This is a genomic window from Caenimonas soli, from assembly GCF_013155545.1.
Taxonomy (GTDB): domain Bacteria; phylum Pseudomonadota; class Gammaproteobacteria; order Burkholderiales; family Burkholderiaceae_C; genus Ramlibacter; species Ramlibacter soli.
The window spans coordinates 1-56641 of sequence record NZ_JABJVV010000023.1; the positions used below are offsets into that span (position 1 = coordinate 1).

General features: G+C 64.8%; 49 protein-coding genes and 1 pseudogene (1 of these 50 cut by a window edge). 24 read left to right on the plus strand and 26 right to left on the minus strand.

The window, feature by feature from the left end:
• From HNE04_RS25360 to HNE04_RS25380, 5 genes and pseudogenes are all read right to left on the minus strand, one after another.
• On the minus strand, window positions 1-207 hold a 207-nt coding region (locus HNE04_RS25360), incomplete at its 3' end, for a leucine zipper domain-containing protein (RefSeq protein WP_172219146.1).
• 87 nt (window positions 208-294) lie between these two features.
• A pseudogene (locus HNE04_RS25365) lies at window positions 295-1379 on the minus strand (IS630 family transposase).
• A gap of 69 nt (window positions 1380-1448) precedes the next feature.
• Window positions 1449-2177 (minus strand): nitroreductase, encoded by a 729-nt coding sequence (locus HNE04_RS25370; RefSeq protein ID WP_172225895.1) that lies wholly within the window; start codon window positions 2175-2177, stop codon window positions 1449-1451.
• A complete protein-coding gene (locus tag HNE04_RS25375) occupies window positions 2174-2620 on the minus strand; it encodes an acyl-CoA thioesterase (protein ID WP_172225898.1) in 447 nt (148 codons plus the stop codon). Before HNE04_RS25375 ends, HNE04_RS25370 begins: the two co-directional genes overlap by 4 nt.
• On the minus strand, window positions 2617-3555 hold the full coding sequence (locus tag HNE04_RS25380; protein WP_172225901.1) for a histone deacetylase family protein: 939 nt from the start codon (window positions 3553-3555) through the stop codon (window positions 2617-2619). Before HNE04_RS25380 ends, HNE04_RS25375 begins: the two co-directional genes overlap by 4 nt.
• A 198-nt stretch (window positions 3556-3753) precedes the next feature.
• Here HNE04_RS25380 and HNE04_RS25385 point away from each other — a divergent pair, with 198 nt between their 5' ends.
• Window positions 3754-4302: a phasin family protein gene (locus tag HNE04_RS25385; protein ID WP_172225904.1), complete on the plus strand. Its 549-nt coding sequence runs from the start codon at window positions 3754-3756 to the stop codon at window positions 4300-4302.
• Window positions 4303-4487: 185 nt separating this feature from the next.
• Here HNE04_RS25385 and HNE04_RS25390 read toward each other — a convergent pair whose 3' ends face one another.
• Window positions 4488-5378 (minus strand): patatin-like phospholipase family protein, encoded by an 891-nt coding sequence (locus HNE04_RS25390; protein ID WP_172225907.1) that lies wholly within the window; start codon window positions 5376-5378, stop codon window positions 4488-4490.
• Between the two features lie 78 nt (window positions 5379-5456).
• Between HNE04_RS25390 and HNE04_RS25395 the strand changes: the two genes are divergently transcribed.
• Genes HNE04_RS25395 through ggt form a run of 3 tightly spaced genes read left to right on the plus strand, consistent with a single transcriptional unit; the run spans window position 5457 to window position 9149 of the window.
• Window positions 5457-6500 (plus strand): extracellular solute-binding protein, encoded by a 1044-nt coding sequence (locus tag HNE04_RS25395; protein WP_172225910.1) that lies wholly within the window; start codon window positions 5457-5459, stop codon window positions 6498-6500.
• A gap of 45 nt (window positions 6501-6545) precedes the next feature.
• Window positions 6546-7304: a 3-hydroxyacyl-CoA dehydrogenase gene (locus tag HNE04_RS25400; RefSeq protein ID WP_172225914.1), complete on the plus strand. Its 759-nt coding sequence runs from the start codon at window positions 6546-6548 to the stop codon at window positions 7302-7304.
• A gap of 45 nt (window positions 7305-7349) precedes the next feature.
• The gene (gene ggt / locus HNE04_RS25405; RefSeq protein ID WP_172225918.1) at window positions 7350-9149 is read left to right on the plus strand and encodes a gamma-glutamyltransferase; all 1800 of its coding nucleotides are present in this window, start codon (window positions 7350-7352) and stop codon (window positions 9147-9149) included.
• On the opposite strand, the gene HNE04_RS25410 is transcribed toward ggt, so the two are convergent.
• Both HNE04_RS25410 and HNE04_RS25415 read right to left on the minus strand, forming a co-directional pair.
• Complete coding sequence (locus HNE04_RS25410; protein ID WP_172225921.1) at window positions 9146-10063, minus strand: YihY/virulence factor BrkB family protein; 918 nt, start codon at window positions 10061-10063, stop codon at window positions 9146-9148. The two genes, ggt and HNE04_RS25410, sit on opposite strands and share 4 nt — an antisense overlap.
• Before the next feature lie 23 nt (window positions 10064-10086).
• Entirely contained in the window at window positions 10087-11733 is a 1647-nt protein-coding gene (locus tag HNE04_RS25415) for an acyl-CoA synthetase (RefSeq protein ID WP_172225924.1), read from the minus strand.
• Window positions 11734-11825: 92 nt separating this feature from the next.
• Here HNE04_RS25415 and dnaG point away from each other — a divergent pair, with 92 nt between their 5' ends.
• Complete coding sequence (gene dnaG, locus HNE04_RS25420; RefSeq protein ID WP_172225927.1) at window positions 11826-13652, plus strand: DNA primase; 1827 nt, start codon at window positions 11826-11828, stop codon at window positions 13650-13652.
• Window positions 13653-13902: 250 nt separating this feature from the next.
• Window positions 13903-16272, plus strand: coding sequence for an RNA polymerase sigma factor RpoD (gene rpoD / locus HNE04_RS25425; protein ID WP_172225930.1), 2370 nt, complete (start codon window positions 13903-13905; stop codon window positions 16270-16272).
• A gap of 37 nt (window positions 16273-16309) precedes the next feature.
• Here the strand turns inward: rpoD and HNE04_RS25430 are convergent, their stop codons facing one another.
• Window positions 16310-16555: a hypothetical protein gene (locus HNE04_RS25430; RefSeq protein ID WP_172225933.1), complete on the minus strand. Its 246-nt coding sequence runs from the start codon at window positions 16553-16555 to the stop codon at window positions 16310-16312.
• A gap of 130 nt (window positions 16556-16685) precedes the next feature.
• Between HNE04_RS25430 and HNE04_RS25435 the strand changes: the two genes are divergently transcribed.
• Complete coding sequence (locus tag HNE04_RS25435) at window positions 16686-17660, plus strand: Vgb family protein (RefSeq protein ID WP_172225936.1); 975 nt, start codon at window positions 16686-16688, stop codon at window positions 17658-17660.
• 118 nt (window positions 17661-17778) lie between these two features.
• Window positions 17779-19302: a S8 family peptidase gene (locus HNE04_RS25440; protein WP_172225939.1), complete on the plus strand. Its 1524-nt coding sequence runs from the start codon at window positions 17779-17781 to the stop codon at window positions 19300-19302.
• Window positions 19303-19305: 3 nt separating this feature from the next.
• Here the strand turns inward: HNE04_RS25440 and HNE04_RS25445 are convergent, their stop codons facing one another.
• The 4 genes from HNE04_RS25445 to HNE04_RS25460 all read right to left on the minus strand — a co-directional run bounded on the left by HNE04_RS25445 (window position 19306) and on the right by HNE04_RS25460 (window position 22914).
• Window positions 19306-19653, minus strand: a complete 348-nt coding sequence (locus HNE04_RS25445) for a hypothetical protein (RefSeq protein WP_172225942.1) — start codon at window positions 19651-19653, stop codon at window positions 19306-19308.
• A 66-nt stretch (window positions 19654-19719) separates the two neighbouring features.
• Window positions 19720-20715, minus strand: a complete 996-nt coding sequence (locus HNE04_RS25450) for a Bug family tripartite tricarboxylate transporter substrate binding protein (RefSeq protein ID WP_172225946.1) — start codon at window positions 20713-20715, stop codon at window positions 19720-19722.
• Between the two features lie 34 nt (window positions 20716-20749).
• Window positions 20750-21955: a CaiB/BaiF CoA transferase family protein gene (locus HNE04_RS25455; protein WP_172225949.1), complete on the minus strand. Its 1206-nt coding sequence runs from the start codon at window positions 21953-21955 to the stop codon at window positions 20750-20752.
• Between the two features lie 2 nt (window positions 21956-21957).
• A complete protein-coding gene (locus tag HNE04_RS25460) occupies window positions 21958-22914 on the minus strand; it encodes a hydroxymethylglutaryl-CoA lyase (RefSeq protein ID WP_328700414.1) in 957 nt (318 codons plus the stop codon).
• A 105-nt stretch (window positions 22915-23019) separates the two neighbouring features.
• Here HNE04_RS25460 and HNE04_RS25465 point away from each other — a divergent pair, with 105 nt between their 5' ends.
• The 3 genes from HNE04_RS25465 to HNE04_RS25475 all read left to right on the plus strand — a co-directional run bounded on the left by HNE04_RS25465 (window position 23020) and on the right by HNE04_RS25475 (window position 26281).
• Window positions 23020-23922, plus strand: a complete 903-nt coding sequence (locus HNE04_RS25465; protein WP_172225952.1) for a LysR family transcriptional regulator — start codon at window positions 23020-23022, stop codon at window positions 23920-23922.
• Window positions 23919-25919: an aconitase family protein gene (locus HNE04_RS25470; RefSeq protein WP_172225955.1), complete on the plus strand. Its 2001-nt coding sequence runs from the start codon at window positions 23919-23921 to the stop codon at window positions 25917-25919. The genes HNE04_RS25465 and HNE04_RS25470 overlap by 4 nt, the downstream gene beginning before the upstream one ends.
• A gap of 68 nt (window positions 25920-25987) precedes the next feature.
• Window positions 25988-26281, plus strand: a complete 294-nt coding sequence (locus HNE04_RS25475; protein ID WP_172225958.1) for a GYD domain-containing protein — start codon at window positions 25988-25990, stop codon at window positions 26279-26281.
• 6 nt (window positions 26282-26287) lie between these two features.
• Here HNE04_RS25475 and HNE04_RS25480 read toward each other — a convergent pair whose 3' ends face one another.
• From HNE04_RS25480 to HNE04_RS25495, 4 genes are all read right to left on the minus strand, one after another.
• A complete protein-coding gene (locus HNE04_RS25480; protein WP_172225961.1) occupies window positions 26288-27817 on the minus strand; it encodes a SpoVR family protein in 1530 nt (509 codons plus the stop codon).
• Window positions 27814-29088, minus strand: coding sequence for a YeaH/YhbH family protein (locus HNE04_RS25485; protein WP_172225964.1), 1275 nt, complete (start codon window positions 29086-29088; stop codon window positions 27814-27816). The genes HNE04_RS25480 and HNE04_RS25485 overlap by 4 nt, the downstream gene beginning before the upstream one ends.
• 54 nt (window positions 29089-29142) lie before the next feature.
• Window positions 29143-31065 carry a PrkA family serine protein kinase gene (locus HNE04_RS25490; protein WP_172225967.1) on the minus strand — a complete coding sequence of 641 codons (1923 nt, stop codon included), beginning with the start codon at window positions 31063-31065 and terminating at the stop codon, window positions 29143-29145.
• A 252-nt stretch (window positions 31066-31317) separates the two neighbouring features.
• Entirely contained in the window at window positions 31318-33621 is a 2304-nt protein-coding gene (locus tag HNE04_RS25495) for a PAS domain-containing sensor histidine kinase (protein WP_172225970.1), read from the minus strand.
• Window positions 33622-33816: 195 nt separating this feature from the next.
• On the opposite strand from HNE04_RS25495, the gene HNE04_RS25500 reads away from it, so the two are divergent.
• Window positions 33817-35415: a sensor histidine kinase gene (locus tag HNE04_RS25500; RefSeq protein WP_172225973.1), complete on the plus strand. Its 1599-nt coding sequence runs from the start codon at window positions 33817-33819 to the stop codon at window positions 35413-35415.
• Between the two features lie 18 nt (window positions 35416-35433).
• Here the strand turns inward: HNE04_RS25500 and HNE04_RS25505 are convergent, their stop codons facing one another.
• From HNE04_RS25505 to HNE04_RS25515, 3 genes are all read right to left on the minus strand, one after another.
• Window positions 35434-35607 carry an RraA family protein gene (locus HNE04_RS25505; RefSeq protein ID WP_172225976.1) on the minus strand — a complete coding sequence of 58 codons (174 nt, stop codon included), beginning with the start codon at window positions 35605-35607 and terminating at the stop codon, window positions 35434-35436.
• A gap of 62 nt (window positions 35608-35669) precedes the next feature.
• Entirely contained in the window at window positions 35670-36638 is a 969-nt protein-coding gene (locus HNE04_RS25510) for a Bug family tripartite tricarboxylate transporter substrate binding protein (protein WP_172225979.1), read from the minus strand.
• 72 nt (window positions 36639-36710) lie between these two features.
• Window positions 36711-37535, minus strand: a complete 825-nt coding sequence (locus HNE04_RS25515; RefSeq protein ID WP_172225982.1) for a FadR/GntR family transcriptional regulator — start codon at window positions 37533-37535, stop codon at window positions 36711-36713.
• 56 nt (window positions 37536-37591) lie between these two features.
• Between HNE04_RS25515 and HNE04_RS25520 the strand changes: the two genes are divergently transcribed.
• Genes HNE04_RS25520 through HNE04_RS25555 form a run of 8 tightly spaced genes read left to right on the plus strand, consistent with a single transcriptional unit; the run spans window position 37592 to window position 44757 of the window.
• The gene (locus HNE04_RS25520; protein WP_172225985.1) at window positions 37592-38404 is read left to right on the plus strand and encodes an NAD-dependent epimerase/dehydratase family protein; all 813 of its coding nucleotides are present in this window, start codon (window positions 37592-37594) and stop codon (window positions 38402-38404) included.
• A gap of 5 nt (window positions 38405-38409) precedes the next feature.
• Window positions 38410-39294 (plus strand): SMP-30/gluconolactonase/LRE family protein, encoded by an 885-nt coding sequence (locus HNE04_RS25525; protein ID WP_172225987.1) that lies wholly within the window; start codon window positions 38410-38412, stop codon window positions 39292-39294.
• Between the two features lie 27 nt (window positions 39295-39321).
• Window positions 39322-40284, plus strand: a complete 963-nt coding sequence (locus HNE04_RS25530) for a TRAP transporter substrate-binding protein (protein ID WP_172225990.1) — start codon at window positions 39322-39324, stop codon at window positions 40282-40284.
• On the plus strand, window positions 40284-40826 hold the full coding sequence (locus HNE04_RS25535) for a TRAP transporter small permease (RefSeq protein ID WP_172225993.1): 543 nt from the start codon (window positions 40284-40286) through the stop codon (window positions 40824-40826). The genes HNE04_RS25530 and HNE04_RS25535 overlap by 1 nt, the downstream gene beginning before the upstream one ends.
• Complete coding sequence (locus tag HNE04_RS25540; protein WP_172225996.1) at window positions 40817-42112, plus strand: TRAP transporter large permease; 1296 nt, start codon at window positions 40817-40819, stop codon at window positions 42110-42112. The genes HNE04_RS25535 and HNE04_RS25540 overlap by 10 nt, the downstream gene beginning before the upstream one ends.
• Window positions 42113-42164: 52 nt before the next feature.
• Window positions 42165-42929, plus strand: a complete 765-nt coding sequence (locus tag HNE04_RS25545) for an SDR family NAD(P)-dependent oxidoreductase (RefSeq protein WP_172226083.1) — start codon at window positions 42165-42167, stop codon at window positions 42927-42929.
• Window positions 42930-42968: 39 nt separating this feature from the next.
• Window positions 42969-44480, plus strand: coding sequence for a glycine betaine ABC transporter substrate-binding protein (locus HNE04_RS25550; protein ID WP_235965418.1), 1512 nt, complete (start codon window positions 42969-42971; stop codon window positions 44478-44480).
• Window positions 44470-44757, plus strand: a complete 288-nt coding sequence (locus HNE04_RS25555) for a SemiSWEET family transporter (RefSeq protein ID WP_172226001.1) — start codon at window positions 44470-44472, stop codon at window positions 44755-44757. The genes HNE04_RS25550 and HNE04_RS25555 overlap by 11 nt, the downstream gene beginning before the upstream one ends.
• On the opposite strand, the gene HNE04_RS25560 is transcribed toward HNE04_RS25555, so the two are convergent.
• From HNE04_RS25560 to HNE04_RS25580, 5 genes are read right to left on the minus strand one after another with little or no spacing between them, the layout of a single operon-like run.
• Window positions 44754-45671 carry a dihydrodipicolinate synthase family protein gene (locus tag HNE04_RS25560; protein ID WP_172226085.1) on the minus strand — a complete coding sequence of 306 codons (918 nt, stop codon included), beginning with the start codon at window positions 45669-45671 and terminating at the stop codon, window positions 44754-44756. The two genes, HNE04_RS25555 and HNE04_RS25560, sit on opposite strands and share 4 nt — an antisense overlap.
• Window positions 45672-45697: 26 nt before the next feature.
• Window positions 45698-47245 (minus strand): UxaA family hydrolase, encoded by a 1548-nt coding sequence (locus HNE04_RS25565; RefSeq protein ID WP_172226004.1) that lies wholly within the window; start codon window positions 47243-47245, stop codon window positions 45698-45700.
• On the minus strand, window positions 47242-48414 hold the full coding sequence (locus tag HNE04_RS25570) for an L-rhamnonate dehydratase (RefSeq protein ID WP_172226007.1): 1173 nt from the start codon (window positions 48412-48414) through the stop codon (window positions 47242-47244). The genes HNE04_RS25565 and HNE04_RS25570 overlap by 4 nt, the downstream gene beginning before the upstream one ends.
• 19 nt (window positions 48415-48433) lie before the next feature.
• The gene (locus tag HNE04_RS25575; protein ID WP_172226010.1) at window positions 48434-49477 is read right to left on the minus strand and encodes a 4-hydroxythreonine-4-phosphate dehydrogenase PdxA; all 1044 of its coding nucleotides are present in this window, start codon (window positions 49475-49477) and stop codon (window positions 48434-48436) included.
• 5 nt (window positions 49478-49482) lie between these two features.
• The gene (locus HNE04_RS25580) at window positions 49483-50445 is read right to left on the minus strand and encodes a Bug family tripartite tricarboxylate transporter substrate binding protein (RefSeq protein ID WP_172226013.1); all 963 of its coding nucleotides are present in this window, start codon (window positions 50443-50445) and stop codon (window positions 49483-49485) included.
• Window positions 50446-50566: 121 nt separating this feature from the next.
• Between HNE04_RS25580 and HNE04_RS25585 the strand changes: the two genes are divergently transcribed.
• Complete coding sequence (locus tag HNE04_RS25585) at window positions 50567-51493, plus strand: LysR family transcriptional regulator (protein WP_172226016.1); 927 nt, start codon at window positions 50567-50569, stop codon at window positions 51491-51493.
• Window positions 51494-51835: 342 nt separating this feature from the next.
• On the plus strand, window positions 51836-53101 hold the full coding sequence (locus HNE04_RS25590; RefSeq protein WP_172226019.1) for a putative Na+/H+ antiporter: 1266 nt from the start codon (window positions 51836-51838) through the stop codon (window positions 53099-53101).
• A 70-nt stretch (window positions 53102-53171) separates the two neighbouring features.
• On the opposite strand, the gene HNE04_RS25595 is transcribed toward HNE04_RS25590, so the two are convergent.
• Window positions 53172-54035 carry an amidohydrolase family protein gene (locus HNE04_RS25595; RefSeq protein WP_172226022.1) on the minus strand — a complete coding sequence of 288 codons (864 nt, stop codon included), beginning with the start codon at window positions 54033-54035 and terminating at the stop codon, window positions 53172-53174.
• Window positions 54036-54137: 102 nt separating this feature from the next.
• Here HNE04_RS25595 and HNE04_RS25600 point away from each other — a divergent pair, with 102 nt between their 5' ends.
• Entirely contained in the window at window positions 54138-54911 is a 774-nt protein-coding gene (locus HNE04_RS25600) for a crotonase/enoyl-CoA hydratase family protein (protein ID WP_172226025.1), read from the plus strand.
• A gap of 4 nt (window positions 54912-54915) precedes the next feature.
• Window positions 54916-56641: the 5' portion of a feruloyl-CoA synthase gene (locus HNE04_RS25605; RefSeq protein ID WP_172226028.1), read on the plus strand. 143 nt of this gene lie beyond the right edge of the window; the window shows 1726 of its 1869 coding nt (coding positions 1-1726); it begins with the start codon at window positions 54916-54918; its stop codon lies off the right edge, out of view.

Consider the following 56641-nt stretch of genomic DNA (forward strand, 5'->3'; position numbering starts at 1 on the left):
CACGGTACTGCGCGTGCGCGCCGGACGCGAACTGCGATCCCTCAAGCTGTTCTCGCCGCCTTGTTCAAAGCGCCGAAGCCACTTGCGCGCAGTCTGGCGGCTGATGCCCGCGGCCTCGGCCGCGGGCATCAGCCCCAGGACAGAAATGCGTTCAACAAGCAATTTGCGACCCTCGAAGGTCAATCTGGCATTCTTATGGCTGTTCATCCGGGGGAATTCCTCTGAGAGTGCTGAAGCGTCGTAACTCCAGTCTCCCAGACTCTTCCGGGTGAACAACCTATTGAAACATCACAGCTAGTGTCCTGTCGCAGAAATACGTTTCGCTGCCCGCTCGATCTTCTGCAGGATTGAATCGGCGGTAGCCACCCATTGGAACGGTGAGGCATCGGCGTTGTAGCGCTGCACAAACAGCTCAATTTGCTGCTTGAGTTCGCGCACGCTGGTAAACGAGTTGCGGCGGTGGCGCGCTCGGTGATCAGAGCGAACCAGCGCTCCACCTGGTTGAGCCAAGAGCTGTAGGTCGGCGTGAAATGCAGATGAAACCGCGGGTGTCGCGCCAGCCACGCTTTGACCTTGGCGTGCTTGTGGGTCACGTAGTTATCCACAATCAGATGCAGGTCCAACTCGGCCGGAGTTTGCTTGTCGATCTGGCGCAGGAAGTCCAGGAACTCCTGATGGCGGTGCTGCGCTCGCACTCGCGAGATGACTTGCCCGTTGGCCACATCAAGTGCGGCGAACAGCGTCGTGGTGCCGTGGCGAACATAGTCGTGGGTGATGCCTTCGACATAGCCCAATCCCATCGGCAATACCGGCTGGGTGCGCTCCAGCGCCTGAATCTGGCTCTTCTCGTCCACGCATAGCACCAAGGCGTGATCGGGCGGATTCAGATACAGCCCCGTGATGTCGCGCACCTTCTCCACGAAGGCGGGATCGTTGGAGAGCTTGAAGCTGCGCGAGCGATGCGGCTGCAAGCCGGCAGCGCGAAACAGCCGATGCGCCATGTCCTTGCTGATATTGGCTTCGGCAGCAAAGCTGCGCACGCTCCAGTGCGTTTGCTTGGCCGGCCGCGTCTGCAGCGCCTGGTTCAGTAGATCGGCAACCCGCTGATCATCCAACGAACGGGGACGCCCTGGGCGCAGCTCGCTTCGCAAGCCCGCCAGCCCTTGCTCGACATAGCGCTCGCGCCACTTGCGCACCGTGGGCTGCGAAATGCCCAGGCGCTCCCCGATGGCCGCCGGCCCAATACCCTCGGCCGTCATCAGAACAATGCGCGCGCGCAGCGCAACGGCCTGCGCGGTGCGCCGCGACCGCGCCAGTTTTTCCAGCTCCGCTCGCTGATCCTTGCTCAACTCGATCGTCGCATCCGCCCGCACATGCATGCTCGCCTCCGGTAAACAATGTACCGGAAGTCATGCAAGAATCATGCAACGTATTTCTGCGACAGGACACTAGTCCAGCCAACGGGTGAACTCTTCCACAGGCACGCGCGGCGTGTGGAAGCTGTTCACTTGGTGTGTTTCGTCGGCGTAGCCCAACGCCATGCCGCAAACCAGCATTTCGTCCGGGCCGGCGCCGATATGGGGCAGGATGATCTTCTTTGCATAGCCGTTCCAGGCGGCCTGCGGGCAGGTGTGCAGGCCGCGGGCTCGCGCTGCCACCATGATGTTCTGCATGAACATGCCGTAATCCACCAGCGAACCTCGCCCCATCGCCCGGTCCAGCGTGAACATGAATCCCACGGGCGCATCGAAGAAGCAGAAGTTCCTGTGGTGCTGGGCATGCATCTTGTCTTTTTCGCCCCTGGTAATGCCCAGCAGTCCGTAGAGTCCCCAGCCGTTCTCGCGGCGCCGGTCTATATAGGGCGAAGCCCATTTCTCCGGATAGTAGTCGTACTCTTCCTTGTATTCCGCCGCCAATGCAGGGTTGGCATAGATCGCGTCATGCGCCGCACAGACTTTCTCCACCAGGCTGTCGCGGCTCTTGCCCTGCAGCACATAGACCTTCCAGGGCTGGGTGTTGGTGCCGGAGGAAGCACGTCGCGCAACGCGGAGGATTTCGGCGATGGTTTCACGCGAAACAGGCCGGGGCAGGAAGGCACGGGCCGAAAATCGGCTTTCGATCGCGGCGTCCACGCTGGCGGGATCCTCGACCAGGGTACTCACTTGGGATTTCGTCACTTCAGGGCCTCCAGAACCGATTTGAGTTTACCGGGCAGCTCGGTCGGCCGGCGCGTTGCGCGGTCCACATACACATGGACGAAATGCCCCTTGGCGGCCGTCAGCGGTTCGCCTTGCGCGAACAGGCCCACTTCATAGCGAACGCTGGACCGGCCCATGTGGGCGACCCGCAGCCCCGCCTCCACCGATTGCGGAAATGCAATCGACGAGAAGTAGTTGCAGTGGGTCTCGATCACCAGGCCGATGACTTCGCCGTGATGGATATCCAGGGCGCCCTGCTCGATCAGGTGGGCATTGACCACGGTATCGAACCAGCTGTAATAGACGACGTTGTTCACGTGCCCATAGGCATCGTTGTCCATCCAGCGGGTGCTGATGGTGCGAAACGCGCGGTACGCACCGCGGGGGGAAGGCTGGGGCTTGTCGGTCACTGTGTCGGTCATCGCGCCAGATTCTGCCAGCGCCGTGCATATTCCGCCGCGACCCTGAAAGTGTTGACCTGCACCTGCACCGTGTCCTCGATGCGCGCGCCATAGCCGCCCGCCATGGCGAACGCCAGCGGCAGTCGGCGCTGCCAGGCCCAGTCGAAGATGCGCCGGTCGCGGGCTTCCAGGCCATCCCAGGTAAGTTTCAGGCGCCCGAGACGGTCGCCCTCATGGGGGTCGGCACCCGCCAGATAGATGACGAGCCCCGGCTCGAACCGCTGCTCGAGTTCATCGAGGGCGCGCTCCAGCGCGTGCAGGTAGTCGTCGTCGCCGCAGCCGTCGGGAAGATCGATATCGAGGTCGCTCGCCTCTTTGCGAAACGGGAAGTTCTTCTGCCCGTGCAGCGAGAGCGTGAACACGCTCGGGTCATCGCGGAAAACGCGTGCCGTGCCGTTGCCCTGATGGACGTCGAGGTCCACGATGGCCACCTTCAGCGGCCGGGCGTGGGGGCCACATTCCCGGGCCCATTCCGCCTGCATGAGGCGCGACGCCACGGCAGCGTCGTTGAACACGCAGAACCCTCCACCTTTGTCGGCGTACGCATGGTGCGTGCCGCCCGCGATGTTGGCGGCCACGCCCTCCTTGAAGGTGGCCCGGCAGGCGGCAATGGTGGCCCCGACCGAGCGGCGCGCCCGCTCTGCCATTGCCTCGCTCCAGGGAAAGCCGATTTCGCGCATGAGCTTGGGGTCGACTGAGCCATTCGAAATGGCGGCGATGTAAGCCGGGCTGTGAGCCAGCGCCAATTCGCCGTCTGTCGCGGGCAAGGCCTGCATGAGCTCGATCCCGGGCAGCTCGGCCGCCAGCCGATCCCTCAGCAGCTGGTACTTGGCCATGGGAAAGCGGTGCCCCGCCGGCAGGGGCAGCACGAACTGGGTGGCGTAGTAGACCTGCATGACGAGATTGTGTCCCGGCAGTGAAAACCCCTGTTTTAGGCAAGCGGTTCTAGAATGTTGCATTGCAGCAAAAACCCCTTGCAAAGCTCCTGGAGACCTCTATACTCGACCCCATGCTGCACTGCAACATAAACAGGGCCAGGGGCCCAAGTTCAGAGCAGACGTTGATCCCCACCTAAACCCAATGGAGAATTTCATATGTTGACCGCTGAACAAGTCCTGGCCTCGCAAAAAGCCACCGTCGAAACCCTCTTCGGCCTGACCACCAAGGCGTTCGAAGGCGTCGAGAAGCTCGTCGAGCTGAACCTGACCGCTTCCAAGGCCGCCCTGGGCGAAGCCGCCGGCACCACGCAAGCCATCCTGGCCGTCAAGGACGCGCAAGAGCTGCTGGCCCTGCAAGCTTCCCTGTTCCAGCCCCTGGCCGAGAAGACCGCCGCCTACAGCCGTCATCTGTATGACATCGCTTCCGGCACCGGCGCCGAGTTCGGCAAGGCTTTCGAAGCCCAAACCGCTGAAGCCCAGAAGAAGTTCCTGGCTGTCGTGGACAACGCCGCCAAGAACGCACCCGCCGGCAGCGAAACCGCCGTCGCCGTGTTCAAGAGCGCCGTTGCCGCCGGCAACAACGCCCTGGAATCGGTCCAGAAGGCCGTCAAGCAAGCCTCCGATGTCGCCGAAGCCAACTTCAACGCCGTGGCCAGCCAGGCCGTGAACGCTGCCAAGACCACCACGACTTCCAAGAAGCGTTAATTCGTTCCTTGTATTTCAGAGGCCCGACTCCAGCTGAGTGGAGCGGGAACTCTACAAGACACGGAGCATCTATTCGACACTCTTGTCATTGAACCGGAGTTCTTCAGGTTGTCTCCTCGGGTCCTTTCGACACCCTCACGGGTTCAGGGATCCTTCAAGCCCCAGTCGCAAGACTGGGGCTTTTTTTATTGCGCCTTGGCCGCGAGCGCGGCCTTCAGCTGGGGCAGCAGCCGCAGCATGGCCGCCCGGCCGGCCTCGATGGCCCGGCGCCGGGCGGTGAAGTCGGCGCCGCCTACGCCAGCCAACGCCGGCCGCACCACCACGTCGGCTTCGCGCAGCTCATAGCCATTGATGCTCTTGCCCATGATGGCAAAGGTCTGCAGCAGGATCTGCAGCGTGTCGCCCGCGGGGTTGCCCTCCGGGGCGCTCGAGATATCCACGGCCACCACCAATTCGGCTCCCATCTGCCGCGCATAGCGAACGGGCACGGGCGACACCAGTCCGCCGTCCACGTACTCGTGGCTGCCGATCTTCACGGGCAGGAAGACGGCCGGCACCGCGCTCGACGCACGCACTGCCGTGCCGGTATCGCCACGCTGGAACAGCACACCCTGGCCGCTGTTCAGGTCGGTGGCGACTATGCCCAGCGGCAAGGGCATTTGCTCGATGAGCTTGCCGCCGACATGCGCGTTGACATAGCGCGCCAGGGCTTCGCCGCGCAGCATGCCGCGGCTGAAAATCGGCAGTGTCCAGTCGGTGAAGGCCGCCTCCTCCATGTCCTGGGCGACTTGCTGCAGCTGCGCGCCGGTGCGGCCGCTGGCATAGAGCGCCGCCACCAAGCTGCCAGCGGAGGTGCCCACCACGAAGTCAGGCCGCAGGCCGGCCTCCTCCAGGACCTGGATCACGCCCACATGGGCGAACCCGCGCGCCGCGCCGCCGCCCAGCGCCAGCCCGATCTTGGGCGGCCGCTTGGCAATGGGTTGTGGCGGGGCGACCTGCTCGATCGGCGGCGCCGAGGCGCAAGCCCCCAGCAGCAGCGATGCGCAAAGGGCCAGCAACCAGGATCTGCAGTCCATGAGGCACTTACAATTGAGAATGATTCGTGTTTGCCTTATCATTGCGTTTATTCGTTCAACCGCTTCCAAGGAAATCCCATGATCAAAAAGGCTGTTGGCCTGGCTTCCGTCCTGCTGGCCGTCTCGGCCGGCGCTTTTGCGCAGGAGCAGGTGCTGAACCTCTATTCGGCCCGCCACTATTCCACGGACGAAGCGCTCTACGCCAACTTCACCAAGGCGACCGGCATCAAGATCAACCGTGTCGATGCCGACGATGCCGGTATTCTCGCCCGGCTCAAGGCCGAGGGTACCGCCTCGCCCGCCGACGTGATCCTGCTGGTCGATGCGGCGCGCCTGCACAAGGGCGAGGTCGAGGGCCTGTTCCAGCCCATCAAGTCCAAGCTGCTCGACGACGCGATCCCGGCCCAGTACCGGGCCAAGGCGACGCCGGAAGGAACGCCGTGGTTCGGCTTCTCCACCCGCGCCCGCGTCATCGTCTATGACAAGATCAAGGTCAAGCGCGAGGACGTGGACACCTACGAGGAACTGGCCGACCCCAAGAACAAGGGCAAGATCTGCATCCGCTCCGGATCGCACCCGTACAACCTGTCGCTGTTCGGCGCCATCACGGAACACCTGGGCGAGCAGAAGGCCGAGGCCTGGCTCAAGGGCGTCGTCGCCAACCTGGCGCGCGACCCCAAGGGCGGTGACACCGACCAGATCAAGGGCGTCGGTTCCGGCGAATGCCAGATCGCGGTGAGCAACACCTACTACATCGCGCGCCTGCTGCGCTCCAGCAGCCCCGAGGACAAGGCGCTGATGGAGCGCGTGGGCGTGGTGTTCCCTAACCAGGCCTCCTGGGGCACCCACCTGAACATCGCCGGCGGCGCCGTTGCGAAGAACGCCAAGAACCCGGCCAATGCGGTGAAGTTCCTCGAGTACCTGGCCAGCGCCGAAGCGCAGAACTATTTTGCCAACGGCAACAACGAGTGGCCCACGGCCAAGGGCGTGAAGGTGAGCAACGCGGCCCTGCAGTCCATGAGCGGCGGCGGCGATTTCAAGACCGAAACCATTCCGCTGGCAGCCGTCGGGGCCAACCAGGTCAAGGTGCAGCAGATGCTGGACCGTGTCGGCTTCAAATAGCATGGGCCATAATTGACGTAACGTAAACGTCAATCAGGAGCACTCATGGACATCAAGGGCAAGGTCTTCATCGTTACGGGCGGTGCGTCGGGGCTCGGCGAGGGAACGGCGCGCATGCTGGCGGCGGCCGGCGGCAAGGTCGTCGTCGCCGACATGCAGGCGGAAAAAGGCGAGGCCGTGGCCAAGGAAATCGGCGGCGCCTTCGTCAAATGCGACGTCAGCCAGGAAGCCGACGGCCAGGCCGTGGTGGCCAAGGCAGTGTCGCTGGGCAAGCTGATGGGCCTTGTGAACTGCGCGGGCATCGCCCCTGCGGAAAAAACCGTGGGCAAGAACGGCGCGCATTCGCTGAGCCTGTTCGCCAAGACCATCACGGTCAACCTGGTCGGCAGCTTCAACATGATCCGCCTGGCGGCAGATGCCATGACCAAGAACGAGCCCGAAAGCACCGGTGAGCGCGGCTGCATGATCTCGACCGCCTCGGTCGCCGCCTACGACGGCCAGATCGGCCAGGCCGCGTACAGCGCGTCCAAGGGCGGCGTGGTGGGCATGACCCTGCCGATCGCGCGCGACCTGGCGCGCAACGGCATCCGCAACATGACGATCGCCCCCGGCATCTTCGGCACGCCCATGCTGTTCGGCATGCCCAAGGAGGTGCAGGACGCGCTGGCCGCCAGCGTGCCCTTCCCTTCGCGCCTGGGAACGCCGGAAGACTATGCCAAGCTGGCCAAGCACATCTTCGAGAACGACATGCTCAATGGCGAGGTGATCCGCCTCGATGGCGCGATTCGCCTGGCACCACGCTAAGCAACGTTCGGATTAACATGCATCTCGCTCAACCGAGGAGATGCAATGAAACTCAAGCTTTCGCTGCTGGCGGCCGCCGCCCTGCTGGCCGCTTGCGCTACGGCGCCGTCAAACTTCAGCTACAGCCCTCCCCTGCTGCCCGAGGGTGCCTCGGGCTACGTCGAGAAGCCGGGCTGGGCCACCAGCAAGTTCGCGGTAGCCGCGGCCAACCCGCTGGCAACCGACGCCGGCTACCAGGTGCTCAAGGCCGGCGGCTCGGCCATCGATGCGGCGATCGCGGTGCAGATGGTGCTGACCCTGGTCGAGCCCCAATCCAGCGGCATCGGCGGCGGCGCCTTCCTGTTGCACTACAACGGCCGTGACGTCGAGGCCTTCGACGGCCGCGAAACGGCCCCGGCGGGCGTCGACGACAAGCTGTTCCTCGGAGCCGACGGCAAACCGGTCGCCTTCTACGAAGGCGTGGTCGGCGGCCGTTCGGTCGGCGTGCCCGGCACGGTGCGCATGCTGGAGGTGGCGCACAAGCAATACGGCAAGCTGCCCTGGGCCCAGCTGATCCAGCCCGCCATCGTCCTCGCCGAAGGCGGCTTCAAGGTCAGCCCGCGCCTGAACACCATGGCCAAGGGCGATGCCCACCTGAAGAAGGACCCCACGGCCACGGCCTACTTCTTCAAGGCCGACGGCGAGCCGCGCGATGTCGGCTCCACCCTGCGCAATCCCGAACTCGCGGCCGTGCTGCGCAAGATAGCGGCCGAGGGTTCGAAGGCCTTGCATGAAGGCGAGATCGCCCAGGCCATCGTCGACAAGGTGCAGAAGCACCCGACCAACCCCGGCAAGATGACCCTCGCGGATCTGGCCGGTTACCAGCCCAAGAAGCGCACACCGATCTGCCACGACTATCGGGCGCAGAACAAGGACTACCGCGTCTGCGGCTTCCCGCCCCCGAGCTCCGGCGCCATCGCGGTGGGTCAGATCCTGGGCATCCTCGGCAACACGAACGCGGCGAGCCTGCCATTGGACAACGGGTTGCCTGGCGCCGACTGGCTGCATCTGTACACCGAGGCCGCGCGGCTGGCGTTCGCCGACCGCGGGCAGTACCTGGGCGATCCCGATTTCGTCCAACCGCCCGGCGGCAACTGGATGAGCCTGCTGGCGCCGGCATATCTGGCGGAGCGCGCCCGGCTGATCCAGCCGACCGGCCCCAGCATGAAAACGGCCCAGCCCGGCACGCCCGGCCCGGTCGCCACCGGCCACGCGCCCATGGCGGATCAGCCTGAGTACGGCACTTCCCACATCAGCATCGTCGACAGCTACGGCAACGCCATCGCCATGACCACGACCATCGAGGACGCGTTCGGCTCGCGCCAGATGGTCAAGGGCTTCCTGTTGAACAACGAGTTGACCGATTTCAGCTTCGCGCCTGCGGATGCGCAGGGCCGCCCCATCGCCAACCGCGTCCAGCCAGGCAAGCGGCCGCGCTCGTCGATGGCACCCACGCTGGTGTTCGACAAGGCCACCAACCAGCTGGTCATGAGCGGCGGCAGCCCGGGCGGCGCGCTCATCATCCACTTCACCGCCAAGACTCTGTACGGGGTGCTCAACTGGGGAATGATGCCGCAGCAGGCGATCAATCTACCCAACTTCGGCTCGCTGAACGGTCCCAGCCTGCTGGAGGAAAAGCGGTTTCCGCCGGCCACAGTGGAAGCGCTGCGCGCGCGCGGCGCCGAAGTGCGCGAGCAAGCCTTGACGAGCGGCCTCCAGGCGATCGCCCGCGGCCAGGCCCATGGCACACCGCTGTGGCTGGGTGGGGCCGACCCGCGCCGCGAAGGCGTGGTCATGGGCGACTAGGCCCTGTCGGCGGCCTCTTCCGTTTCCAGCGGATTGGCCGGCGGCGGTTCCTCCGGCCGGTCAATCCGCTCGAATTCCGAGATCACCTGCGCGCCCAGCAAGAGCAAGGTCGCGGCGATCTCCAGGCTAAGCAACACCACGATGGCCGTGGTGAGCGAGCCATAGACCACGTTGACCTGCGACAGCGTGCTGAAGTACCAGACCAGCACGTGGCGCGTGATCTCCCAGAGCAAGGCGGCGGTCACTCCGCCCAGCAGCGCATGGCGCAGCGATAGCCGGCCCACCGGCATCACCACGTACACCGAGGTCAGCACGAAGATTTCGCCCGCCAGTCCCAGCAGGTAAAGCAGGAAGCCCGACACGCCCTTGAGCGACCATTCGCGCCCCAGGAATTGCACGCTCTCCTCTCCCATAGCCTGCAAGCTGCCGGACACGAGGGTCACCACCAGCAGGCCAAAGCCCAGGCTGAGAATGTAGAAGTACGGCAGCAGCACCGAGATGATGTAGCGGCGGCGGCGGATCGCGATGCGATGCAGGAAGATCACCGACATCGCGTTTTCCAGCACCGTGAAAGCCAGCGAGCTGAAAAAAAGCATGGTGACCAGCAACACCCAACCGATCACGTCGCGGTGCTGCAGGAAATTCGCCAGCTCGGCGACGATGGCGCGCGACTGCCCCGGTATGAGCCATTCGAGGTAGCGGCCCAGGGTCTGCAACAGCTCGGCCTGGTCGATCACATGCGATAGCGCGATGACCGTGAGGATCAACAGCGGCACTACCGACAGCAGCGCGTAGTACGCCACTGCGCCGGCGAGCAGCAAGCCCTGGTTGGCCTTGAAGCCTTTGAGCACCCGCCAGGCGAACTCGCCCGGATGGGCCAGAACATGGGCTGCTTGGTGGCTGAGGATCGGCATGCGGCGAGTATGCCCCGCCGGCGTCAGACGTCGATTGCAGCGGCTGAGCCGGCGAGCTTGCGCAGCTCGAACTTCTGGATCTTGCCGGTCGAGGTCTTGGGCAGCTCGCCGAAGACCACGGCCTTGGGGACCTTGAAGCCGGCAAGGTGCTTCTTGCAGTGGGCGACGATCTCCTCGCGCGTCACCTTGGCACCGGCCTTCAGTTCCACGAAGGCGCAGGGCGTCTCGCCCCAGCGCTGGTCGGGCTTGGCCACCACGGCGGCAGCCAGTACGTCGGGATGCCGGTACAGCACGTCTTCCACTTCGATGGACGAGATGTTCTCACCGCCGGAGATGATGATGTCCTTGCTGCGGTCCTTGATCTTGATGTAGCCGTCGGGGTACTGCACCGCCAGGTCGCCGGTGTGGAACCAGCCGCCCGCAAACGCTTCCTGGGTGGCCGAAGCGTTCTTCAGATAGCCCTTCATGGTGATGTTGCCGCGGAACATGATCTCCCCCATGGTCTCGCCATCCAGGGGCACGGGTTGCATCGTCTGCGCGTCGATGACCCTGGCGTCGCGCTGCAGGTGGTAGCGCACGCCCTGGCGGGCATTGAGCCGGGCCCGCTCGCCGATGTCCACGTCGTTCCACTCGTCGTGCTTGGGGCACACGGTCGCCGGGCCATAGACCTCGGTGAGGCCGTACACGTGCGTGAGGTCGAAGCCCATGCGCTCCATGCCCTCGATCATCGATGCCGGCGGCGCCGCGCCGGCCACCATGGCCTTGACGCCACTGGGCAAGCCCGCCTTCATTTCATCGGGGGCGTTCACCAGCATGCCGTGCACGATGGGCGCGCCACAGTAGTGCGTGACGCCGTGCGCCTTGATGGCATCGCTGATGGCCTTGGCTTCCACCTTGCGCAGGCACACATTCACGCCCGCGCGTGCCGCCACGGTCCACGGGAAGCACCAGCCGTTGCAGTGGAACATGGGCAGCGTCCACAGATAGACCGGGTGCTTGCCCATATCCCACTCGAGGATGTTCGATATGGCGTTCACCGCGGCGCCGCGGTGGTGATACACGACGCCCTTGGGATTGCCGGTGGTGCCGCTGGTGTAGTTCAGCGCGATGGCGTCCCATTCATCGGCGGGCAGCTGCCACTCGAACGCGGCGTCGCCGGTGGCAAGAAATTCGTCGTAGCCCACGCTGCCAATGCGTTCGACGGGGCCGGTGAACAGCGCATCGGCCACGTCGATGACCAACAGCGGCCGCGACTGCTTGCGCAAGGTAATGGCCTGCTTCATGACGCCGGCGAACTCCGGATCGACGATCACCACCTTGGCCTCGCCATGGTCCAGCATGAAGGCTATCGTCGGCGCATCGAGCCGCGTGTTGAGCGCATTGAGCACGGCGCCGCTCATGGGGATGCCGAAGTGCGCCTCGACCATGGCCGGCGTGTTCGGCAGCATCACCGCCACCGTATCGCCCTTGCCCACGCCGGCGCGGGCAAGCGCACTGGCGAGCTGCCGGCAGCGCGTATAAACCTCGCTCCAGCTGCGGCGCAGGTCGCCGTGGATCACGGCCAGCCGCTGGGGATAGACTTCAGCCGCGCGTTCGATGAACGACAGCGGCGACAGTGGGGCGAAATTGGCCGGGTTGCGCGACAGATCCTGGTCGAAAATGCTCGTCATGGTCTTTGTCTCCAAATTCCCGGGTTTGCCCCGTGTGGCCCTAGCGTAACCCTGTTTGGTGCAGCGCAGCAATTACGTAAGAATACCGAACGATGGCCATTCCCCAGTCTTTCATCCAGGAGTTGCTGGCCCGCGCCGACGTGGTGGAAATCGTCGGCCGCTATGTGCAACTCAAGAAGGGCGGCGCCAACTTCATGGGACTGTGCCCTTTCCACGGCGAGAAGTCACCGTCTTTCTCGGTCAGTCCCAGCAAGCAGTTCTACCACTGCTTTGGCTGCGGCAAGAATGGCAATGCCATCAGCTTCCTGATGGAGCACGCCGGCATGAACTTCGTGGAGGCGGTGAAAGACCTGGCGGGCCAGTACGCCATGCAGGTGCCTGAGGAGGATGCATCGCCTCAGGACCGGGCCCGGGCCGCACAGCAGCGCGAAAAGCAGGCCACGCTCACGGACGTGCTCGAGAAGGCCGGCGAAGCCTATCGCAAGCAGTTGAAGATCTCGCCGCGCGCCATCGGCTACCTCAAGGGCCGCGGCCTCTCGGGCGAAATTGCCAAGCAGTTCGGCCTGGGCTACGCGCCCGAAGGCTGGCGCAGCCTGGCCAGCGTGTTTCCCAACTACGACGATCCGCTGCTGGCCGAAAGTGGCCTGGTCATCGTCAACGAGGACGAGGAAAAGCGCTACGACCGCTTCCGTGACCGCGTCATGTTCCCCATCCGCAACGTCAAAGGCGAATGCATAGGCTTCGGCGGGCGGGTCTTGGGAGATGAAAAGCCCAAGTACCTGAATTCGCCCGAAACACCGGTGTTCAGCAAGGGGCGCGAGCTCTATGGCCTGTTCGAGGCCCGCAACGCCCTGCGCGAACACGGCTACGTGCTGGTGACCGAAGGCTACATGGACGTCGTGGCGTTGGCGCAGCTCGGGTTCCCCAATGCGGTGGCCACGCTCGGCACGGCCTGCACGCCCGACCATGTGCAAAAGCTGTTCCGCTTCACCGACGCGGTGGTGTTCAGCTTCGACGGCGACGAGGCCGGCCGGCGCGCCGCGCGCAAGGCTCTGGACGGCGCCCTGCCCTACGCCACCGATGTGCGGACGGTGAAATTCCTGTTCCTGCCCGCAGACCACGATCCGGACAGCTACATCCGCGAGTTCGGCCGGGAAGGCTTCTCGCGGTATGTGAGCGAAGCGACACCGTTGTCCCGCTTCCTGATCGAAGCCGCGCGGGAAGGCTGCGACCTGAGCACGGCCGAGGGCCGCGCCCACATGGCGGCCAACGCCAAGCCGCTTTGGACCCAGCTTCCGGATGGGGCTCTGCGCAGGCAGCTGCTGGGTGAAATTGCCGCCCTGGTGCAAGTCGAGGCACGCGAGCTGGCCTCTTTGTGGTCCGTGGCGCCGGCCCCCTGGGCCGGCCCGGCCGCGCGCCGACCCAGCCCCAAGCCGCCGTCCAGGCGGCTGGGAATCCGCCCGTCCATCGAAGCCAGCGCCAGCAACATCGCCCGCCTGCTGCTCGGCAACTCGCGCTTCTGGGAGGTTCTCAATTCCGGCGAGCACGAAATCCTCTGTGCCCTGGAGGGCGATTTCGGCGACCTATTCCGGTGGATCGACGCCCAGGTGCACGAGCATGGGCCCCAGCCGCTGGCGGCGCTTGCCGTCGGCCTGGAGGGCCAGCCCTTCGAGGCCATAGCCCGCCGGATCATCGAACTCGACAGCCTGCAACCCTCTGGGCGGCTGGTCGAGGACCCGGAGATGCCCCTGGCCGACCTGCACTCGGCGGTGTTGAAACTCCAGCTCGACGTGCTGGACCTCGAGCTGAAGCGGGTGCAAGCCTTGCCGGCCACCGATCCGGGCCGGGTGGGCCAGGAAGAACAGCTCATACGCCAGCAATTCGCCCTCAAGAAGCGGCAAACTCTTGAAAAGTCGTGACAGCGGTATAATGTAGGGTTGCTAGCGGCAAGAGCGACAGCAGCACCTCCGGGCCCCGGCCAACCGACGCCATAGCGCGCGATCCGCCAACTCCCCGCAAGGACTGCACCCCAAATGTTCGCCCACACATCTTGCCCTGATGGACCGACAGTGAGCCCCTAGGGCGCGCTGGCGAGCTCCTATCCGCCCGCGCCGGGTTGTATTGGCGCTTTTTGTGTTTCTGCTTTTTCGAAGCCCAGAGGTATTTTTCATGCCTGCTCAAAAGTCCGGAAAACTAGTGAAGCCCACTGCGAAACCCGTCGCCAAGAAAGTAATCAAACCGGCAGCCCCGGCCCAGGCCCAGCTCAAGGTCGTCAAGACCCAGCAAAAGCCCCAGGCCAGTGCCGCCGTGAAGCCCGCAACGAAAGTAAAGCCAGTGCCCCTTACGAAGTCCCCCACCAAGCCAGCCGACAAAGCCACCGCCAAGGATGAGGTGAAGAAGCCCGTCAAGGCCACTGCCACCGAAGAGGTAGTCAAGAAGAAACCGGGCCGTCCCCCGAAGGCCGCCTCTGCCGCGGGCGATGCCCCGGCAAAGACGGGCGCCAAGCGCGGCCGCAAGCCGAAAAATGCTGCTGACGCCAAGCCGGGCGAAGACATGGACATGTCGGACATCGAGGACGATCTGGCCGGCGAGCCGGTGGCGGAGACGACTGAAAAGGTCAAGCCGCTGCGCATGAAGATCAGCAAGGCCAAGGAACGGGCCTTGATGAAGGAATTCGGCCTGGACGAAACAGTCCTGTCCGAAGAGGAAATGCTCAAGCGCCGCCAGCGCCTGAAGACCCTGATCACGCTGGGCAAGACGCGCGGCTACCTCACGCACGCCGAAATCACCGACCACCTGCCCGAAAAGCTGGTCGATGCCGAGACGCTGGAAGTCGTGGTCGCGATGCTCAACGACCTGGGTGTAGCGGTGTACGAGCAGACGCCCGACGCCGAGATGCTGTTGCTGAACAACACAACGCCGACGACGGCGACCGTCGAGGAAGCCGAAGAAGAAGCCGAAGCCGCGCTGTCCACCGTGGACAGCGAATTCGGCCGCACCACCGACCCGGTTCGCATGTACATGCGCGAGATGGGCACCGTGGAGCTGCTGACGCGCGAAGGTGAAATCGAGATCGCCAAGCGCATCGAAGGCGGCCTGATGGCCATGATGGAAGCGATCTCGGCCTCGCCGGCCACGATCGCCGAGATCCTGCGGCTGGCCAATGAAATCCGTGAAGGCCGGGTCGTCATCTCCACCGTGGTCGACGGCTTCTCCAACCCCAACGAGGCCGACGACTATGTGGCCGAGGAAGACTTCGACGAGTTCGACGCCGACGATGACGACGACGGCCAGGGCGGCTCCAAGGCGCTGACCAAGAAGCTCGAAGAGCTCAAGACCCAGGCGCTGGAGCGCTTCTCCCGCATCGCCCTGCTATTCGAGAAGGTGCACAAGGTCTATGACAAGGAAGGCTGGGGCACGCCCACCTACGTCAAGGCCCAGCACGCCTTGTCGGAAGAGCTGATGACCATCCGCTTCACGGCCAAGACCATTGAAAAGCTGTGCGACATGGTGCGCGGCCAGGTCGACGACGTGCGCAAGAAGGAACGCGAACTGCGCCGCATCATCGTCGACAAGTGCGGCATGCCCCAGGAAGTCTTCATCAAGGATTTCCCGCCCAACCTGCTCAACCTCAAGTGGGTCGAAAAGCAGGCTGCCGCCGGCAAGCCCTGGTCCACCGTCATCGCGCGCAACATCCCGCCGATCCAGGAACTGCAGCAAAAGCTGGCCGACCTGCAATCGCGCGTGGTCGTTCCGCTGGCCCAGCTGAAGGACATCAACAAGCGCATGAACGAGGGCGAGGCCTCGTCGCGCGAGGCCAAGAAGGAGATGATCGAGGCCAACCTGCGCCTGGTGATCTCCATCGCCAAGAAGTACACCAACCGCGGCCTGCAGTTCCTGGACCTGATCCAGGAAGGCAACATCGGCCTGATGAAGGCGGTGGACAAGTTCGAATACCGCCGCGGCTACAAGTTCTCGACGTATGCGACGTGGTGGATCCGCCAGGCCATCACCCGCTCCATCGCCGACCAGGCGCGCACGATCCGCATCCCGGTGCACATGATCGAGACCATCAACAAGATGAACCGCATCTCGCGCCAGCACTTGCAGGAGTTCGGCTTCGAGCCCGACGCCGGCATCCTGGCGGCCAAGATGGAAATCCCGGAAGACAAGATCCGCAAGATCATGAAGATCGCCAAGGAGCCGATCTCCATGGAAACGCCGATCGGCGACGACGACGATTCCCACCTGGGCGATTTCATCGAGGACCAGGCCAACACCGCCCCCATCGAGGCGGCGATGCAGGCCGGCCTGCGCGACGTGGTCAAGGACATCCTGGATTCGCTGACGCCGCGCGAAGCCAAGGTGCTGCGCATGCGCTTCGGCATCGAGATGAGCACGGACCACACGCTGGAAGAAGTCGGCAAGCAGTTCGACGTGACCCGCGAGCGCATCCGCCAGATCGAAGCCAAGGCCCTGCGCAAGCTGAAGCACCCGTCGCGTTCAGACAAGCTGCGCAGCTTCATCGACACGCTCTGACCTCAAGCGCCCTTCGGGGCGCTTTTTCTTTGCCCGCTCAGAACATGGTGTCCTGGTAGCGGTCGGTCTTGCCATCCCCACGCTTGACGCGCAGCCTGACCAGGGGTTGCAGCGCGGCGGCAATGGTGAAGTGCTTGATGCATTCGGGGCAGTGATAGTCCTCGTCGACGTCGGCATCGGCGAGCCGCGACACGAACACTTCGAAGATCGCGCCGCAGTAATCGCATGTCTGCCGGAAACTGCTGCGCTCGAACTGAGGCTCCTGACCCAAGGGCTGGTTCATGGCGATCCCCTCTCGCACCGGATGGCACTGTTTCCAGTATGCCCAGCGCCGGATTGAAAAGCTAGCGTTGAGACAGTGCGCGAGGTTTGGGGGGAGAATTGGCGTCCGCCACTACTGCAGCGAGGTGGACATGTTTTGGATCACACGACGCGCCGCTGTGGTCGCCGCCGGCGCCATGGCCCTGCAGCCCCTCGCGGCCCAGCCCGCCCGGATGCAATCCTGGCCGCTGGGCACGCCGCGCCGCACCGGCATCCATGACCTGGCGCCCGCGCCCGACGGTGGTGTCTGGTTCACGGCCCAGGCCAGTGGCCATCTCGGCTGGTTCGATCCCAAGGCGGGCCGCACCGAACTGGTTCCCTTGGGCCCGGGCTCATCGCCGCACGGCGTGATCCAGGGTCCGGACAAGGCAGCCTGGGTCACCGACAGCGGGCAGAACGCCATCGTTCGCGTCGGTTGGCCCGACCGCAAGGTGCAGGTCCTCGCGTTGCCGCAGGGCACCCCCTATGCCAATCTCAACACGGCGGCTTTCGACGGCGAGGGCGACCTGTGGTTCACCGGCCAAAGCGGCTACGTCGGCAAGGTGGCGGTGAAAACCGGACAGGTCAGCGTGAAGGAAGCCCCACGTGGCCGCGGTCCCTACGGCATCTGCGCCACGGCCGGCGGCGACGTGTGGTGGTGCTCGCTGGCCGGCTCGTTCATTGCGCGCATCGACCGGCGCACCGGGGACTCGACCGTGGTGGAGCCACCGACTCGCAACCAGGGCGCGCGTCGCGTCTGGGCCGACAGCAAGGGCCGCATCTGGGTCAGCGAATGGAACAGCGGCAACCTGTCCGTTCATGATCCGGCGGCTCGCACCTGGGCACAATGGAAACTGCCGGGCAGCAGTCCCAAGCCCTACGCCGTTTATGTGGACGAGCGGGACATCGTGTGGGTCAGCGACTTTGGGGGCAACGCCATGTTTGCCTTCGACCCGCGCACCGAAAAGTTCGAGCGCTTCGGCTTTCCGCGCGACAGTGCGAACGTGCGCCAGATCCTGGGCCGCGCAGGCGAAGTGTGGTTGCCGGAAAGCGGCACCGAGCACATCACCGTCATACGCACCGCGTGAAATTTCCAACGCGGCCGGGGCAAGGGTGTGTAAGCGACGTGATCGCGCGCAAGAAACCCTTGTGCCGATGAGGCTGGTGCTGTTTCATGGCGTTTGATTCCGTCAATACAAACGAAACATGCCAAACATTCGCAACTGCTTGCTACGGGCTGGCCCGCTCGCCGCTTTGCTCACGCTCGTTTCGCCCGCCATCCACGCGCAAGTACCCGATTCGCCGCCTACCCATCCGTTTGCACAGTCGAGCCCCATAACGGACCGCTATATCGTTGTCCTCAAGAAGGACGTCGGCAATCCGGCAGCGGAGGCCGCCAATCACGTTCGCGGGCCCGGAGCACAGCTCCACCATGTCTATTCCACGGCGCTCAAGGGTTTTGCCGCCACCCTGCCCGCGGCCGCGTTGGCCGGCATCCAGAACAACCCCAATGTGGACTACATCGAGCAGGACCAGACCGTCTCGCTGACGCAAGTCGAGAACGGAGCCACTTGGGGCCTGGACCGGATCGACCAGGCCGATCGGCCCCTTGACCTACTCTACCACTACAACGCCACAGGCCTGGGCGTCCACGCTTTCATCATCGACACCGGTATAAGGCCGGACCACGTCGAGTTCAGCGGCCGGCTTTTCCCGGGCTTTACCGCCATCGCCGACGGCTTGGGGACCAACGACTGCAACGGCCATGGCACGCACGTCGCCGGCACGGTAGGCGGCACTGTCTGGGGCGTGGCCAAGCAAGTCAGCCTGCGGCCGGTGCGGGTGCTCGACTGCCGGGGCTCCGGCAGTTGGAGCGGCGTCATCGCCGGCATCGACTGGGTAGCCAATAGCGGCCTGCGACCGGCAGTGGCGAACATGTCTCTCGGGGGCGGCAAATCCACCTCGGTCAACGCGGCCGTCGCCGGCGCGGTTGCCAAGGGCGTGACCATGGTGGTCGCGGCAGGAAACAGCAGCGCCGATGCCTGCAACTACTCGCCGTCGAGCGAGTCCAGCGCCCTGACCGTGGGTGCGACCACCAGCGGCGACGTTCGGGCTTCCTATTCCAACTATGGCGCCTGCGTGGACATCTTCGCCCCCGGAAGCGCCATCACGTCGGCCTGGAACAGCGGCAGCAGCGCCACCAACACGATCAGTGGAACTTCGATGGCGTCACCCCATGTCGCCGGGGTTTCCGCACTGGTCGCGCAAACCAATCCGACCGCATCGCCCGCGGCGATCGCGGCGTTCCTGGTGGGCAGCGCCACCGCCGACAGGATCGGCTCGGTCGGCACGGGCTCGCCGAACCTGCTGCTGTATTCGCTGGGCACGGGCTCCGCCGCCGAGCCGCCGGCCGCGCAGATTGCCGTCAGCGCGCTGACGGGCTCATGGAGCAAGCAAGGCAAGAACTGGCGCGCCAAAGCGACCGTGACGGTGCGCAACGTCAACAGCACGCTAATGGCCATGCCCAACGTCACGGTCACGGGCAGCTTCGCTCCAGGTGGCAACGCCAGTTGCGTCACGGCCAGCAACAGCACTTGCACGCTCACCAGCGCGCCGATCAGCTCGGTCGACAATACGAGTGTCTTTACCCTCGGCGGCCTGTCGGGCAGCAATATGAACTACGACCCCACCCAGAACTCGGCTTCGCAGGTCACCATCATCAGGCCCTGAAGTTCAGTTGGCCGAGGCGCTTTCGTTCCGCTGCGTGCGCCACCACGCGATGAGCGCCTGGAAGTCGCCGGAGAATCCACGTTTGAGCAGCGCCTCGTAGGCGATCGAACAGGTGGCGGCGCTGCCGAAGTCGAGCATCTGCTGGTTGGCCTGCTCGGCGCATTGCATGAACACGGCCTTGAGGCAGTAAGGCGGGAGCTGCTCGTAGCGCGATAGCGTGGCGACCCGATCGACGAACGGATCAGCCTGTGATGGCTGCACCTGGCAGTCCTGGGTCTGGGGTTCTGCGAAGACCGGCGCCGCAGCCGCCACCCATAACACTGCGGCGCAGCGAATCTTTCCTGGCTTCATGGTCCGCTCCTTTCACAAGGCTACTTCCTTGTAAGAATAGGCGGGCCACCGGCAGGCAATCGATCTTTACTGAGGCTCGAGCCCGGCCTTCTTTACCAGCGCGGCGTACTTGCCCAGTTCGGTGCGGAAGAAGGCCTGGGCCGCTTCGGGCGAGGTCATCGAGATGGTGTTGCCCTGCTTGGCCATCGCTTCCTTCACCTCCGGCGAGTTGAACGCGCTGGTGAAAGCCGCGTGGATGCGTTTCACGTCGGCTGCAGGAAGGCCCTTCGGGCCCACGACCGCGAACCAACCTTCCACCACATACTTGGGCAGCCCCTGCTCGGCGAACGTGGGGACCTCCGGCGCGGCGGCTATCCGCTGCGCGGAGGAGGTGCCGATCGCGCGCAAGGCGCCGCTCTTGAGGTGGGCCTGAACCGAAGGCAGGGCCAGCACGCCGATTTCAACCTGGCCGCCGATCAGATCGGTGAGCATCGGGCCGACGCCCTTGTAGGGGATGTGCTTGGCTTTCACGCCGGCTTCGTCCATGAACATCTCGGCCGCAAGGTGCAGGATGGTCCCGTTGCCCGAAGACGCATAGTTGAGCGAGTCCGGCTTGGTCTTCAGCAGCGCGATCAGTTCCTTCGCATTGGTGGCGGGGACCTTGGGATTGACGACCAGCACCAGGGGCGTGGTACCCATCACGGTGATGGCCGTGATGTCGTTGACCGGGTCGAACGGCACCGACTTGAGCACGCTGGGATAGATCACATGGTTGTTGGAGACCACGCTCAGCGTGAAGCCGTCGGGCGGCGACTTGATCATCGCGTGCGTGCCGATCACGCCGCCGGCGCCGGGTTGGTTTTCCACCACGACCGGATGGCCCAGCGCCTTCGATACCGCCTGGCTCGCCGCCCGCGTGATGGTGTCCACGCCGGAGCCGCTGGCCACCGGGAGGATGAACCGAATGGGCCGGTCCGACTGCGCACGGGCCGCGGGAGAAGACAGACCGGCAGCGCCGGCACCCAGCGCCGCCAGGGCGAGCAACGCATCGCGGCGCGAAAAAGAAGTCAGTCGTTTGATCATCGTTTTGTCTCCAGTAAGAATTAGATGGATGGCCTCAGGCTACGATGGCCCGGGCCAGCAACTCGTCGATGGCGCGCTGGTCATATCCCGCGCTGGCCAGCAGTTCACGGCTGTGCTCGCCCAGGCGCGGCGGATCCAGCCGCACGCCCAGGCGCTGCCCGTCCATGGTAATTGGGAACAAGGTGGTCTTCACCGTCTGGCCGGCTTTCGGGCCGTCGGGCAGCCGGACGTCCGCCAACCCGCCAGTGGCGAGCAGATGCTCGTCATCGTAGAGGTCCTCGGGTCGCCTGATCGGCGCGAACGGCAGGCCTGCCTTCTCCATCAGCGACGCCAGCTCACTCGCCGAGCGATGGGCAATCCGCTCTGAGATGGTCTTGAGCAGGCGCGGGCGCTGCGTGACACGCAGGTTGTTCGTCGCCAGTTCCGGCTCGGCCTTGAGATCCGCAAAGCCCAGCGCATCGCAGAAAGTAAGCCACTGGGCATCGCTGACAGCCGCCAGGAAAATCTGCTCGCCATTGTTGACCGTGAACACGTCGTACACCGCCCAGGGATTGTCGCGCGCGGGCATGGGGGCCGGATGCTTGCCGGTCATCGCGAACTGCAGCATGTGCTGCCCCATGAGGAACACATTGTTCTCGTACAGGGCGCTTTGCACCTCCATGCCGCGTCCGGTGATGCCGCGCTGTATCAGCGCACCCAGCACCGCGATGGCGCCGAAGAGCCCGCCCATGATGTCGTTGACGCTGGTGCCGGCTCGCAGTGGATCGCCGGGACGCCCCGTCATATAGGCCAGGCCGCCCATCATCTGCACCACCTCATCGAGCGCGGTGCGATGGTCATACGGACCCGGCAGAAAACCCTTGTGGCTCGCATAGATCAGGCGGGGGTTTGCTTTGGAGAGGCTCGCATAGTCCAGGCCGTATTTGGACATGGTCCCGGGCTTGAAATTCTCGGCCACCACGTCGGCCGTGGCGCACAGCCGGCGGGCCGTCTCCGCGCCCTCCTCGCTGTGCAGGTCGATGCCGATGCTCTTCTTGTTGCGGTTGAACATCGGAAAGAAGCCGGACCCCGCGCCAAGTAAACGGCGCGTGCGGTCGCCGTCGACAGGCTCGATCTTGATGACCTCGGCCCCCATGTCGGCCAGCACCATGCCGCAGGTGGGGCCCATCACCATGTGGGTGAATTCGATGACGCGCAAGCCGGTGAGGGGCTGGGGCATGGACTCGTTGGATGGATTCATGATCAGGCTTCAGCCGTCGCCGGCAGCATCGTTTTGGGAAGGCCGGCGCGCCACAGCGTGCCGTGCAGGGTTTCGCCTTGCAGCCATTGCGCCAGCTGCTCGCGCAGGGCCAGGAGGCCGTCGAAGTCCTGGCCGGTCTCGTACCCCATGCTGGCCAGCATGTATGCCAGGTCTTCCGTGGCTACGTTGCCGCTGGCGCCGGGCGCATGAGGGCAGCCGCCAATACCGCCAAGACACGCATCGAAACGCGTGATGCCCATCTCCAGCGCGGCGTACACATTGGCCAGGCCCAGGCCGCGCGTGTCGTGGAAGTGGCCGCAGTTGAGCCTGTCGCCGGCCACGGGCAGGCACAGTTCGAACAACTCTCGGACCATCGCCGGGTCTGCGTAGCCCACCGTATCGGCCAGGCTCACGCGGTCCACGCCGGCGTCGAGCGCGGCCTTCAGCAGGCGCAGCACTTCGGCCGGCTCGACTCGGCCTTGGAGGGTGCAGCCGAAGGCGGTGCTGATGCCGACCTCGATCAGCGTGCTCGAGCCGCGCGCGTCGCGCAGCGCACGGATGCTGCCGATATCCGCCACCACTTCATCTGGTGTCTTGCGCAGGTTCGCCAGGCTGTGGGCGTGGCTCGCCGACAGCGGCACCAGCATCAGCTGCGCCTCGCCCTCGATGGCCCGCTCAGCGCCCTTAAGATTGGGCACGAGCACTGAAGCCATCAGCCCGGGCAAGGTCTTGGCGAACGCCAGTACCTCGGCCGTGTCCGCCAACTGGGGGAGCAGCCGCGCCGGAACAAAGGATCCGACCTCGATCTCGCGCTGTCCGGCGTCGTAGGCCGCGCGGATCCACTGGAGCTTCTTCGCAGTGGGCAGGACGGTAGAGATGCTTTGCAGGCCGTCGCGCAAGCCCATCTCGCGAATGATGGCTTGGCGCGCCGGCCGGGTGGTTGCGCTGGTTCGTGTCACTTTGTCTCCATGATTTGCGTTTGCCTGGCCTGAAGTTTAGAATTTCCAAACCACGACGTCAGCGCTATTTTGTCAGCGATGACGTTCCATTTTGGAACTTCTAGTTTGCGCGACCTCGACCTGACCTCATTGCGGCTGTTTGCCTCCGTCTGCGAGACCGGCAATATCGCGCGTGCCGGCGACAAGGCCAGCCTGGTGCCCTCGGCCATCAGCAAGCGCCTGGCGCAGCTGGAAGACACCGTCGGCACGCAGCTGCTGGTACGCAAGCGCCACGGCGTCATCCCTACCGCCGCCGGACACACCTTGCTGGAACACGCCCGCACTATCTTCGACAGCGCAGCCCGGATCGAGCGCGACATGGAAGCTTACGCGTCCGGGGTGCGCGGCCAGGTGCGCATCCTCGCCTCGGTCTCCGCCATGTCTGAATCCCTGGCCGACGACGTGGCCGCGTTCCTGCAGATGCCTGGTCACCGCAACATCCAGGTGGACATGGAGGAACGCGTCAGCCCGGAGATCGTGCGCGGGATTCGCGATGGCGCGGCTTCGCTGGGCGTGTGCTGGGACGCAGCCGATCTGGGTTCCTTGCAGTCCCGCGGCTACCGCAGCGACCATCTCTGCATGGTGGTACCGGAAGGGCATCCACTGGCGTCGCGCAAGAGCCTGCGTTTCGCGCAGACCCTGGACTATGAACATGTGAGCCTGCCCGTGAACAGCGCCGTCCAGGTCATGCTGCAGCGCGCCGCCGCGCAGCTGGGACGCACGCTCAACCAGCGGGTGGTCGTGAGCAATTTCGAGGCCGCCTTGCGTGTCGTGCGCGCGGGGCTGGCCATCAGCCTGGTTCCTTTCGAAGTGGCAGAAATCTATGCCATGGCCTATGGGCTGACGATCGTCCCGCTCGCGGAGCCCTGGGCCGAACGCCGCTTCATCATCTGTTTTCGCGACGCGCAGGCGCTCTCGCCGGCGGCGCAACTCCTGGTCGAGCATCTGGCCGGCCGCTCCCATCCATGACCCATCCCACTACCCTCGCGCTGGGCCCGAATCCGCGGGTTCTTTTTCTTTCGGCTGATCCGCAGGCGATGCACGCCCAGTTGGCCGGCCGGCGGCTCAGCCTCGAGCAGGCAGGCGAGCTGCGCGACGACGTATCCACCGACGAGATCACGCCGGTGCACATCATGTCGCACTACGACGACCGGCTGGCACGTTTTCCCTATACGGGTTTCAAGGCCGGCGCCGAAACCCCGATCGGTGCCGGTGCCGCGCAGGCCGGAGGATTCGTGGTGACGGTTGCAGGTGGGCGCTACGGCAAGGGCTCCTCCCGCGAACACAGCCCGGCCGCCGAAAAGCTCGCCGGCATCCGGCTGGTCATCGCGCGCAGCTTCGAGCGCATCTACCGGCAGAACGCCGACAACATCGGCCTGTTCACCTCCACCGATTTCGGGCTCGTAGAGCGGATCCAACGCGGGGAAGAAATCCCGCTGGAGGAATTGCTGGCCGGGCGCGACGAGCTCGCGGCCGACATCCTGCGCAGCGGCGGCATGCTGAGCTTCGGGCAGGCGCATCTGCGTGAAGCCCGTCCCGCGCTGCCGGCCGGCGATGCGCGACCCCTCACCCTTTTCGAAAAGATCATTGCCAGGCATCTGCTGGCCACGCCGGTCACCGGAGCGGACCCCGAGCCGGGCGAAGGTGCATTCGTGCGCGCAGACTGGCGCTTCATCCACGAGTACTACACCGGCATGGCCTCGCACCTGTTGCACAGCACGCTCGGCCGTCCGTTGGCACTGCACGAGCCGCAGTCCATCGTCGTCTTCGAAGACCACACCTCGTACGTGGACCAGAGCCCCGCGCACCTGCGCGCGGGCCTGGTGCCGAACATGAGGGCCATGTGCCAGGCCCAGCGCGACTTCGCCGCGGAGTACGGCTTGCGGGCGCACCGGACTCTCACCGACGAGGAAGCCTTGCGCGACGACGGCAGCAACACCGCCGGAATCTCCCACGCCATGATGGCGGAGCACTACGCCCTCCCGGGCCAGGTGGTGGTCGGCACCGATTCGCACACCCCGCACAGCGGCGCGCTGGGATGCGTGGCTTTCGGCGTAGGCACCACCGACATGGCCAACGCCTTCGTCACCGGGGCCGTGCGCATGACAATGCCGCAAACGCTGCGGGTGGAACTCGATGGCGACCTGCCCCCGGGCGTGACCGCCAAAGACATCGTTTTGCAGCTGCTGGCCCTGCCGGAAATTCGTAGCGGCTGCGGGGTGGGCAAGGTGTTCGAGTTCGCCGGCGCGGCGGTGCGGGCCCTCGCCACCGACGAGCGCGCGACCCTCACCAACATGACCGCGGAACTTGGCGGCCTCACCGGCATCGTTGAGCCCGACGAGGAAACCGTGCGGTTCCTGCGCGAGCGGCGGGGCGTGAGTTTCGCGATCGAGCCGTGGATGCGAAGCGATCCGGGCGCCCGCTATGCGCAGACGATTCGAGTCGATTGCGCGGCCTTGAGCCCCATCGTCGCGGCGCCCGGTGATCCCGGCAATGTCATCCCGATCGACCAGCTTGACCGCGAAGTGATGATCGATATCGCTTACGGCGGCTCCTGCACGGCTGGCAAGCGCGATGACTTCGACCATTACCACGAAGTCCTGGCATGGGGGCTGCAACACGGCTTGCGTGTTCCAGGCCATGTTGCGCTGTACCTGCAGTACGGAACCACGGCAGTGCGGGACTACTGCATTTCTCGCGGCTACGACAAGACCTTCGAAGCGATGGGAGCGCGGCTGCTGCAGCCCTCCTGCGGTGCTTGCGCCAATTGCGGTCCCGGATCTTCCACCGCTGCTGAACAAGTGACGGTGAGCGCCATCAACAGGAACTTCCCGGGCCGCTCGGGGCCGGGCCAGGTCTGGCTGGCCAGCCCTCCCACGGTCGCGGCAAGTGCATTGGCGGGAAAGCTGACGTCGTTTGCCGCACTCCAGTTCGAACACTGGAACAGACCAGTTGAATCTCTTTGAAAATCCGCGCCGCACGATCTACTCTTGGAACCGCGCAATCGAGCGCCATTCTTCAAAGGAGATGGATCATGACCACTTATGTCGTGCTGGCGTCATTCACCGACCAGGGCATCCGGACCGTCAAGGACACGACCAAGCGCGCCGACGCGGTAAAGGATATGGCCGGGCGTTTCGGCGTGAAGATGCGCGAGATCTACTGGACCCAAGGCCAGTATGACCTGGTCACGCTGCTCGATGCCGACAATGAACAGGCCGTCGCCGCATTCGGGCTGGCCGTGTCCTCGGCCGGGAACGTGCGCTTCGAGACGCTGAGGGCCTTCACCAAGGATGAGATGACCGGCATCCTGGCCAAGCTGCCGTAACCGTCGCTAACCGTGCGGCACGGGCGTGACTTCCCAGTGCTGCAGCACCCGGTCGTGGCTGTCGACACTTTCCAGTCGCACCCTGAAGCCCCATAGCCGGGCCACGTGCTTGACCACCTCTTCCGCGCCGTTGTCGAGTGGGCGGTCGTTGTGGCGCATGTGGCGCAACGTCAGCGAACGGTCGCCACGCAGGTTCACGTTCCACACCTGGATGTTGGGCTCGCGCCAGTTCAGGTCGTGCTGGCGCGACAGCGCCTCGCGCACCCGGCGGTAACCCGTGTCGTCGTGGATGGCCGACACTTCCAGTTCCTTCTGGGTCGAATCGTCCACGATCGAGAACAGCCTGAACTCGCGCATCATGTGCGGCGACAGGTACTGGCCGATGAAACTTTCGTCCTTGAAGTGGCGCATGGCGTAGTCCAGCGTTTTGCGCCAGTCCGAGCCGGCGATCTCGGGGAACCACTGGCGGTCTTCTTCGGTCGGCTTCTCGCAGATGCGCCGCAGGTCGGTGAACATGCCGAAGCCCAGCGCATAGGGATTGATGCCGTTGTAGGCCGGATGCGTCACCGGCGGCTGGAACACCACGTTGGTGTGGGAGCTCAGGCACTCCATCATGAAGCCGTCGGACAGCAGGCCCTGGTCGTACATGTCGTTGAGCAGCGTGTAGTGCCAGAAGGTCGCCCAGCCCTCGTTCATGACCTGGGTCTGGCGCTGCGGATAGAAATACTGGGCGATCTTGCGCACGATGCGCACGATCTCGCGCTGCCACGGCTCCAGCAACGGCGCATTCTTCTCGATGAAGTACAGGATGTTCTCCTGCGGCTCTTCGGGAAAACGCCTGTGCTCCTTCTTGGACTGCTTGCCCTGGGACTTGGGTAGCGTGCGCCACATGTCGTTCACCTGCTGCTGCAGGTAGGCCTCGCGATCCTTGCGCCGGATTTCCTCTTCGACCATCGAAATCTTCTGCGGCCGGCGGTAGCGGTCGACGCCGTAATGCATGAGGGCATGACAGCAGTCCAGCACCTCCTCCACGGCATCGATGCCGTGGCGCTCCTCGCATTCGCTGATATAGGCCTTGGCATAGACCAGGTAGTCCACGATGGAGCTCGCGTCGGTCCACATGCGGAAGAGGTAGTTGCCCTTGAAGAAGGAGTTGTGGCCGAAACAGGCGTGGGCCATCACCAGTGCCTGCATCGGCATGGTGTTCTCTTCCATCAGGTAGGCGATGCAGGGATCGGAATTGATGACGATCTCGTAGGCCAGGCCCATGTGGCCGCGGCGGTAGTTCTTCTCGCTGGAGATGAACTGCTTGCCGAACGACCAGTGGCGGTAATTCACCGGCATCCCGACCGAGGCATAGGCGTCGAGCATCTGCTCGGCGGAGATCAGCTCCAGCTGCACCGGATAGGTGTCCAGCCCGAAGCTGTGGGCCGTGCGCTTGATGTGCTCGAAGTAGGTTTCGATCAGCTCGAAAGTCCAGTCCGAGGGACTGGGCAGCCGTTTGCTGGCGACGTGATCGCCGTTCAAGGTGTTCATGATGCGTTCGCGCTCTTTTTGAACAGGTCACGGAACACCGGGAAGATTTGCGCCGGCGTGCAGATCTTCTGCATCGCGAAGTGCGGGTTGGAGTCGCGCACCCTCGTGTACTCTTCCCAGAGGTTCTGGTCTTCATCCGCCACTTGCACGTAGGCGAAGTAGCGCACCAGCGGTAACAGCTTGACGTCCAGCAGCTCCCGGCACTTGGAAGAGTCTTGCTGCCAGTTGTCGCCGTCCGATGCCTGGGCGCCATAGATGTTCCATTCCTGGCCCATGTAGCGCTCGCGGATGATCTCGTGCATGAGCGTCAACGCGCTGGACACCACCGTGCCGCCGCTTTCGGTGGCGTGGAAAAACTCGTCCTCCGACACCTCCGCGGCCTGCGTGTGGTGCCGGATGAAGATCACGTCGGTCTGCTGGTAGTGGCGTGTGAGGAAGAGGTACAGCAGGATGAAGAAGCGCTTGGCCAGGTCCTTGCGCGCCTCGTCCATCGACCCGGACACGTCCATCAGGCAAAACATGGCGGCCTTGCTGGTCGGCAGCGGCTCGCGCACGCGGTTGCGATAGCGCAGGTCGAAGGGATCGAGCCAGGGCACGCGCTTGAGGCGCTCGCGCAACAGCTCGATCTCCTCCTTCAGCGCCATGATCTCGGCGGCCGGCGTGTGGTCGAGCTTTTCGAGCTGCTTCAGGTGTTCTTCCAGCCGACGCAATTCGACGCGGGCGTCGCTGCCCATGGCGATGCGCCGGCCCAGGGCCACGCGCATGGAACGCACCACGTGCAGGCTGGTGGGGTTGCCCTCGGAAACGAATCCCGCGCGCCGGGTCTTCCACTCCGGCGCATCGGCCAGCAACTGCGTGCGTATCAAGCGGGGCAGCGCCAGGTCGTCGAAGAAGTAATTCATGAACTCGTCGCGCGTGATGCGGAAGACGAAGTCGTCCTCGCTGTTCCCGTCGTTCGAGGCGCCGTTGCCGCTGCCCGAACCGCCACCGCCCTCGGGCCGGCGGATGCGGTCACCGCGCACGTACTCACGATTGCCTGGATGAACCGTTTCACGGGTGCCACCGGAGCCATGGCTGAAAACCGGCTCGGACACATCGCGCTTGGGCAGCGTGATGTCCGTGCCTTCCTCGATGTCGCGGATGCTGCGGTCACCCACCGCCTTGCGCACCGCGTCGCGAATCTGGTCGCGGTAGCGGCGCAGGAACCGCTCGCGATTGCCTATGGACTTGTTCTTGCCTGACAGGCGGCGGTCGATGACCTGGTGAAGCATGGACCTCTCCGGCTTGGCATTGGGGGACGACACTGTGGCGCCTTCTCCCGTCCGTCAGGAACTCTTGCGAACGCGCAGGTACCACTCGCACAGCAAGCGGACCTGCCGGTGGGTGTAGCCCTTCTCGACCATGCGGTTGACAAAATCTTCGTGCTTTTTCTGCTCGTCCGCGCTGGCCTTTGCGTTGAAAGAGATCACAGGCAGCAGGTCCTCGGTGTTGGAGAACATCTTCTTCTCGATCACCGTGCGCAGCTTCTCGTAGCTCGTCCACACCGGGTTCTTGCCGGCGTTGCTGGCGCGCGCGCGCAACACGAAGTTGACGATCTCGTTTCGGAAGTCCTTGGGATTGGACAGGCCCGCCGGCTTCTCGATCTTCTCCAACTCGGCGTTCAGCGCTGCCCTGTCGAAGATCTCGCCCGTGTCGGTGTCGCGGTACTCCTGGTCCTGGATCCAGAAGTCGGCGTAGGTGACGTAGCGGTCGAAGATGTTCTGGCCGTACTCGGAATACGACTCGAGGTAGGCGGTCTGGATTTCCTTGCCGATGAACTCCGCATAGCGGGCTGACAGGTGTTCCTTGATGTATGCCAGGTATTTCTGCTCGATCTCCGGCGGGAACTGCTCGCGCTCGATCTGCTGCTCCAGCACATACATCAGGTGCACCGGGTTGGCGGCGATCTCGGTGGAATCGAAGTTGAACACCTTGGAGATGATCTTGAAGGCAAACCGGGTCGAGACGCCCGTCATGCCCTCGTCGACGCCGGCGTAGTCGCGGTACTCCTGGTAGCTCTTGGCCTTGGGATCGGTGTCCTTGAGGTTCTCTCCGTCGTAGATCATCATCTTGCTGAAGATGCTGGAATTCTCGGGCTCCTTCAGGCGGGTCAGCACCCCGAACTGCGCCATCATCTTGAGCGTGCCGGGCGCGCAGATCGCGTCCTTGAGCGAGGAGTTACGGATGAGCTTCTCGTAGATCTTCACCTCTTCAGTGACGCGCAGGCAGTAAGGCACCTTGACGATGTAGATGCGATCCAGGAAGGCCTCGTTGTTCTTGTTGTTCTTGAACGCCTTCCATTCGCTCTCGTTGGAGTGGGCCATCACGATGCCGTCGAACGGGATGGCGCCGAAGCCCTCGGTACCCTTGAAGTTGCCTTCCTGGGTGGCTGTCAGCAGCGGGTGCAGCACCTTGATCGGCGCCTTGAACATTTCCACGAATTCGAGCAGGCCCTGGTTGGCCAGGCACAGGCCGCCCGAATAGCTGTAGGCATCGGGATCGTCCTGGGCATAGGTCTCCAGCTTGCGGATGTCGATCTTGCCGACCAGGGAAGAAATGTCCTGGTTGTTCTCGTCGCCCGGCTCGGTCTTGGCAATGCCGCACTGCTTGAGGATGGACGGAAAGCGCTTGACCACCTTGAACTTGCGGATATCGCCGCCGAATTCTTCCAGGCGCTTGACGGCCCAGGGCGACATGACGCGCTGCAGGTAGCGGGGAGCGATGCCGTACTGCTGCTGCAACAGCGGAACATCTTCGGCATTGTTGAACAGGCCGAGGGGGGATTCGTTGACCGGGGAGCCCTTGAGGGCGTAGAACGGCACCTGCTCCATGAGCAGCTTCAGGCGCTCGGCGATCGACGACTTGCCGCCGCCCACTGGGCCAAGCAGGTAGAGGATCTGTTTCTTCTCTTCGAGGCCCTGGGCCGCATGCCGGAAGCAGGACACGACCTGCTCGATCGGCTCTTCCAGGCCATAGAAATCCTTGAACGCCGGATAGATGCGCACCATCTTGTTGCCAAAGATGCGCGAAAGTCTCTGGTCGTGGCGGGTGTCGACGATTTCGGGCTCGCCGATGGCTTTGAGCATGCGCTCAGCGGCGGTGGCGTAGGCCAGCGGGTCTCGCTTGCAAAGATCGAGGTACTCCTCCAACGACAATTCTTCCTCGCGCGTCTGCTCGTAACGCGCTAGAAAATTGCGAACTACATCCATGGAACCTCCTTCGGGTACGGTGCAGTATTCACCCCTTGGCAACACCACTTTACCGCACGGGCGCTTGTATAAAAGAACATCGGCTGTAAGCAAAAATCTGTGTTCACTGTAGGTGAACGGTAGACAAAAGCAAGGGGGTTAAAGTTTCTAGGGGAAAGCGCGTGTCGACATGGCGCATTTGTGCCGCATCGCTGTTGCGTGCGCGCAAAGTGCCTCGCCGAGATGCCGTGCATCTCATGCGTTACAGGGCCCTCAGTGGGTGCCCGGACCCAGTGTGAAGTAAAACGTCGCGCCCTGCCCGGTCGCCGACTCGGCCCAGATCCGGCCGCCATGGCGCGCGACGATCTTGTGGACGATGGCCAGTCCGATGCCGGTGCCCTCGAAGTCCGCCGGCGAATGCATGCGCTGGAAGGCCTCGAACATCTTTGACGCGTACGCCATGTCGAACCCGGCGCCGTTGTCCCGCACGAAGTACACTGGGCGGCCGTCCTCGCCTTGCAGGCTACCCACCTCGATGCGCGCGCGTTCACGCCTGCCCGTGAATTTCCAGGCGTTGCCGACCAGGTTGCCTATCACCTGGGCCAGCAGCCGGGGGTCGCCCGTGGCGGGCAGCGTCGGCGCGATCTCGATGTCGGCGTCGCGCTCCGGCGAGCGCTCGCGGCAGGACGCGGCCGCGGCGCAGGCCAGGGCCGCCAGGTCCACCGGCTCGCTGCGCAGGCTGGCACGCGACAGGTTGGTCAGCGACAGCAGGCCGTCGGTGAGCTCGCCCATCTGCTTGACCCCGGCGCGGATGCGGCTGAGGTAGTGCCGGCACCGTTCGGCCAGATCATTGCCCGCCGTCTGCTCCAGCATCAGGCTGAACCCGTCGATCGAGCTCAGCGGTGCGCGCAGGTCGTGGGCGATGGAATACGAGAAGGCCTCGAGCTCCTTGTTGGCCGCCTGCAGCTGCGCCGTGCGCTGCCTTACCCGCTCTTCCAGTTCGGCGTTCAGGCGCAGGATTTCCTGCTGTGCAGCGATCCGCTCGGTCACGTCCTTGGTATAGATCGCCAGGCCCTGCTTGGACGGGTAGGCCTTGATCTGCACCCAGACGCCGAAAGGCGCGTAGAACGCCTCGAACTGCACCGCCACGTTCTCGTTCATGGCGCGCTGGTAGTTGCCTGCGAAGACCGGCTCCAGCAGGTCCGGGAACGCCTTCCAGATCTCCAGGCCCAACAGCTCGGTACGGCTGCGCCGCAAGTACCGTTCCGCCTCCGCATTCAAATAGGTGAAGCGCCAGCGCCGGTCCACGGTGAAGAAGGCGTCGGTCAGGCTCTCCAGGGTCGTGGTGAGTTGCTCCGCCACCATTGTCGCGTCATCGGCGGCGCGTTTGCTTTCCGTGATGTCCTGGCAGGCCCCCTGCAGCCTCACGACCCGGCCGCGCTCGTCCCACTGCGCCTCGCCGATCGCGCGCACCCATACCCGCCGGCCCTTGGCCGTGGTGATCTGTGCCTCCACGTCGAAAGGGCTGCCGTCCTTCAGGCAGGCACTGTAGATCGCCAGCATGGTCGCCTGGTACTCGGCCGCGTAGAAATTGACGGCCTCTTCCAGCGTGGGCGCAAAACCCCGCTTGACTCCATGGATGACGCACACCTCCTCCGACCAGGTCATTCGCGGCTGGCCGACCTCGAAGGCCCACGCTCCCAGCCGGCCCACCTGCGCGGCCATGTGAAGCAGCGCCTGGGTGTCCCGCAACCGCTGCTCGGCCAGCTTGCTTTGCGTGATGTCGCGAGCCGTGCCCCGGTAGCCGCGGAAGCGGCCTTCCGCGTCGAACACGGGTTCACCGCTGGTGGACACGTAGCGCGGCGGATCGCCGGGAACTGTCCGCACGCACTGGAAGTCATAAAAAGGCTGATGGGCCTCGAGCACGGACCGGTGCTCCTCCCAGGTGCCCCGCAACGGGAAGAGCCCGGGAAGGTCCCAGCGCCGGTGGGCCTTGCCGAGTGTTTGCTCGTGAACCCAGAGGCCCGACTGCTGCGTGCCGGAAAAGGCCGTGAACCTGAAGTGCTCATCCTGCTCCCAGTACCAGTCCGAGGACAGCATGGTGAGGCTGCGGAAGCGCTCCTCGCTCTCGCGCAGGGCCTGTTCGGCCATCTTCCTCTCGCTGATGTCCTGCACCTGCGAAATGAAGTGCAAGGGCCGGCCGTTCGCGTCCCGCACCAGGGTGCAGGTGAGATGGCCCCAGACCACGTGCCCGTCCCGGTGCAGATAGCGCTTCTCGTGCTGGTACGTTTGCTTCTCGCCCGCCAGGCACAGCGCGCGCTGCCGGAAGTCTTCGTCGACGTCGTCCGGATGGGTGATCTGATGCACAGCCGTGGAAAGCATTTCGGCTTGCGAGTACCCCATCATCCGGCTGAATGACTTGTTGACCCGCAGGCGCCGCGAGTCCGGCGCGACCAGCGCCATCCCGATGGCGGCATTCTCGAAGGCGCTGGTGAATTCCGCTTCACCGGCGTCGTGCACGCTGCCCCCGACCGGCACCGGCGTGGGCGCGACGAGAAACATTGGGCGCGACTTCATGTTCGTGCTATTGATGCGGAACGACATGAAATTGCTTTTGTCTCCAAACGTAACCGCAGTATTGGTTGAGATCAGGAGCTCAGCCTAAGGAATTTCCTTAACCCCCTTAAGCAATTGTGCAGAAAGGCCCCGCGAGCCAGCAGGGGGCGCGAGAATGAGGCAGACGGACAGTTACATAAGCGCAAAAGGGCGGAGATGCCAGTAGTCATCCCCATCAGCGAACAACAGTTCGCCTCGGCATTCGAGTTCGCAGCCCTCGGGATGGCGGTGCTCGGACCCGACTCCAGTGTGCGGGGGGCCAACCGGGCTCTTTGCGAAATGCTCGGCTACACGCGACAGCAGCTGCTGGAGTTGCCGCCCTATGCCCTGAACCACCCCGAGGAGTGGCAGGAGGAACTTGGCCAGCGCGCACAGCTGCTCGCGGGGGCCTCTTCCACCTACGAAAGCGAGCGCCGCCTGCGGCGCCAGGATGGCAGCCTGATGTGGGGGCATGTCAGCTGTGCCCTGGTCCGCGACGAAGGCGGGGCGCCGCTGCATTTCATCGCGCAAGTGCAGGACATCAGCGAGCGAAAGCTCGCCGAAGCGGCCCTGCGCGAGAGCGAGGAGCGTTTCAGGCTGTCGAACCGCAGGCTGCGCGAGCAGGCCGAGTTGCTGGATCAGGCACGCGACGCCATCGTGGTGCACGACCTGGATCGAACCATCCGCTACTGGAACATGGGTGCGCAACGCATGTTCGGCTTCAGCCGCGAGCAGGCGGAAGGCCGCACTTTCGATACCCTGATGGGCCCGGGTGCCACGCTGGCGCCGGATGCCGCGGCGCAGCTTCTGGAAACAGGTGAATGGACAGGTCAGCTGGAGTGTGTGGACGCGCAGGGGCGCATGCTCACCGTGGAGCGGCGTTGCACCGTCATGCGCGACAACGACGGCTGGCCGACGGGCGTGCTGGCCATCAGCACCGACGTGACCGAGCGCCGCCGGGCCGAAAAAGAGATCGTGCTGCTGAACAACCTGCTGGAGCAGCGGATCCGCAAGCGTACGGCCGAGCTCGAGGAGAGCAACGAGGACCTGCGCGATTTCGCCTATTCGCTGGCGCACGACTTGCGGGCGCCTCTTGCTTCCATCGACGGCTTCAGCGCCCAGCTGGAGCGGGGCTTGGCCGAGCAGCTGGACGACAAGAGCCGCCATTACCTGCGGCGGGTACGCGCCGGCGTCAAGCTGATGGCAGACCTGACCGATGCGCTACTGGCGCTCGCCGACCTGTCGAATACCCAGCTGCTGCACCAGGGAGTGGACCTGTCGGCGGTGGCCCGAAGTGTGGTCGAGCGACTTCGTGAACTCCAGCCGGAGCGTAACGTCACCGTGATCATCGAAGAAACCGTGCGGGCCCAGGGCGACGTCCGCCTGCTGACCGACGTGATGGAGAACCTGCTGGGCAACGCCTGGAAATTCACCTCCAAGATGCCGCAGGCGGAAATCGTCTTCGGCGGCCAGGCCTGGCCCAACGGCTCCTACCTGTACCATGTCAAGGACAACGGCGCGGGGTTCGACCCGACCTACGCCTACAAGCTGTTCGGGCCGTTCCAGCGGCTGCACACCTCGAGCGAGTTCGAGGGCACGGGCATCGGCCTGGCCATGGTGCGCAAGATCGTTTCGCGCCACGGGGGCCGCGTCTGGGCCGAATCCATGCCCGGCGAAGGCGCGAGCTTCTATTTCACGCTCAACGAGAATTCGCCCGCGCGCATTCCGCGCGAATCCGCCATCGAGGCGCCGGCGCTCAGTCAAGCCATCGTGTAAGCATTGCCGGGCTTCATGTCAAAGGCCCTTTTGCTTGCGCCAGACCTCGTAGTCGGCGCGGGTTTGCGCATTCGGCGGATAGGTGCCGGGCAGCTGGGCGCCGTTCTCGACGCGCTCCAGGATGAAGGCTTCCAGCTTTTCCTGCTCCGCCGCATCGCGCGCCACTTCATCGGCCAGATGGCGCGGAATCACGGAGACTCCTTCGTCGTCTCCGACGATCACGTCTCCCGGATAGACCGGCACGCCGCAGGGGATCAGTCGAGCTTGATGTTGGCTTGGGCCACCACCTGCGCCCAGCGCGAACGCTCGACGCCGAAGAAGCGATCCTGTTCGGCCGGCGTCATGGTCACGACCTCCGCGCCCTGCCCGGCCAAGCGCGCGCGCACGTCGGGAGAGCGGATCACCCGGATCAGCTCGGCGTTGAGTTGCTGCACGATGCCGGCGGGCGTGCCGTTGGCCACCAGCATTCCCTGCCAAGTGCCCGATTCGAATCCGGCGACGCCTTGCTCGGCGATCGTGGGAACCTCGCCGATCAAGGGCATGCGGGAGCGCTTGGAGACACCCAGAACCTTAAGCTTTCCGCTCTGCACATGGGGCAGCGTGGCCAGCATGCCATTCATCATCACCTGGGTCTGCCCGGCGATCGTGTCCTGGATGGCCTGCGCGCCGCCCTTGTAGGGAACGTACTGCCAGCGCGCACCGCTGGCGCGCTCCAATGCGACGCCGGCCAGATGCGGCGCTCCTCCCGTCGCCGAGACGGCGAAGTTCAACTCCTTCTGCTTCGACAGGGCGACCAGTTCCTTGAGGTTGGAGGCTTGCACCGAGGGGTGGACCACCAGCAGGTGCGGCGAATACGCGAGCATGGTGACGCCGCGCAAATCCTTCGACGGGTCGAACTGCAGCCGCGTGTACACAGACGGGCTGATCGCCAGCGCACCGGTGTCGCACAGCAGCATGGCGTAGCCGTCGGGCTGCGATTTCGCCACGAGGTCGGCCCCCAGGTTGCCGTTGGCACCCGGCTTGTTTTCGACGATCACCGATTGGCGAAGCGCTTCCGACAGCGGCTGGCTGATGGCGCGGGCGATGATGTCGGACGACCCGCCGGGCGGATAGGGTACGACGATGCGCAAGGTCTTGTTGGGCCAACCAGTGGCCTGTGCGCGAAGGCTGGGGGCTGCGACCGCTGCCGCAGCCAGGAGAATGGCACGCCGGGGGATATTCATGAAGGCTTCCTTGGTTGTCTGTTATCGTACAACTATCTCGACGACTTTGCAAAGAGAAAAACCGGCCCGCCTTCAGGGCTGGGTGGTGGCCCGCGCAGCCGCCTCGGTCGCTTCCTGGGCCCGGCGCAGCCGTTCCCGGCTGTTGGTGAGGTGGATTCGCATCGCGGCGCGAGCGGATTCAGGATCTCGCCGTGCGATAGCCTGGTAGATCTCTTCGTGCTCGCGATTGACCCGGCGCAGATATTGCGGCAGGTCTTCCTGGGCCACCCGCGATGAGTTGATGCGCGTGCGCGGTATCACCGTGGAGCCGAGGTGGCTCATGATGTCGGCGAAGTAACGATTGCCGGTGGCATTGGCGATCGCCAGATGGAATCGGAAATCGGGCGAAACCGCGTCCCCTGCCCCGCCTACATTGGCTTCGAACGCATCGAGCGCGGCGCGCATTTCCTGCAGCTGCGCATCGCTGCGCCTCTGGGCCGCCAGTCCCGCCGATTCGGTTTCCAGGCTGATGCGCAGTTCCAGCACGGCCATCACGTCCACCGCCGTCGCGATTTCCCCAGGATCGATGCCGAAGCCCTGGCCGGGCCGCGCCTCGAGCACGAAGGTGCCGATGCCGTGGCGGGTTTCCACGACGCCTGCAGCCTGCAGCCGCGATAGCGCTTCGCGCACGACGGTACGGCTGACGCCATAGGCTTGCATGATGGCGGATTCGGTCGGCAGCTTGTCTCCGGGCTTGAGCACCTGGCCCTGGATCTGCGCGCCAATGCCTTCGACAAGTTCATGGGCGAGGCTGCGCGATCGCCTGCGCAAAGGGGCGTCCGGCCCCGCAGCGGGCTCTACAGCAGCCAACAATCCCTCGGGATTGTCCGCAGCCAACTCGGTTGACAAAGTCGCCATGGGCTCATGATAATCCGATTCAGGTTGTACGACAACCGATAACCGACAGGCCAAGGATGAACGATACGGACAAACTCGGGCGTTTGCTATTGACCGGCGCGGCCGGAGGATTGGGCAAGGTCCTGCGCGAAAGCCTCAAGCCTTTCGCCCGAGTGATGCGTCTGTCCGATGTGGCAGCCATGGGCCCTGGCGGGCCGGGCGAAGAGGTCGAACCCTGCGACCTGGCAGACAAGGCCGCAGTCGACCGGTTGGTCCGCGGCTGCGATGCCATCGTGCACCTGGGTGGTGTCTCGACCGAGCGGCCGTTCGAGGAAATCCTGGAGGCCAATATCAAGGGCGTCTTCAACCTGTATGAAGGCGCGCGCCGCCATGGAGTCAAGCGCGTCGTGTTCGCCAGCTCGAACCACGTGATCGGCTTCCACAAGCAGGGCGAGGTGCTCGATGCGGACTCCCCGCCCCGCCCCGACGGTTACTACGGCCTGTCCAAGGCGTACGGGGAAGACCTGTCCCACTTCTATTTCGACCGCTACGGCATCGAGACGGCGTGCCTGCGCATCGGCTCCTCCTTTCCCGAGCCCAAGGACCGGCGCATGCTCATAACGTGGCTGAGCTACCGCGACCTCACGGAACTGGTGCGCTGCTCCCTGTTCGCGCCCCGGCTCGGCCACACCATCGTTTACGGCGCATCCGACAACCGCGACAAATGGTGGGACAACAGCAAGGCCGCCCATATCGGCTTCCACCCGCAAGACAGTTCAGAGCCGTTCCGCGCCAAGGTCGAGGCCCTGCCCGCGCTGGATCCGGCCGACCCCGCCGCGCTCTACCAGGGCGGCGCCTTCGTCAAGTCGGGCCCGTTCGAAACGCTCTGACTCCCATGAACGCGGAACTCGTTCTCGATGCCCGCAATGCCGTCGGCGAAAGCCCGGTCTGGCTACCCTCGGAGCAGGCGCTGTATTGGGTCGACATCCCCGCGCGCAAGCTGTATCGGTGGCAGGCGGCCAGCGGCCGGGTCGATCACTGGACCGCGCCGGAGATGATCGGCTGCATCGCCCCGCGTGCGGACGGTGGCTGGCTGTGCGCCATGGAGTCCGGCCTGTTCCAGATGCAAACCGGCGAAGGCGGGCTCCTTGAAGGAACGCGGGTAGCAACCGTGGCGCACTCTCGCCGCGGCATGCGCTTCAACGACGGCCGCTGCGACCGGCAGGGCCGGTTTCGCGCCGGCACCATGCTGATGGACATGGCACCCGGGCTTCCGGTGGGCGCGCTCTATAGCTATGAGAGCAGCGGTGAACTCAAGCCCATCGTATCGGGCCTGGTCGTGCCGAATGGCCTCGCCTTCAGTCCGGACGGGCGCACCATGTACCTGAGCGACTCGCATCCCCAGGTCCAGCGCATATGGGCTTTCAATTACGACACGGAAACCGGCGCGACTTCCGGCCGGCGCCTGTTCGTGGACATGATGCCGCTGCCTGGCCGGCCCGACGGCGCGGCGGTGGACGAGGACGGTTGCTACTGGATTTGCGGCAATGACGCCGGCGTCATCCATCGCTTCACACCGGCCGGAAAGCTCGATCGTTCGCTGCGCGTGCCGGTGAGGAAACCCGCGATGTGCGCGTTCGGCGGCCCTGGGCTGGACACGCTGTACGTCACCTCCATCCGCCCCGACAACGTCGACCTGTCCGATCAGCCGCTGGCCGGGGGGCTGTTCGCACTGCGCCCGGGCGTGCGCGGGTTGCCGGAGCCGGCCTGCATCCCCTAAAAGCATCCATACCAACGAGAGGAAGACATGAAACTCAAGACCACCCTCACCGCCCTCGCGGCCACCCTGGCGTTCGGCGCCTCGGCCACCGAATTCCGTTCTTCGGACGTGCACAACAGCGACGACTATCCCACCGTCGCCGCGGTCAAGCATATGAGCGATCTCATCAAGCAGGCCAGCGGCGGCAAGCACTCCATCAAGGTCTTCAACAAGGGCGCGCTGGGCTCGGAGAAGGAAACCATCGATCAGGCCAAGATCGGCGCGCTGGACTTCACGCGAGTGAACATCAGCCCCATGAACGCCATCTGCCCCAAGACTCAGGTGCCGACCATGCCCTTCCTGTTCCGCTCGGTCGAGCATATGCGCAAGGTGCTGGATGGCCCGGTGGGCGACGAGATCCTCAAGGACTGTGAGCCCTACGGCTTCGTCGGGCTGGCGTTCTACGATTCGGGCGCCCGCTCGATTTACGGCAAAAAGCCAGTGAAGGCTCTTGCCGACGCCAAGGGGATGAAGATCCGCGTCCAGCAGTCGGACCTGTGGGTGGCCCTCATCAGCGCCATGGGCGCCAACGCCACGCCCATGCCGATCGGCGAGGTGTACACGGGACTGAAGACCGGCCTCATCGATGCCGCCGAAAACAACATCCCCTCTTACGACGGCTTCAAGCACTACGAGGCCGTGAAGTTCTACAGCCGGACCGAACACTCGATGGCGCCCGAGATGTTGCTGATGAGCAAGGTGGTGTACGACAAGCTGCCCGCCGCTGACCAGCAGATGATCCGCAAGGCGGCCAAGGATTCGGTGGCGTTCCAGCGCAAGAAGTGGGACGAGCAGGAGGCCAAGTCGCTCGCCGTGGTCAAGGCCGCCGGGGCCGAGATCGTCGAGGTGGACAAGGCTTCGTTCCAGAAGGCCATGGACCCCGTGTACGCGAAGTTCATCACCACGCCCGACCTGAAGCGCCTGGTCCAGGCCGTGCAGGACGCGAAGTAATGACCTCGCAATCCGCGGCGGCGCCGGCAACGGCGGGGCCGCGCGTCTTCGCCTGGTACACCCGCCTGTGCGCCCTGCTGTCCAGGGTGAGCCTGATGCTGGCCGTGGCGCTGCTGATCGGCGTCGTGCTGTGCGTTCAATGGCAGGTGATCGGCCGCTATGTCCTCAATGACACGCCCACCTGGGCCGAGGCGCTGGCGCTGCTGCTGGTGCTGTACATGACGTCGCTGGGCGTGGCAGTGGGCGTGCGCGACGCCGGCCACATCGGCCTGGAGTCGCTCGCCACGCTGCTGCCAGAACATTGGCAGCGCAAGCTGGCCATCGTGGTGCACCTGCTGGTCGCCACCTTCGGCTTCCTCATGGCCAAGAGCGGCTGGCTCTGGGCAACGGGCAAGTGGAACGAGAAGAAGCCCATGCTCGGTGTCCCGGAAGGCGCGGACTACATCCCCCTGGTCGTGGCCGGCACGTTGATCGTGCTGTTCTGCGCCGAACACATCATCGCGCTCTTGCGCGGGCACGAGGTAGCACCCGCATGGAACTGACCGTATTGGGCGTGAGCTTCGCGCTGCTGCTTCTGATGGGTGTGCCGGTGGCATTCGCCATTGGGCTGGCCTCCGTCGCAACCATCATGGCGGCGGGCCTGCCCACGGCGGTGGTGTTCCAGAAGATGGTCGGCGGGATGCAGGTGTTTTCCTTCCTGGCCATTCCCTTCTTCATCTTCGCCGGCGAACTGATGCTCTACGGTGGGATCGCCGATCGCATCGTGCGCTTTGCCAACAGCCTGGTCGGCCACGTGCGCGGCGGCCTGGGCATGAGCAACGTCGTCGGCTGCACGCTGTTTGGCGGGGTGGCGGGCTCGCCGCTCGCCGACGTCTCGGCCATGGGCTCGGTGATGATTCCCCTCATGAAGAAGGAGGGTTATCACGCCGACTACGCCGTGAACGTGACCACCCACGCGGCGCTGGTGGGCGCGCTGATGCCGACCTCGCACAACATCATCATCTTCACGCTGGCGACCACCGGCATCGCCTCGGTCAGCGTGCTCGGGCTGATCGTCGCCTGCCTGATCCCGGCGTTCATCCTCACGCTGTGCAACCTGGCGGCGGCCTACTTCGTGGCCGTCAAGCGCGGCTACCCCACGCGGGGCGATTTCGCGGGCTGGCATGAGGTGGCGCGCAGCCTCGCCGCCGCCCTGCCCGGCCTGCTGGTGATCTTCATCATCCTGGGCGGCATCCTGTCGGGCGTATTCACCGCGACTGAATCCGCCGCCACGGCCGTGCTGTGGGCGTTGCTAGTCACCACGCTGGTGTACCGATCCTTGTCGCGCAAGCATTTCCTGAAAGCGTGCGCCAAGGCCTGCAAGACGACCGGCGTGGTGCTGCTGCTGATCGGGATTTCGGCGGCATTCGGCTACTTCATGGCGCTGTACGAGGTGCCGCAAAAGACCGGCGAGCTCATGTCGACGGTGAGCCAGACACCGTGGGTGATCTTCCTCATGGTGAACGTGCTGCTGTTCGTCCTGGGTACCTTCCTGGACATGGCCGCCACCATCCTGATCTGCACCCCCATCTTCCTGCCCATCTGCGCCCACTACGGGATGAACCCCATGCAATTCGGCGTGATGATGCTGATCAACTGCGCGCTCGGACTGAACACCCCACCGGTGGGAACGACGCAGTTCGTAGGCTGTGCCATCGGCGGCGTCTCGGTGGGCACCGTGATGCGCACCATCTGGCCGTTCTACGGCGCGCTGATCGCGGCCCTGCTGCTGGTGACCTATGTGCCCGCGTTCTCGCTGTGGCTGCCCTCCGTCGTACTCGGCAAATAAAGGAATCACGTCCATGGAAACCGCAACCACAGCCTCTCTCGCCGCCATCGCCCTGCCCGACCTGCGCGGTCGGGTAGCGCTGGTGACCGGCGCCAGCACCGGCATCGGTGCAGCCGTGGCCCGCGCCTTCGGGGCACAAGGCATGAAGGTGGCAGTGCACTACAACCAGTCCGAAGGGCCGGCTAACGAGGTGGCCGAAGCGGTTCGCAAGGCGGGTGGCGAGGCCCTGCTGGTGAAGGCCGACGTGCGCGACAGCGCGGCGATCCGGCAGGCCGTCGCCGAGGTGCTGAAGGCCTTCGGCCGCATCGACATCCTGGTCAACAATGCCGGTGGCCTGGTCAAGCGCGTGCCCGTAGCCGAGTTCACCGACGAACTCTTCGATGAGGTGCTCCACATCAACGCCCGCTCCATGCTGGCCTTCTGCCGCGAGGTGGTGCCGTCGATGAGGACCCAGGGGACGGGCGGCAGCATCATCAACGTCACCTCCGTCGCGGCCCGCCATGGCGGCGGCCCGGGCGCCTTCATCTACGCCGGATCCAAAGGATTCGTCAGCACGGCCACGCGGGGCCTGGCCAAGGAGCTGGTGGCCGATCGCATCCGTGTCAACGCGGTGGCGCCCGGCGTCATCCAGACCCCTTTCCACGACCGCTTCTCCACGCCGCAGATGCTCGAGTCGTTCAAGGCCGGCATCCCGATGGCTCGCATCGGCAGCGCCGACGAATGCGTGGGCGCCTTCCTCTACTTCGCCTCGGAAACACTGTCGGGCTACGTGACCGGGCAGATCATCGACGTCAACGGCGGCCAGTACATGCCTTGAGTTGCGGGTTTGCGGTGTTAACGGCGTATGCTCCCGCCAATGAAACGCCTGCTCTGTCTCGTTGCCCTCCTCAGTGCCGCCGCGGGCGTTCTCGCAGACGAGCCGCTGCGCATCGGCTCCAAGCGATTCACCGAGTCGTACATCCTGGCGCAGCTGATGGCGCAGGTGGCGGCGCCCAAACTGCCGACCACGCCGGAAGTCAAGCAGGGCCTGGGGAACACCGCCATCGTCTACGAAGCGCTGCGCTCGGGCAGCATCGACATATACCCGGAATACGCGGGCACGATCGCCTTGGAAATCCTCAAGAGTCCCAAGCCCATGGAGCTGCAGGCGATGAACCAGGCACTGGCGCCGCTGGGCCTGGGTGCCGCGATTCCGCTGGGCTTCAACGACGGCTATGCGCTGGCCCTGCGCGCCGCCGACGCCAAGCAACTAGGCATCCGGACACTCAGCGACCTGGCCCGCCATCCCGAGCTCAAGCTGGGCCTGTCCAACGAATTCATCGGCCGCGCCGACGGCTGGAAGGGCTTGGCCGCCCACTACGGCCTGCGCCACGCGCCCACCGGGCTGGACCACGGCCTGGCCTATGACGCCATCGCGGGCAAGCAGGTGGACGTGATCGACATCTATACCACCGACGCCAAGATCGGCCACCTGGGCCTCACCGTGCTGCGGGACGACAAAGCCTACTTTCCGCGCTATGACGCGCTGGTGCTGTACCGGCTGGATGTGCCGCAGCGCTTTCCCGCGGCTTGGGCCGCGCTGCAGCAGCTGGCCGGCCGCATCGACGAGGACGCGATGATCGCGATGAATGCGCAGGCCGAATTGCAGGGCGTGGCCTTCGACGCGATTGCGCGCGACTTCCTGGCCGGGACGCAAGGGCCTGCCGGCGCCGGCGCACGCGGCTTCTGGGCCAAGCTGTTCGCACCCGACCTGTGGCGGCTGGCCTGGCAGCATCTGGGGCTGGTAGCGGCCTCGGTGGTGGCTGCCGCGCTGGTGGCGATTCCGCTGGCGGTGGCGAGCTTCGCCCACCCGCGGCTGCGCGCCTTGCTGCTGGGCGTCACCGGCCTGCTGCAGACCGTGCCTTCGCTGGCATTGCTGGCCATCCTGATCTCATTGCTGGGCGCCATCGGCGTGGTGCCGGCGCTGCTGGCGCTCACGCTCTATGCCCTGCTGCCCATCATGCGCAATACCGTCACCGGCCTGGCCGAGGTGCCGAAAGGCCTGCGCGAAGCCGCCACGGCGCTGGGCATGACGGCGCGCCAGCGCATGCGCCTGGTCGAACTTCCGCTCGCCTTGCCCACGGTCATCGCCGGGCTGCGCATCGCCACCACCATTGCCATCGGCACCGCCACCATCGCGGCCTTCATCGGTGCGGGCGGCTTCGGCGAGCGCATCGTGACCGGCCTGGCGCTCAACGACAGCGGCCTGCTGCTGGCCGGCGCCATCCCTGCCGCGGCCCTGGCCCTGCTGAGCGAAGCGCTGTTCGAGCTTGCCGAGCGCGCCATCCACCGCCGCTCCGGCCGCACGGATTCCGCGCATGGCCGCTGACCCCGTGTCGCAACAGACGCCGACCAGTGGACTCGAGAAGGTCCTGCCCATCCTTTCCATCTTCACCATGGTGATGACGGTACCCCAGGTGTGGGCCGTCTGGACGACCGAAAGCGTCGAAGGCGTGTCGCTACTGTCCTGGAGCGCCTACCTGCTGGCGGCCTGCCTCTGGTTCGTCCACGGACTGCGCAAGCGCGACAAGACAATCTACCTCGCGTGCATTGGTTGGATTGTCCTGAATGGCGCGGTGGTCGCCGGCGCGCTTCTACGCAACTAGCGCGCCCAGCGTAACACCAGCGCATCGAGCCGGCGGGCCGTCTCGATCAACAGGGCGCGGCTGTCGGGGTGGATCTCCGGGAACGGATGGCGCGGCGCCTCGCAGGCGATCACCCCACCCTCCTTCATCAGCGATTTGGCCGCCAGCGGGCCGCACTGGCGGTTCTCGATGTTGATCAATGGCAGCCAGCGTTCGTATGCAGCGATCGCCTCGTCGCGCCGGCCTGCGCGGTAGACGTCCAGGATCGGCCGGATGCCGTCGGGGAAGCCGCCACCGGTCATGGCGCCGGTCGCGCCGGCGTCCAGGTCGGGCAGCAAGGTGATGGCTTCCTCGCCATCCCAGGGCCCCTCGATCGCGTCGCCGCCCAGGCGGATCAGCTCGCGCAGCTTGGCGGCCGCGCCCGCCGTCTCGATCTTGAAGTAGGCGACATGCTCGATTTCCTTGGCCATGCGCGCCAGGAAGGCGGCGGACAACGGAGTGCCGGCCGCCGGCGCGTCCTGGATCATGATCGGGATGTCGACCGCGTCGGACAGGCGCGAGTAGAACTCGTAGATCTTCGGCTCGCCCACCCGGAAGGTGGCGCCGTGATAGGGCGGCATCACCATCAGCATGGCGGCGCCCATGTCCTGCGCGCGGCGGCTGCGTTCGGCGCAGACGCGGGTGCTGAAATGGGTGGTGGTCACGATGACCGGCACGCGGCCGGCCACATGCTCGAGGATGGTGCGGGTGAGCAGCTCGCGCTCGTCGTCGGCCAGCAGGAACTGCTCCGAAAAATTCGCCAGGATGCACAGCCCGTCGGAACCGGCGTCGATCATGAAATCGACGCAGCGCTTCTGGCTTGCGAGGTCGAGCTCACCCGATTCGGTGAAGGGTGTGGGAACGACGGGGAAGAGCCCCCGGTAGCGGGCGGTGATCATGAGTTATGTTGCCGGATCGTGCGTCAGGTGATGACGCTGAGTTGCCAGGGAACGAACTCCTGCTGGCCATAGCCATGGAGTTCACTGCGCGAGGGCCGCCCCGATGCCGTTTCCAGCATCAGCGCGAACAGGTCGGCCCCCAGCTCGTCGATGGTTCTTGTGCCGTCCAGGACCTCGCCGCAATTGAGGTCCATGTCGTCGGACTGCCGCTGCCACAACGCCGTATTGGTGGCCAGCTTGACCGACGGCGAAGGCGCGCAGCCGTAGGCCGAGCCGCGGCCGGTGGTAAAGCAGATCAGGTTGGCGCCGCCCGCCACCTGGCCGGTCGCGGAGATCGGGTCATAGCCCGGCGTATCCATGAACACCAGGCCGCGCGAGCGCACCGGCTGCGCGTACTCGAACACGTCGACCAGGTTGGTGGAGCCGGCCTTGGCGATGCCGCCGAGCGACTTTTCCAGCACGGTGGTGAGGCCGCCGGCCTTGTTGCCCGCGGACGGATTGTTGTCCATGGCGGCGCCGTTGCGCGCGCAATAAGCCTCCCACCAGCGGATGCGCTCCAGGAGCTTGTGGCCGACCTCGGGCGTCTGCGCCCGGCGGGTCAACAGGTGCTCGGCGCCGTAGATCTCGGGAGTCTCCGAAAGGATGGCCGTGCCGCCGTGCTGCACCAGCCGGTCGACGGCGGCGCCCAGCACCGGGTTGGCGGAGATGCCGGAATAGCCATCCGAGCCGCCGCACTGCAGGCCGATGACCAGGTGGCTGGCCGGAACCGGCTGGCGCCTCACCTCGTTGGCGCGCGGCAGCATCTCCTCGATCTGCGCGATGCCCCGTTCGATGGTGAGCGTGGTGCCACCGGTGTCCTGGATGTTGAAGCTGCGCAGGCGATCGCTGTTCTGCAAGCCCTGCGTCGCCAGCAGGCGGGAGATCTGGTTGGTCTCGCAGCCCAGGCCGATGACCAGGACGCCGGCGAAATTGGGGTGGCAGGCGTAGCCGCCCAGCGTACGCTGGAGGATGGCCAGGCCCTCGCCCTCGGGGTCGATAGCGCAGCCCGCGCCGTGCGTGAGCGCAACCACGCCGTCCACGTTGGGATACGCTGCCAGCCGCTCCGGGAAGATGTCGCGGCGAAAGCGGTCGGCGATCGCGCGCGCCACCGTGGCGGAGCAGTTGACCGAGGTCAGGATGCCGATGTAGTTGCGCGTCGCGACCCGGCCGTCCTCGCGCACGATGCCCGCGAAAGTTGCCGGCTCCTTGGCATACACGGTCGGGCGCGCCTCGGCGCCATGCGCATGATCGCGCGTGAAGTCCGAGATCGCGAGGTTGTGCGTGTGGACGTGCTGGCCGGCGCGGATAGCCTGGCTGGCGAAACCGATGATCTGCCCGTAGCGGCGGACGGGCTCGCCCGCGGCAATCGCCCGGGTAGCCATCTTGTGTCCCGGCGGGATCAGGCCGGCCACGGCCGCCCCCTCGGCTGCGATGTGCGTGCCCGAGACCAGCTGGTCGAGCGAGATGACCACGTCGTCCGCCGGATGCAGGCGGATGGTGCGGGCGCTGGGGATGGCGGAGCGGGCATTCATTCGATGATGTTGAAGTCCTTGAGGAACTCCGTCTTGAGTGTCAGGCCGAGACCCGGTTTGTTGTCGTCGAGTTGCAGGAAGCCGTTATCGGCCACCGGTTCGCCGTCGAAGATGTAGTAGAACAATTCGTTGCCCACTTCGACGTCGAACATCGGGAAGTACTCGCTCATGGGCGAGGCCAGCGTGCTCATGGTCAGGTGGTAGTTGTGCATCTGGCCGGCGTGCGGGATGACGGGCACGCTGTAGGCCTCGCACAGCGCATTGATCTTGTGCGCCGCCGTGATGCCGCCCACGCGGTTGGTGTCGTATTGCACCACGCTAACGGCCTTGCGGTCCAGCAATTGCTTGAAGCCCAGCAGCGAATACTCGTGCTCGCCGCCCGAGATCGGGATACTGGTGAGCTGGTTCAACTCGGCATAGCCGTCGATGTCGTCGGCGATCACGGGCTCTTCCACCCAGCGCGGCTGGAATTTCTCCAGCTTGGGCAGGATGCGCTTGGCGTATTCCAGCGTCCAGCCCATGTAGCACTCGAGCATCAGGTCGTTGTCGTAGCCGATCACTTCGCGGATGGCTTCCACCGCCTTCAGGTTCTCCGCCACGCCCTTGGTGCCGTGGGCCGGGCCATAGCCGAAGCGCGACTTGAACATGGTGAAGCCCTGCTTCATGTACTTCTCGGCCTCTGCCTGCATCTCCTTGATGTCCGTGCGGTACAGCTTGGAGTAGTAGCAGGGAATCTCTTCCTTGGTGCGGCCGCCCAGCAACTTGAACACCGGCTTGCCGACGCTTTTGCCCAGGATGTCCCAGATCGCGATGTCGATGGCCGAGATCGTGGCCATGGTGATGCCCTTGCGGCCCCAGGCGTGCGTACCGCGGTACATGCGCTGGAACAGGTATTCGTAGTCCCAGGGGTCCTGGCCCAGCACCAGCGGCGTCAGGTACTCGTCGATGATGGCCTTGGCGATCTTCGGAGCCAGGGCGACGTTGCCGAGACCCACGATGCCCGTGTCGGTCTCGATCTCGACGACCGTCCAGGAGTGGAAGCGGAAGGTACTCATGGTCTCGCTGTTCGAATACAGCAGGTCCATGGCGTTGGAGCAGAAGTTGCCCTGGGGCGGAACGGTCTTGCCCTTCCATTCAAAAACGCGGGCGCGTACGGATTTGATCTTCATGTCGAGGTTCCTTGGGTTCTCAAACGAGGGAGCTGTTGCGCAAGGTCGCGCCCATGCGGGCGGCAATGCGAAAGGCGTTGTAGGTGGCGTTGACATCGGCGATGCCTTTTCCCGCGATGTCGTAGGCCGTGCCATGGGCCGGGGTCGTGATGGGCACCGGCAGTCCGCCCTGCACCGTCACGCCTTTGCTGAAACCCATCAGTTTGATGGCGATCTGGCCCTGGTCGTGGTACATGGTGACGATGGCCTGGTATTGACCGTCGCGCGCCTTCAGAAAAATGGTGTCCGCGGGATAGGGGCCGTCCACCGGGAATCCTTCTGCCGCGAGCTCACGCACGGCCGGCTCGATGATCTCCACCTCCTCCCGGCCACAGGTTCCGCCGTCGCCGCCGTGGGGATTGAATGCCGCCACAGCGACCTTCGGCTCCGCCACGCCGGCGGCCTGGAGCGAACGGTAGATCAGGCGCGTGGCGCTCTTGATGCGGTCCTTGCTCAGGAAGCTGGGCGCATCCTTCAGCGGAATGTGCGACGAGACTCGCGAGGTCCACAAGTCACCCAGCGTGTTGAATTCGCAGAAGTAGCCTTGCGCGCCCAGGTATTCGGCGAAATGGTGCAGTTCGTCCTCGTGCCGCAGGCCCCCCTGCTTCATCGCGAACTTGTTCAGCGGCGCGAAACAGATGGCATCGACCTCGCGGCGCTTGGCGGCATCCATGCAGGTGTTGAGAATGGCCAGCACCGACTTGCCGCAGGGCGCTTGGGCCACGCCGCGCTGGACCTGGCTGGGCGCCACGGTGTCCACCGGCAACCATGCCGGCACCGCCGGATTGGCCCGGCCCCGAACCTGGGCAAAGCTCTGGACCGGCGTGGTGGCGACCTGCACACCGGCGACCTGCTGGCCCTCGGCCCACAGCCAGGCGTCGCCGGTCAGCACGATATTGGCATGCTGGACGGAATCGGTCTGCCCCAGCAGCCGCGCGATCAGCTCCGGCCCGATACCGGCGGCATCGCCCAGCGTCAGGACCACGACGGGGAGCTCGGAAGGATTCAGTTGGTCGTCGCGCATGCTGCTCAATCGATCTTGATGTTCTTCTTGCGGATCAGCTCGCCAAAGCGCTGGTACTCGGCGTTGTGGAACGTCTGGAACTGCGCTTGCGTCATCGGCGTCACGTCCGCGCCAATGCCGTCGAGCCGGGTCTTGGTCTCCGGCATCGCCAGGATCTTGTTCACTTCGTCATGCACCCGCTGCTGCACTTCTTTCGGCGTCGAGGCGGGCATGTAAATACCGTACCAGGCGCTCATCTCCACGCCCTTGACTCCGGCCTCGGCCAGCGTCGGCACATTGGGCAACTGCGGATTGCGCTTCAGGCTGGCCACGGCAAGCGCCTTCATCTTGCCGCCCTTGATGTGGCCGATCACGGAAGGCAGGGTGTCGAAACTCATCTGCACCTGGCCGCCGATCAAGTCGACCAGCGCCGGACTGCTGCCGCGGTACGGGATGTGGGTGATGAAGACGCCGGTCGTGTCCTTGAACAGTTCCGCGGCGATGTGCTGGGTGCTGCCGGCGCCGCTGGTGGCGTAGTTCAGCTGGCCGGGCTTGCTCTTGGCCAGTTGGACCAGCGAGGCGACGGAATCCACCGGCACGCTGTTGGTGACCACCAGCACGTTGGGCACGGAGCCGACGAAGGCCACCGGCACCAGGTCCTTGTTGCTGTCGTAGCCGAGCTTGAACAGGTGGGGCGCGATGGCATGGGCCGTCGACACGCCCATCAGCAGCGTGTGGCCGTCATTGGATTTGGCCGTGACATCGGCCGCGAGGGTATTGGATACGCCGGGCCGGTTTTCCACCACGACCGGCTGCTTGAGCAAGGGGCCGAGGCGGTCCGCCACCGCCCGCGCCATGGCATCGGTGCCGCCGCCGGGCGCCGATCCCACCAGGATTCGCACCGATTTGGCCGGCCACTCCTGCGCCATGACACCGGCGCCGGGCAGGGCGAGCGCTGCGATCAGCGCGGTTGCGAGCAGGGATTTCATGCAATTGTCTCCATCGGTCCGATGATCTGGACTCGTGGCGGAATCGTAGACTGGCTATTGATTCCCGTATAGTGAAAGATTAATATGGATTGATAACCCCAGGTAATCATTTCAGGAACCCATGGACAGTCCCGATTTCACCCCCCAGCTGCTGAACCGCCTGCGCATGCGGCAGGTCTCGCTGCTGCTCGCCGTAGACGATTGCGGCACCCTGCGCGGCGCTTCCACCACGCTGGGCATGACGCAGCCCGCCGCCACCAAGATGCTCAAGGAGCTGGAGGATGTGCTGGGGCATCCGCTGTTCGATCGCGTCGGCCGCGGGCTGCAGCTGACGGCGGCGGGACATTGCGTGCTCGCATATTTCCGGGGGTTGCGCGGGACCATGGAATCGCTGGGGCGCGAGTTGCAGCAGCTGCGGCAGGGCAGCGCCGGCAAACTCTTCATCGGCAGCATCATGGCGGCCTCGCCCGCCCTGCTGACCGAGGCGCTGATCCGCCTCAAGGAGCGTTTCCCGCTGCTGGCGGTGGAGATCAGCGTGGGCACCAGCGATCGACTGCTCGAACAATTGCAGGAAGGGGCGCTGGACCTGATGATCGGGCGGGTGGCGGGCCTCTCCCGACAGGATTACGTTTTCAAGGCGATCGCCGAGGAGTCCCTTTCGGTGGTGGTCGCGCGGGATCATCCGCTTGCCGCGCGGAAGACCCTGGGCTTTCCCGCGCTGTTCGACTACCCATGGATCCTGCAGCCCCAGGGCAGCCCGATGCGCGACGTGATGGAAATGGAGTTCGCGTCGCACCAGGCAGCCCTGCCGAAGGGCCTGATCGAGACCGCATCGATTCTCACCACGACCGACCTGATAACGCGTTCCCACATGATCGCGGTCATTCCCGAGCCGGTGGCCTCGCGCTACGAGAAGCACAAGCTGCTCAAGATCCTGCCCTACTCCATCCGCCACAAGCTGGCGAGTTACGGCAGCATCCAGCGGCGCGACCGCCCCGCCAGTTCGGCGGCGTCGCTCTTCCTGCAGTTGCTGCACGCCAAGGGCTGACCCTCAGGCCCGGAACCGCCGAATATCATGGCCGCATGCATCACCAGCCCACCCTGCCCCCATGGTCCATCGCCCTTCCGCTCCTTGCCTGGCTGGTGTTCGCCGGTGGGCGCGAGCCGGCATCGCGTGCAGACCTTCGGGCTCGACGGCGTCAGCGCCGCCCTGGTAACCGGCTGGCAATCCCACCTTGCCCCGGCAGTTGATTTCGTGAGCGCAGCGTTGAGCGGGGTTTCGGGACCGCGTTTGTGACTACCGGTACACTATTGAGTGGGTGCTTCATCTGTTTGATGAATCAGGTTTGCGCGATGGTCGGGCCGCCTCGCGGACTTAACCGCGCCCCCGATGCCCACATTCCCCATTGACTTTCTCGCCGCAGGCCTCTTCGGGCTTGCTCTCCTGCATACTTTCAGCACCAAGCAGTTCGAGCGCCTAGCCAATCGTTTTCCACGGCACGCCGGCCTGTTTCATTTGCTGGGCGAAGTCGAAGTGGTCTTCGGGTTCTGGGCCATCGTTCTCGTGCTGGCGATGGCTTTCATGTCCGGTGGCGAACAGGCGTTGGCCTACGCAGAGTCCCGCAACTACACCGAGCCCTTGTTCGTTTTTGTGGTCATGGTCGTCGCCGGGTCCAAGCCTGTGCTGGACACAGTACTGTGGACAATCAATGCGACTGCGAAGCTGCTGCCGATCTCGACGCAACTGGCCACGGCATGGCTGGGGCTAGCTGCTGTTCCGCTATTGGGATCCCTTATCACTGAGCCTGCAGCCATGACCATCGCTGCTCTGATGCTCGCGCCACAGGTGTTCAGGAAGGAGTTGCCCGAATCAGTGAAGTATTTGGCCCTCGGCGTCCTGTTCGTCAACGTATCCATTGGCGGAACCTTGACCTCCTATGCAGCGCCGCCTGTGCTCATGGTCGCCGCGACTTGGCAATGGGATAGTGCCTTCATGTTCACCCAATTCGGCTGGAAGGCTGCGATTGCTGTGATGCTCAATGCTTCCGTTGCCGCCTTCGTACTTCGCAAACACCTCGTAAAAGACGCTTCGCCCGATACTGCGACTGTTCTGCCATCTTCGCGCGTACCTTGGCAGGTGGCAGCAGTCCATCTGATGCTGCTGGTGGGCGTCATCGTGTTCGCGCATCATCCCGTTGCGTTCCTGGGCATCTTCCTGCTGTTCCTGGGCTTCGCGCAGGCTTATGAGCGCCACCAGAATCCGCTGCTTATCAAGGAGGCGCTGCTGGTGGCGTTCTTTCTGGCCGGCCTGGTTGTGCTGGGCGGGCTGCAGCGCTGGTGGCTACAGCCCATCGTTTCAGCACTGGAACCGCTTGCGCTGTTCTTTGGTGCGCTCGGCCTGACGGCGGTGACGGACAACGCCGCCTTGACCTATCTCGGCGCGCAGATTTCCGGTATCTCAGCAGAGTCGAAGTACATGCTGGTTGCCGGCGCCGTGGCAGGGGGAGGTTTGACTGTCATCGCGAACGCACCGAATCCAGCAGGTCTGGCTTTGCTCAAGCGCGGCTTTGCCGACGAGTCGGCCGGCGCCGGTGGACTGTTACTTGGGGCGCTGGGACCTACCGTCGTCGCCTCTGCAATGCTTTTGCTTCTGTGAGGCTCGGGCCAACCGCCTGCAAACCAGCCTGAACCTGTCGCTGGGCTCGGCGCTGAGGATCGTGCCGTGATCAGGCCAGGCCGAGCAGGCGCACCGCATTGCCCTTCAATATGCCGGGCATCACTTCGGGCTTGAAGCCCGCGTCCTCGAAGTCCTTCATCCAGCGCTCGGGCGTGATCAGCGGATAGTCGCTGCCGAACAGGATGCGGTCCTTCAGCAGCGTGTTGGCGTACTGCACCAGCTGCTTCGGAAAGTACTTGGGACTCCAGCCCGACAGGTCGATCCAGACGTTGGGCTTGTGCGTGGCGACCGACAAGGCTTCGTCCTGCCAGGGGAAGCTGGGATGGGCCATGACGATCTGCATGTCGGGGAAGGCTATGGCCACGTCGTCCAGATGCATGGGGTTGCTGTACTCCAGGCGCAGACCGCCGCCGCAGCGCATGCCCGAGCCTATGCCGCTGTGGCCTGTGTGGAAGATGGTCGGCATCTTGTGGGCGTTGATCACCTCGTAGATCGGCCAGGCCATCTTGTCGTAAGGGTGGTAGCCCTGCACCGTGGGGTGAAACTTGAATCCCTTGACGCCGTGCTCCTTGATCAGGCGCTCGGCTTCGCGCGCGCCCATCTTGCCCTTGTGCGGGTCGATGCTGGCAAAGCACATCATCATGTCGCTGTTCTCGCGGGCGGCCTGGGCGATCTCCTCGTTCGGGATGCGCCTGCGGCCGAGGTTCGATTCGCTGTCCACGGTGAACATCACCAAGCCGATCTTGCGCTCCCGGTAGTAGGCGATGGTTTCGGCGATGGTGGGCCGGCGGTTCGAGCGGAAGTATTTGTCGGCCGCGCGGTCGTACTCCTCTCCATAGTTGTCGAAGGGGTTCCAGCAGCTGACTTCCGCGTGGGTGTGGACATCGATGGCAATGAGGTTGGCGTGATCCATGAGGTGCTCCGGGCCTAGGGAAAGTCCTAGGAAAGTCCTGGTAAGAGGGGCTTGGTTTGGTTATTATTTATAACCATAATCCACCCACTTGGCAAACACTTCATGAGCAACAAAGACGTCCACCTCGAGATCCGCGACTCTGTCGCCATCGTCCGGCTGAGCCGCCCGGCCAAGCGCAATGCACTCAGCGACGGCCTCATCCTGGCCCTACGCAACGTCTTCGAGAATCTGCCCGACACCGTGCGGGCGGCGGTGCTCGACGGCGAAGGCGAACATTTCTGCGCTGGCCTGGACTTGTCGGAGCTCAAGGAGCGGGACGCCGGACAGGGCCTGCATCACTCGCGCATGTGGCACGCGGCCCTGGAATGCCTGCAATACGGGCCGGTACCGGTCGTGGCCGCGCTGCACGGCGCCGTGGTCGGGGGCGGCCTGGAACTGGCCAGCGCCTGCCACATCCGCGTCGCGGACGAATCGACCTTCTACGCGCTGCCTGAGGGCTCGCGCGGCATCTTCGTCGGTGGCGGTGGCGCGGTGCGTATTCCACGCCTCATCGGCGCAGCCCGCATGGCCGACATGATGCTTACCGGCCGCGTGTACAACGCGCAGGATGGCGAGCGTATCGGTTTCGCCCAATACCTCGTGCCGTTGGGCCAGGCCTTCGACAAGGCATTCGAGCTGGCCCAGCGGGTGGCGCAGAACGCACCGCTGACCAACTATGCCCTGATGCACGCCCTGCCCCGCATCGCCGAGCAGCCGGCCGACCAGGGCTTCCTCACCGAGGCGCTGATGGCGGCCATCGCCCAGAGCGCCCCTGAAGCCAAGAGCCGAGTGAAGGATTTCCTCGAAGGCCGCGCCAACAAGGTCAAGAAAGATTGAACCGATGAATGCCACTGCCCCGAAATACCGTCCGCTGAAATTCGGCGTCACGCGCGTGGTCATGCGGGACGGTGGGGGAGGCGTGCGCTACATGAAAGCGGAGCAGCCGCTGGGCGAGCACGCGTTGCGAATCACCGACCGTCTGGTGCATTGGGCCCAGGCCGCACCGGATCGCAGCTTCATGGCCCGCCGCACCAGGAACGCCGACGGCACGACGGGCTCGTGGCGCCACGTGTCGTTCAGCGAGGCGCTGGATAGCGCGCGGCGCATCGGCCAGGCTCTGCTCGACCGCGGCCTCGACGCGCAGCGGCCGGTTGTCATCCTGAGCGAAAACGACCTCGAGCACGCGATGCTGGCGCTAGGCTGCATCTACGCGGGCGTGCCCTACTGCCCTGTGTCGCCGGCCTACTCTACGGTGAGCCAGGACTACGACAAGCTGCGCCATGTGCTTGGCACCTTGACGCCCGGGCTGGTCTTTGCAGCGGATGGTGCGCGCTATGGCAAGGCCATCGCTGCCGCCGTGGCGGCAGATGTCGAAGTTGTGCTGGCCGCCGGCACGCTCGAAGGCCGCAAGACTACGCCGTTTGCCGCGCTTCTTGCGGCGGATGCGAGACCGGCGGTCGATGCCGCCATGCGAGCGACCGGCCCGGACACCATCGTCAAGTTTCTGTTTACCTCCGGCTCGACCAAGCTGCCCAAGGCCGTGATCAACACCCAGGGCATGTGGTGCGCCAACCAGCAGCAGATGCGCGAGTCCATGCCGGTGCTGGCCGAGGAGCCGCCGGTGCTGGTGGACTGGCTTCCGTGGAATCACACCTTCGGCGGCAATCACAATTTCGGCCTCACCCTCTACAACGGCGGCACGCTCTACATCGACGACGGCAAGCCGGTGCCCGCGCTCATGGGCGAAACGCTGCGCAACCTGCGCGAGATCGCGCCCACCGTTTATTTCAACGTCCCCACGGGCTTCGAAGCCATCGCCAACGCGATGAAAACCGACGACGCGTTGCGGCGCAACCTCCTGTCGCGCGTGCGCATGTTCTTCTACGCCGGCGCCGCGCTGGCGCAGCCGGTGTGGGACGCCTTGCACGAGAGCCAGGAACGCGAGATCGGCGAACGCATCGTCATGGGTACCGGCCTGGGCATGACCGAATCCTCGCCATTCGCGATCTTCATCACCAACCCCAACGTCAAGGCAGGCTATCTGGGTGTGCCCACGCCCGGGCTGGAACTGAAGCTGGTTCCCGTGCAAGGCAAGGCCGAGGTGCGCTACAAAGGCCCCAACATCACGCCGGGCTACTGGCGCAATGAAGAAGCCACGAAGGAGTGCTTCGATGACGAGGGATTTTTCTGCACCGGCGACGCTGTGCGATGGATCGATGAGAACGACGTGCACCAGGGCCTGCGGTTCGACGGCCGCATCGCCGAGGACTTCAAGCTCGCCACCGGCACCTTCGTCAGCGTGGGGCCGCTGCGCGGCAAGATCATCGCCGCGGGTGCGCCTTACGTGCAGGATGCAGTGATAACGGGCATCAATCTCAAGGAGGTCGGCGCGCTGATCTTTCCGACGGCCGCCGTGCGCAAGCTGGCGGGCCTGCCCGACGACGCAACGCTGAAGCAGGTGCTGGAGAGCGCCCCAGTCCAGGCCTGTTTCCAGAAGGTCGTCAACGGGCTCGCCACCGGCGCGACCGGCAGCGCCAACCGCATCGCGCGGCTGCACCTGATGCACG

What these genes read in the sequence shown, in the direction of transcription:
- HNE04_RS25375 (WP_172225898.1), bottom strand. Translation starts at nt 2,620, where the DNA reads ATGACCGACACAGTGACCGACAAGCCCCAGCCTTCCCCCCGCGGTGCG.
- HNE04_RS25380 (WP_172225901.1), bottom strand. Translation starts at nt 3,555, where the DNA reads ATGCAGGTCTACTACGCCACCCAGTTCGTGCTGCCCCTGCCGGCGGGG.
- HNE04_RS25385 (WP_172225904.1), top strand. Translation starts at nt 3,754, where the DNA reads ATGTTGACCGCTGAACAAGTCCTGGCCTCGCAAAAAGCCACCGTCGAA.
- HNE04_RS25390 (WP_172225907.1), bottom strand. Translation starts at nt 5,378, where the DNA reads ATGGACTGCAGATCCTGGTTGCTGGCCCTTTGCGCATCGCTGCTGCTG.
- HNE04_RS25395 (WP_172225910.1), top strand. Translation starts at nt 5,457, where the DNA reads ATGATCAAAAAGGCTGTTGGCCTGGCTTCCGTCCTGCTGGCCGTCTCG.
- HNE04_RS25400 (WP_172225914.1), top strand. Translation starts at nt 6,546, where the DNA reads ATGGACATCAAGGGCAAGGTCTTCATCGTTACGGGCGGTGCGTCGGGG.
- ggt (WP_172225918.1), top strand. Translation starts at nt 7,350, where the DNA reads ATGAAACTCAAGCTTTCGCTGCTGGCGGCCGCCGCCCTGCTGGCCGCT.
- HNE04_RS25410 (WP_172225921.1), bottom strand. Translation starts at nt 10,063, where the DNA reads ATGCCGATCCTCAGCCACCAAGCAGCCCATGTTCTGGCCCATCCGGGC.
- HNE04_RS25415 (WP_172225924.1), bottom strand. Translation starts at nt 11,733, where the DNA reads ATGACGAGCATTTTCGACCAGGATCTGTCGCGCAACCCGGCCAATTTC.
- dnaG (WP_172225927.1), top strand. Translation starts at nt 11,826, where the DNA reads ATGGCCATTCCCCAGTCTTTCATCCAGGAGTTGCTGGCCCGCGCCGAC.
- rpoD (WP_172225930.1), top strand. Translation starts at nt 13,903, where the DNA reads ATGCCTGCTCAAAAGTCCGGAAAACTAGTGAAGCCCACTGCGAAACCC.
- HNE04_RS25430 (WP_172225933.1), bottom strand. Translation starts at nt 16,555, where the DNA reads ATGAACCAGCCCTTGGGTCAGGAGCCTCAGTTCGAGCGCAGCAGTTTC.
- HNE04_RS25435 (WP_172225936.1), top strand. Translation starts at nt 16,686, where the DNA reads ATGTTTTGGATCACACGACGCGCCGCTGTGGTCGCCGCCGGCGCCATG.
- HNE04_RS25440 (WP_172225939.1), top strand. Translation starts at nt 17,779, where the DNA reads ATGCCAAACATTCGCAACTGCTTGCTACGGGCTGGCCCGCTCGCCGCT.
- HNE04_RS25445 (WP_172225942.1), bottom strand. Translation starts at nt 19,653, where the DNA reads ATGAAGCCAGGAAAGATTCGCTGCGCCGCAGTGTTATGGGTGGCGGCT.
- HNE04_RS25450 (WP_172225946.1), bottom strand. Translation starts at nt 20,715, where the DNA reads ATGATCAAACGACTGACTTCTTTTTCGCGCCGCGATGCGTTGCTCGCC.
- HNE04_RS25455 (WP_172225949.1), bottom strand. Translation starts at nt 21,955, where the DNA reads ATGAATCCATCCAACGAGTCCATGCCCCAGCCCCTCACCGGCTTGCGC.
- HNE04_RS25470 (WP_172225955.1), top strand. Translation starts at nt 23,919, where the DNA reads ATGACCCATCCCACTACCCTCGCGCTGGGCCCGAATCCGCGGGTTCTT.
- HNE04_RS25475 (WP_172225958.1), top strand. Translation starts at nt 25,988, where the DNA reads ATGACCACTTATGTCGTGCTGGCGTCATTCACCGACCAGGGCATCCGG.
- HNE04_RS25480 (WP_172225961.1), bottom strand. Translation starts at nt 27,817, where the DNA reads ATGAACACCTTGAACGGCGATCACGTCGCCAGCAAACGGCTGCCCAGT.
- HNE04_RS25485 (WP_172225964.1), bottom strand. Translation starts at nt 29,088, where the DNA reads ATGCTTCACCAGGTCATCGACCGCCGCCTGTCAGGCAAGAACAAGTCC.
- HNE04_RS25490 (WP_172225967.1), bottom strand. Translation starts at nt 31,065, where the DNA reads ATGGATGTAGTTCGCAATTTTCTAGCGCGTTACGAGCAGACGCGCGAG.
- HNE04_RS25495 (WP_172225970.1), bottom strand. Translation starts at nt 33,621, where the DNA reads ATGAAGTCGCGCCCAATGTTTCTCGTCGCGCCCACGCCGGTGCCGGTC.
- HNE04_RS25500 (WP_172225973.1), top strand. Translation starts at nt 33,817, where the DNA reads ATGCCAGTAGTCATCCCCATCAGCGAACAACAGTTCGCCTCGGCATTC.
- HNE04_RS25510 (WP_172225979.1), bottom strand. Translation starts at nt 36,638, where the DNA reads ATGAATATCCCCCGGCGTGCCATTCTCCTGGCTGCGGCAGCGGTCGCA.
- HNE04_RS25515 (WP_172225982.1), bottom strand. Translation starts at nt 37,535, where the DNA reads ATGGCGACTTTGTCAACCGAGTTGGCTGCGGACAATCCCGAGGGATTG.
- HNE04_RS25520 (WP_172225985.1), top strand. Translation starts at nt 37,592, where the DNA reads ATGAACGATACGGACAAACTCGGGCGTTTGCTATTGACCGGCGCGGCC.
- HNE04_RS25525 (WP_172225987.1), top strand. Translation starts at nt 38,410, where the DNA reads ATGAACGCGGAACTCGTTCTCGATGCCCGCAATGCCGTCGGCGAAAGC.
- HNE04_RS25530 (WP_172225990.1), top strand. Translation starts at nt 39,322, where the DNA reads ATGAAACTCAAGACCACCCTCACCGCCCTCGCGGCCACCCTGGCGTTC.
- HNE04_RS25535 (WP_172225993.1), top strand. Translation starts at nt 40,284, where the DNA reads ATGACCTCGCAATCCGCGGCGGCGCCGGCAACGGCGGGGCCGCGCGTC.
- HNE04_RS25540 (WP_172225996.1), top strand. Translation starts at nt 40,817, where the DNA reads ATGGAACTGACCGTATTGGGCGTGAGCTTCGCGCTGCTGCTTCTGATG.
- HNE04_RS25550 (WP_235965418.1), top strand. Translation starts at nt 42,969, where the DNA reads ATGAAACGCCTGCTCTGTCTCGTTGCCCTCCTCAGTGCCGCCGCGGGC.
- HNE04_RS25555 (WP_172226001.1), top strand. Translation starts at nt 44,470, where the DNA reads ATGGCCGCTGACCCCGTGTCGCAACAGACGCCGACCAGTGGACTCGAG.
- HNE04_RS25565 (WP_172226004.1), bottom strand. Translation starts at nt 47,245, where the DNA reads ATGAATGCCCGCTCCGCCATCCCCAGCGCCCGCACCATCCGCCTGCAT.
- HNE04_RS25570 (WP_172226007.1), bottom strand. Translation starts at nt 48,414, where the DNA reads ATGAAGATCAAATCCGTACGCGCCCGCGTTTTTGAATGGAAGGGCAAG.
- HNE04_RS25575 (WP_172226010.1), bottom strand. Translation starts at nt 49,477, where the DNA reads ATGCGCGACGACCAACTGAATCCTTCCGAGCTCCCCGTCGTGGTCCTG.
- HNE04_RS25580 (WP_172226013.1), bottom strand. Translation starts at nt 50,445, where the DNA reads ATGAAATCCCTGCTCGCAACCGCGCTGATCGCAGCGCTCGCCCTGCCC.
- HNE04_RS25585 (WP_172226016.1), top strand. Translation starts at nt 50,567, where the DNA reads ATGGACAGTCCCGATTTCACCCCCCAGCTGCTGAACCGCCTGCGCATG.
- HNE04_RS25590 (WP_172226019.1), top strand. Translation starts at nt 51,836, where the DNA reads ATGCCCACATTCCCCATTGACTTTCTCGCCGCAGGCCTCTTCGGGCTT.
- HNE04_RS25595 (WP_172226022.1), bottom strand. Translation starts at nt 54,035, where the DNA reads ATGGATCACGCCAACCTCATTGCCATCGATGTCCACACCCACGCGGAA.
- HNE04_RS25600 (WP_172226025.1), top strand. Translation starts at nt 54,138, where the DNA reads ATGAGCAACAAAGACGTCCACCTCGAGATCCGCGACTCTGTCGCCATC.